The sequence below is a fragment of the Polaromonas sp. P4_H1 genome, from assembly GCF_056400945.1.
The window spans coordinates 171,779-228,320 of the sequence record NZ_JBFUKG010000008.1; the positions used below are offsets into that span (position 1 = coordinate 171,779).

50 protein-coding genes and 3 pseudogenes (2 of these 53 cut by a window edge) are annotated in these 56,542 nt (G+C 64.8%); 24 read left to right on the top strand and 29 right to left on the bottom strand.

The genetic code is table 11. The features are described 5' to 3' along the window. From yjgA to AC1DS5_RS12490, 3 genes are all read left to right on the top strand, one after another. On the top strand, positions 1-415 hold the 3' portion of the coding sequence (yjgA, locus tag AC1DS5_RS12480; RefSeq protein ID WP_477718577.1) for a ribosome biogenesis factor YjgA. It extends 176 nt beyond the left edge of the window; only the last 415 of its 591 coding nucleotides appear in the window; its start codon lies off the left edge, out of view; it ends in the stop codon at positions 413-415. Positions 416-535: 120 nt separating this feature from the next. Beyond that, complete coding sequence (gene mog / locus AC1DS5_RS12485; RefSeq protein WP_477718578.1) at positions 536-1,174, top strand: molybdopterin adenylyltransferase; 639 nt, start codon at positions 536-538, stop codon at positions 1,172-1,174. Next, positions 1,171-2,466: an amidase gene (locus AC1DS5_RS12490; RefSeq protein WP_477718579.1), complete on the top strand. Its 1,296-nt coding sequence runs from the start codon at positions 1,171-1,173 to the stop codon at positions 2,464-2,466. Before mog ends, AC1DS5_RS12490 begins: the two co-directional genes overlap by 4 nt. A 19-nt stretch (positions 2,467-2,485) precedes the next feature. Here AC1DS5_RS12490 and cysE read toward each other — a convergent pair whose 3' ends face one another. Continuing rightward, on the bottom strand, positions 2,486-3,259 hold the full coding sequence (gene cysE / locus AC1DS5_RS12495; RefSeq protein WP_477718580.1) for a serine O-acetyltransferase: 774 nt from the start codon (positions 3,257-3,259) through the stop codon (positions 2,486-2,488). Between the two features lie 10 nt (positions 3,260-3,269). After that, positions 3,270-4,076, bottom strand: a complete 807-nt coding sequence (locus AC1DS5_RS12500; RefSeq protein ID WP_477718581.1) for an RNA methyltransferase — start codon at positions 4,074-4,076, stop codon at positions 3,270-3,272. A 146-nt stretch (positions 4,077-4,222) separates the two neighbouring features. On the opposite strand from AC1DS5_RS12500, the gene AC1DS5_RS12505 reads away from it, so the two are divergent. The 10 genes and pseudogenes from AC1DS5_RS12505 (at position 4,223) to AC1DS5_RS12550 (ending at position 16,128) form a co-directional block, all read left to right on the top strand. After that, complete coding sequence (locus AC1DS5_RS12505) at positions 4,223-5,209, top strand: inositol monophosphatase family protein (protein ID WP_477718582.1); 987 nt, start codon at positions 4,223-4,225, stop codon at positions 5,207-5,209. Positions 5,210-5,452: 243 nt separating this feature from the next. Further along, complete coding sequence (locus AC1DS5_RS12510; protein WP_477718583.1) at positions 5,453-7,597, top strand: sensor histidine kinase; 2,145 nt, start codon at positions 5,453-5,455, stop codon at positions 7,595-7,597. A 274-nt stretch (positions 7,598-7,871) separates the two neighbouring features. Beyond that, entirely contained in the window at positions 7,872-8,186 is a 315-nt protein-coding gene (locus tag AC1DS5_RS12515) for a phosphopantetheine-binding protein (RefSeq protein ID WP_477718584.1), read from the top strand. An 8-nt stretch (positions 8,187-8,194) separates the two neighbouring features. Continuing rightward, the gene (locus tag AC1DS5_RS12520; protein WP_477718585.1) at positions 8,195-8,854 is read left to right on the top strand and encodes a COG4648 family protein; all 660 of its coding nucleotides are present in this window, start codon (positions 8,195-8,197) and stop codon (positions 8,852-8,854) included. Between the two features lie 27 nt (positions 8,855-8,881). After that, positions 8,882-10,598 (top strand): annotated as a pseudogene (locus AC1DS5_RS12525) (AMP-binding protein). Further along, complete coding sequence (locus tag AC1DS5_RS12530; RefSeq protein ID WP_477718586.1) at positions 10,595-11,608, top strand: LpxL/LpxP family acyltransferase; 1,014 nt, start codon at positions 10,595-10,597, stop codon at positions 11,606-11,608. The pseudogene AC1DS5_RS12525 and the gene AC1DS5_RS12530 overlap by 4 nt, the downstream one beginning before the upstream one ends. Continuing rightward, positions 11,592-12,224 (top strand): LolA-related protein, encoded by a 633-nt coding sequence (locus AC1DS5_RS12535; protein ID WP_477718587.1) that lies wholly within the window; start codon positions 11,592-11,594, stop codon positions 12,222-12,224. Before AC1DS5_RS12530 ends, AC1DS5_RS12535 begins: the two co-directional genes overlap by 17 nt. Beyond that, positions 12,221-14,569, top strand: coding sequence for an MMPL family transporter (locus tag AC1DS5_RS12540; protein WP_477718588.1), 2,349 nt, complete (start codon positions 12,221-12,223; stop codon positions 14,567-14,569). The genes AC1DS5_RS12535 and AC1DS5_RS12540 overlap by 4 nt, the downstream gene beginning before the upstream one ends. Continuing rightward, positions 14,562-15,365: a polysaccharide deacetylase family protein gene (locus AC1DS5_RS12545; RefSeq protein WP_477718589.1), complete on the top strand. Its 804-nt coding sequence runs from the start codon at positions 14,562-14,564 to the stop codon at positions 15,363-15,365. The genes AC1DS5_RS12540 and AC1DS5_RS12545 overlap by 8 nt, the downstream gene beginning before the upstream one ends. A gap of 88 nt (positions 15,366-15,453) precedes the next feature. Then, entirely contained in the window at positions 15,454-16,128 is a 675-nt protein-coding gene (locus AC1DS5_RS12550; protein ID WP_477718590.1) for a phosphatase PAP2 family protein, read from the top strand. Between the two features lie 110 nt (positions 16,129-16,238). Here AC1DS5_RS12550 and AC1DS5_RS12555 read toward each other — a convergent pair whose 3' ends face one another. From AC1DS5_RS12555 to AC1DS5_RS12620, 14 genes are all read right to left on the bottom strand, one after another. Continuing rightward, positions 16,239-17,723 carry an NAD-dependent succinate-semialdehyde dehydrogenase gene (locus tag AC1DS5_RS12555; protein ID WP_477718591.1) on the bottom strand — a complete coding sequence of 495 codons (1,485 nt, stop codon included), beginning with the start codon at positions 17,721-17,723 and terminating at the stop codon, positions 16,239-16,241. Positions 17,724-17,852: 129 nt separating this feature from the next. Then, positions 17,853-18,536 (bottom strand): GntR family transcriptional regulator, encoded by a 684-nt coding sequence (locus tag AC1DS5_RS12560; protein ID WP_477718629.1) that lies wholly within the window; start codon positions 18,534-18,536, stop codon positions 17,853-17,855. Positions 18,537-18,676: 140 nt separating this feature from the next. Further along, the gene (locus AC1DS5_RS12565; protein ID WP_477718592.1) at positions 18,677-19,780 is read right to left on the bottom strand and encodes an ABC transporter ATP-binding protein; all 1,104 of its coding nucleotides are present in this window, start codon (positions 19,778-19,780) and stop codon (positions 18,677-18,679) included. Between the two features lie 9 nt (positions 19,781-19,789). Continuing rightward, on the bottom strand, positions 19,790-20,602 hold the full coding sequence (locus tag AC1DS5_RS12570; RefSeq protein ID WP_477718593.1) for an ABC transporter permease: 813 nt from the start codon (positions 20,600-20,602) through the stop codon (positions 19,790-19,792). An 18-nt stretch (positions 20,603-20,620) separates the two neighbouring features. Continuing rightward, positions 20,621-21,529 (bottom strand): ABC transporter permease, encoded by a 909-nt coding sequence (locus tag AC1DS5_RS12575; protein ID WP_477718594.1) that lies wholly within the window; start codon positions 21,527-21,529, stop codon positions 20,621-20,623. Between the two features lie 117 nt (positions 21,530-21,646). Continuing rightward, positions 21,647-22,690: an ABC transporter substrate-binding protein gene (locus tag AC1DS5_RS12580; protein ID WP_477718595.1), complete on the bottom strand. Its 1,044-nt coding sequence runs from the start codon at positions 22,688-22,690 to the stop codon at positions 21,647-21,649. Positions 22,691-22,805: 115 nt separating this feature from the next. Further along, the gene (locus tag AC1DS5_RS12585; protein WP_477718596.1) at positions 22,806-23,120 is read right to left on the bottom strand and encodes an NIPSNAP family protein; all 315 of its coding nucleotides are present in this window, start codon (positions 23,118-23,120) and stop codon (positions 22,806-22,808) included. Positions 23,121-23,135: 15 nt separating this feature from the next. Next, complete coding sequence (locus AC1DS5_RS12590) at positions 23,136-24,605, bottom strand: aldehyde dehydrogenase (RefSeq protein WP_477718630.1); 1,470 nt, start codon at positions 24,603-24,605, stop codon at positions 23,136-23,138. A gap of 33 nt (positions 24,606-24,638) precedes the next feature. After that, positions 24,639-25,676: an LLM class flavin-dependent oxidoreductase gene (locus AC1DS5_RS12595; protein WP_477718597.1), complete on the bottom strand. Its 1,038-nt coding sequence runs from the start codon at positions 25,674-25,676 to the stop codon at positions 24,639-24,641. A 56-nt stretch (positions 25,677-25,732) separates the two neighbouring features. Then, entirely contained in the window at positions 25,733-26,695 is a 963-nt protein-coding gene (locus AC1DS5_RS12600) for a flavin reductase family protein (RefSeq protein WP_477718598.1), read from the bottom strand. Then, positions 26,692-27,561, bottom strand: coding sequence for an alpha/beta fold hydrolase (locus tag AC1DS5_RS12605; protein WP_477718599.1), 870 nt, complete (start codon positions 27,559-27,561; stop codon positions 26,692-26,694). Before AC1DS5_RS12605 ends, AC1DS5_RS12600 begins: the two co-directional genes overlap by 4 nt. Next, on the bottom strand, positions 27,551-28,141 hold the full coding sequence (locus tag AC1DS5_RS12610; RefSeq protein WP_477718600.1) for an amino acid synthesis family protein: 591 nt from the start codon (positions 28,139-28,141) through the stop codon (positions 27,551-27,553). The genes AC1DS5_RS12605 and AC1DS5_RS12610 overlap by 11 nt, the downstream gene beginning before the upstream one ends. Before the next feature lie 228 nt (positions 28,142-28,369). Further along, complete coding sequence (locus AC1DS5_RS12615) at positions 28,370-29,377, bottom strand: Bug family tripartite tricarboxylate transporter substrate binding protein (RefSeq protein ID WP_477718601.1); 1,008 nt, start codon at positions 29,375-29,377, stop codon at positions 28,370-28,372. Positions 29,378-29,696: 319 nt separating this feature from the next. Continuing rightward, positions 29,697-31,085 (bottom strand): ammonium transporter, encoded by a 1,389-nt coding sequence (locus tag AC1DS5_RS12620; RefSeq protein WP_477718602.1) that lies wholly within the window; start codon positions 31,083-31,085, stop codon positions 29,697-29,699. 120 nt (positions 31,086-31,205) lie between these two features. Here AC1DS5_RS12620 and AC1DS5_RS12625 point away from each other — a divergent pair. Continuing rightward, positions 31,206-31,412: pseudogene (locus AC1DS5_RS12625) on the top strand (IS21 family transposase); the annotation flags it as partial. Positions 31,413-31,448: 36 nt separating this feature from the next. Here AC1DS5_RS12625 and AC1DS5_RS12630 read toward each other — a convergent pair. From AC1DS5_RS12630 to glnT, 4 genes are read right to left on the bottom strand one after another with little or no spacing between them, the layout of a single operon-like run. Continuing rightward, positions 31,449-32,807 carry an FMN-binding glutamate synthase family protein gene (locus AC1DS5_RS12630; RefSeq protein ID WP_477718603.1) on the bottom strand — a complete coding sequence of 453 codons (1,359 nt, stop codon included), beginning with the start codon at positions 32,805-32,807 and terminating at the stop codon, positions 31,449-31,451. 1 nt (position 32,808) lies between these two features. Beyond that, positions 32,809-33,495: a protein glxC gene (locus AC1DS5_RS12635; protein WP_477718604.1), complete on the bottom strand. Its 687-nt coding sequence runs from the start codon at positions 33,493-33,495 to the stop codon at positions 32,809-32,811. Beyond that, positions 33,483-34,391, bottom strand: a complete 909-nt coding sequence (locus AC1DS5_RS12640) for a class II glutamine amidotransferase domain-containing protein (protein WP_477718605.1) — start codon at positions 34,389-34,391, stop codon at positions 33,483-33,485. Before AC1DS5_RS12640 ends, AC1DS5_RS12635 begins: the two co-directional genes overlap by 13 nt. A gap of 12 nt (positions 34,392-34,403) precedes the next feature. Then, complete coding sequence (gene glnT / locus AC1DS5_RS12645; protein ID WP_477718606.1) at positions 34,404-35,798, bottom strand: type III glutamate--ammonia ligase; 1,395 nt, start codon at positions 35,796-35,798, stop codon at positions 34,404-34,406. Positions 35,799-35,959: 161 nt separating this feature from the next. Between glnT and AC1DS5_RS12650 the strand changes: the two genes are divergently transcribed. Continuing rightward, entirely contained in the window at positions 35,960-36,562 is a 603-nt protein-coding gene (locus tag AC1DS5_RS12650) for a helix-turn-helix domain-containing protein (RefSeq protein WP_477718607.1), read from the top strand. Between the two features lie 62 nt (positions 36,563-36,624). Here the strand turns inward: AC1DS5_RS12650 and AC1DS5_RS12655 are convergent, their stop codons facing one another. Genes AC1DS5_RS12655 through AC1DS5_RS12675 form a run of 5 tightly spaced genes read right to left on the bottom strand, consistent with a single transcriptional unit; the run spans position 36,625 to position 42,004 of the window. Continuing rightward, complete coding sequence (locus AC1DS5_RS12655; protein WP_477718608.1) at positions 36,625-38,331, bottom strand: electron transfer flavoprotein-ubiquinone oxidoreductase; 1,707 nt, start codon at positions 38,329-38,331, stop codon at positions 36,625-36,627. A 55-nt stretch (positions 38,332-38,386) separates the two neighbouring features. After that, positions 38,387-38,998 carry a HutD/Ves family protein gene (locus tag AC1DS5_RS12660; RefSeq protein WP_477718609.1) on the bottom strand — a complete coding sequence of 204 codons (612 nt, stop codon included), beginning with the start codon at positions 38,996-38,998 and terminating at the stop codon, positions 38,387-38,389. 3 nt (positions 38,999-39,001) lie between these two features. Next, complete coding sequence (locus tag AC1DS5_RS12665; RefSeq protein ID WP_477718610.1) at positions 39,002-39,979, bottom strand: electron transfer flavoprotein subunit alpha/FixB family protein; 978 nt, start codon at positions 39,977-39,979, stop codon at positions 39,002-39,004. A 46-nt stretch (positions 39,980-40,025) separates the two neighbouring features. Next, the gene (locus tag AC1DS5_RS12670; protein WP_477718611.1) at positions 40,026-40,781 is read right to left on the bottom strand and encodes an electron transfer flavoprotein subunit beta/FixA family protein; all 756 of its coding nucleotides are present in this window, start codon (positions 40,779-40,781) and stop codon (positions 40,026-40,028) included. A gap of 38 nt (positions 40,782-40,819) precedes the next feature. Further along, positions 40,820-42,004 carry an NAD(P)/FAD-dependent oxidoreductase gene (locus tag AC1DS5_RS12675; protein WP_477718612.1) on the bottom strand — a complete coding sequence of 395 codons (1,185 nt, stop codon included), beginning with the start codon at positions 42,002-42,004 and terminating at the stop codon, positions 40,820-40,822. Between the two features lie 149 nt (positions 42,005-42,153). Here AC1DS5_RS12675 and AC1DS5_RS12680 point away from each other — a divergent pair, with 149 nt between their 5' ends. Further along, positions 42,154-43,215 carry a LysR family transcriptional regulator gene (locus AC1DS5_RS12680; RefSeq protein WP_477718613.1) on the top strand — a complete coding sequence of 354 codons (1,062 nt, stop codon included), beginning with the start codon at positions 42,154-42,156 and terminating at the stop codon, positions 43,213-43,215. A 22-nt stretch (positions 43,216-43,237) separates the two neighbouring features. Next, the gene (gene hutG, locus AC1DS5_RS12685; RefSeq protein ID WP_477718614.1) at positions 43,238-44,083 is read left to right on the top strand and encodes an N-formylglutamate deformylase; all 846 of its coding nucleotides are present in this window, start codon (positions 43,238-43,240) and stop codon (positions 44,081-44,083) included. Here hutG and AC1DS5_RS12690 read toward each other — a convergent pair. After that, positions 44,064-44,763 (bottom strand): annotated as a pseudogene (locus tag AC1DS5_RS12690) (IS630 family transposase); the annotation flags it as partial. The gene hutG and the pseudogene AC1DS5_RS12690 overlap by 20 nt on opposite strands. Positions 44,764-45,025: 262 nt before the next feature. Between AC1DS5_RS12690 and AC1DS5_RS12695 the strand changes: the two are divergent. The 5 genes from AC1DS5_RS12695 to AC1DS5_RS12715 all read left to right on the top strand — a co-directional run bounded on the left by AC1DS5_RS12695 (position 45,026) and on the right by AC1DS5_RS12715 (position 49,361). Continuing rightward, complete coding sequence (locus tag AC1DS5_RS12695; RefSeq protein ID WP_477718631.1) at positions 45,026-46,222, top strand: beta-ketoacyl-[acyl-carrier-protein] synthase family protein; 1,197 nt, start codon at positions 45,026-45,028, stop codon at positions 46,220-46,222. A 25-nt stretch (positions 46,223-46,247) separates the two neighbouring features. Further along, positions 46,248-47,081: a beta-ketoacyl synthase chain length factor gene (locus AC1DS5_RS12700; protein WP_477718615.1), complete on the top strand. Its 834-nt coding sequence runs from the start codon at positions 46,248-46,250 to the stop codon at positions 47,079-47,081. Next, on the top strand, positions 47,078-47,581 hold the full coding sequence (locus AC1DS5_RS12705) for a hotdog family protein (RefSeq protein WP_477718616.1): 504 nt from the start codon (positions 47,078-47,080) through the stop codon (positions 47,579-47,581). Before AC1DS5_RS12700 ends, AC1DS5_RS12705 begins: the two co-directional genes overlap by 4 nt. Positions 47,582-47,608: 27 nt before the next feature. After that, entirely contained in the window at positions 47,609-48,340 is a 732-nt protein-coding gene (gene fabG, locus AC1DS5_RS12710) for a 3-oxoacyl-ACP reductase FabG (RefSeq protein ID WP_477718617.1), read from the top strand. Positions 48,341-48,590: 250 nt separating this feature from the next. Next, positions 48,591-49,361 (top strand): class I SAM-dependent methyltransferase, encoded by a 771-nt coding sequence (locus AC1DS5_RS12715; RefSeq protein WP_011484214.1) that lies wholly within the window; start codon positions 48,591-48,593, stop codon positions 49,359-49,361. A 146-nt stretch (positions 49,362-49,507) separates the two neighbouring features. Here the strand turns inward: AC1DS5_RS12715 and AC1DS5_RS12720 are convergent, their stop codons facing one another. Genes AC1DS5_RS12720 through AC1DS5_RS12730 form a run of 3 tightly spaced genes read right to left on the bottom strand, consistent with a single transcriptional unit; the run spans position 49,508 to position 52,517 of the window. Next, positions 49,508-50,284 carry a glycosyltransferase family 2 protein gene (locus tag AC1DS5_RS12720; RefSeq protein ID WP_477718618.1) on the bottom strand — a complete coding sequence of 259 codons (777 nt, stop codon included), beginning with the start codon at positions 50,282-50,284 and terminating at the stop codon, positions 49,508-49,510. Positions 50,285-50,326: 42 nt separating this feature from the next. After that, positions 50,327-51,142, bottom strand: coding sequence for a lysophospholipid acyltransferase family protein (locus tag AC1DS5_RS12725; protein ID WP_477718619.1), 816 nt, complete (start codon positions 51,140-51,142; stop codon positions 50,327-50,329). 22 nt (positions 51,143-51,164) lie between these two features. Next, the gene (locus AC1DS5_RS12730; protein WP_477718620.1) at positions 51,165-52,517 is read right to left on the bottom strand and encodes an NAD(P)/FAD-dependent oxidoreductase; all 1,353 of its coding nucleotides are present in this window, start codon (positions 52,515-52,517) and stop codon (positions 51,165-51,167) included. 143 nt (positions 52,518-52,660) lie between these two features. On the opposite strand from AC1DS5_RS12730, the gene AC1DS5_RS12735 reads away from it, so the two are divergent. Together AC1DS5_RS12735 and mutS are read left to right on the top strand one after the other, a co-directional pair. Next, positions 52,661-54,886 carry an FUSC family protein gene (locus tag AC1DS5_RS12735; protein WP_477718621.1) on the top strand — a complete coding sequence of 742 codons (2,226 nt, stop codon included), beginning with the start codon at positions 52,661-52,663 and terminating at the stop codon, positions 54,884-54,886. An 86-nt stretch (positions 54,887-54,972) separates the two neighbouring features. Then, positions 54,973-56,542 carry the 5' portion of a DNA mismatch repair protein MutS gene (mutS, locus tag AC1DS5_RS12740; protein WP_477718622.1) on the top strand. 1,064 nt of this gene lie beyond the right edge of the window, so 1,570 of the gene's 2,634 nt are visible here — the first part of the coding sequence; its start codon is at positions 54,973-54,975; its stop codon lies beyond the right edge, outside the window.

Genomic DNA, 56,542 nt, shown 5'->3' on the forward strand with positions numbered 1-56,542 from the left:
GGCCCGACTGGATTTGCCCGACAAACTCCTGGATGCGCTGGCCGAGGCCAAAAAAATCACCAATTTCGAGGGCAAGCGCCGCCAGATGCAGTTCATCGGCAAGCTGATGCGCCCCCTCGATGCCGGCCCGATCCGCGAAGCCATCAACGAGCAGCAAAGCGGCTCGGCGCAGCTCACGCTGCAATTGCACCTGGCCGAGCAGTGGCGCGACAAACTGATCGCCTCGGACGACGCGCTGGGCGACTGGCTCACGGCCTACCCCGCGACCGACTCGCAGCAGCTGCGCACCCTCATCCGCCAGGCCCGCAAGGATGCCAAGCCCGAAAAGCCCGGCGAAGCGCCGCGCCACGGCAAGTCCTACCGCGAGATTTTCCAGCTGGTCAAGCAAGCCATGGCACCGGAGGCAGACGCATGAGCCGCCGGGCCGCTCCCAAGGCGAATGGCACCGTAGCGCGCAGCGCGGAGGTTAATCCATGAGCCGCCGGGCCGCTCCCAAGGCGAATGGCACCGCAGCGCGTAGTGCGGAGGTTGACCAATGAGCGCGACCCCGGCCCCTGGCATGTACGACGCCGTCAAGGTGGGGATCGTGTCGGTCAGCGACCGTGCCTCGACCGGCGTCTACGTCGACAAGGGCCTGCCGGCGCTCAAGGACTGGCTGACCCGCGCCTTGCGCAACCCCATCACTTTTGAAGAGCGCCTGATCCCGGACGAGCAGGCTGGCATCAGCGCGACGCTGATCGGGCTGGTCGATGCCGGCTGCTCGCTGGTGCTCACCACCGGCGGCACCGGCCCTGCACTGCGCGATGTGACACCGGAGGCCACGCTGGCAGTTGCCCACAAGGAAATGCCCGGCTTTGGCGAGCAGATGCGGCAGATCAGCCTCAAATTTGTGCCCACCGCCATCCTGTCGCGACAGTGCGCGGTGATTCGCGACCACAGCCTGATCCTCAACCTGCCCGGCCAGCCCAAATCAATCCAGGAAACGCTGGAAGGCCTGAAAAATGAAGCCGGCGAGTCGGTCGTGCCCGGCATCTTTGCCGCCGTGCCCTATTGCATTGACCTGATCGGCGGCCCCTACCTCGAAACCGACCCGGCGGTTTGCAAGGCCTTCCGGCCCAAGTCGGCGATTCGTACCCCGGGCATACCGAGCACACCGGGCATACCAGCCCCATGACTCTCGCCGCGCCGTCAGCCATTGCCATCGCCGCGCAATTGGCGGCGGGCAAGCTTGACGCCACCACGCTGCTGGCCGACACCCTGGCGCGCATTGATGCGCAGAATGCTTCGCTGGGCGCCTTTGTCGCGCTGCTGAACCCCGGCGCCGCGCGCGAGCAGCTGGAGCAGCTCCAGGAAGCCGGTGGCCCGCTACAGGGCCTGCCGGTGGCCGTGAAGGACATCTTCGACACAGCCGACCTGCCCACCAGCTACGGCTCGGCACTTTACGCCGGCGCCCAACCACGTTGTGACGCGGCCATCGTCAGCGTGATCCGCCGCGCCGGCGGGCTGGTGATCGGAAAATCGAGCACCACGGAATTTGCCTTTCTGCATCCCACCGCCACGCGCAACCCGAATGCGCCGGGCCGAACGCCGGGCGGCTCCTCCGCCGGGTCGGCGGCTGCTGTCGCCGCGGGTCTGGTGCCTTTTGCGGTTGGCACGCAAACCGGCGGTTCCATCATTCGCCCCGCATCGTACTGCGGCGTCACGGGTTTCAAGCCCAGTTTCGGCCTGTTGCCGACAGCCGGCCTCAAATGCTTTTCGTGGTCGCTCGATACCGTGGGCCTGTTCGCCCCCAGCGTGGCCGAGGTGGCGTGGTTTGCGCAGGCCTTGAGCGGACATGCGCTGGCGCTGCCAGCGGTGCAGGCAAGACCTGCAAAGTCATGGGTGGTGGGCGTGCCCGACGCTTACCCCTGGAGCCCCGTATCGCCCAGCGCCCAGCGGGCGATCGACGCCGGCAGCCAGGCCTTGCGGGCCGCCGGCGCCAAGGTGCTGGGCATCACCCTGCCGGCCTGGATGAAAGACGTGTTTGAAGCGCAGGATGTGATCCAGGGCTACGAGGCCTGGCGTGCACTGGCGCGCGAGGTTGACCAGCTGGCCCGGCAACCCGAGGCGCTGTCGGCCATTCTGCGCGACTACCTCATGACTGCGCGCCACATCAGTGCGCAAACCTATGAAGCCGCGCAGCAGACCGCGTGGCAGGGCCGACAGGCCTGCGCCGACTGGTTTGGCCAGTTTGATGTGCTGATGACGCCCAGCGCCCCCGACGAAGCACCGCCGGGCTATGGCAGCACCGGTACCTCCACGTTTAATCGCGCCTGGACGCTGCTGGGTTTGCCGTGTTTGAATGTGGCGGGCGCCGTGGGCGTGAACGGCTGCCCCATGGGCCTGCAGGTCATTGGCGCTCCCCACGCGGACCGTGCCTGCCTTGAAGCCGCCGACTTTCTGGAACGGTCGCTGAGCGCGACCTGAGAAGCTGGTTGTCCTGGGCTTATTTTCCGACCAACTGGTTCAGCTTGTCGGCTTCAAAGGTCTCGTGCAGCGCTGCATCCTTGGGTACGCACTCCCGGGTGCTGGTGGCCTGAGGCCCGGAAAGCTTTTCAATTGCCTGCCAGAGCATCGAGATCTGGTGCTCCTGCCCCGCCGCGTTGTCGATCAGGCCGTGCATGGCCTGCGACAGCGGGTCGTCTTCCAGCGTGATGCCGTAGGCCGAAAATGGGGTCGTCGTGACGTCAGCGCTTTCACCGGTTTTGGACGGAATGATGCGCGCCGGGATGCCCACGGCCGTGGCCCCGGCGGGCACGGGCTTGATCACCACCGCGTTGCTGCCGATCTTGGCGCCGTCGCCGACCAGGAAACCGCCCAGCACCTTGGCGCCGGCGCTGACCACCACGTCCTTGCCCAGGGTCGGATGCCGCTTGGCACCCTTGTAGAGCGAGGTACCGCCCAGCGTCACGCCCTGGTAGATCGTGCAGCCATCGCCGATTTCGGCGGTTTCTCCCACCACCACGCCCATGGCATGGTCGAAAAACACGCGCTCGCCAATTTTGGCGCCGGGGTGGATCTCAATGCCGGTGAACCAGCGCGAGAGATGCGAGATGAAGCGGCCCAGCCATTTGAAGCCGTGGTTCCAGCACCAGTGCGCGCGGCGATGCAGGACCAGGGCATGCAGGCCCGGGTAGCAGGTCAGCGCTTCCCAGGCCGTACGGGCGGCGGGGTCGCGGTCGAGGATGCACTGGATGTCGGAGCGGAGTCTGGAAAACATGGCTCCGAGTCTACTGGTGGTCCAGCGTGTCTGCTGGCGCGGGCGTTTTGACCGCGGACGGCACAGCTTTATTCGCCGTCCTCGACATGGCCTTGGCCACGCCGCGCAGGATGTGGATCTCCTCGGGGCTGAGCTGCGCCCGGTTGAACAGCTGGTTCAGTCGCGGCATCAGTTTCTTGGGTGAGGCCGGGTCCAGAAAACCAATGTCGGTGAGCGCTTTTTCCCAGTGCCCGAGCATGCCGGCCACCTCGGCGGCGTCCGCCAGTTTGGACTCAGGCGTGGCCGGCTGCACGGCAAAGCCCCCCAGCGCCTGGCGCCAGTCATAGGCGATCAACTGCACCGCGGCGCCCAGGTTGAGCGAGCCGAACTTCGGGTCTGTCGGAATGCTCAGGGCCACATGGCAGCGGTACACATCGTCGTTTTGCATGCCAAACCGCTCAGAGCCAAACAGGAAGGCCACCGAATCGGGTTGCAGACCTTTATTTTCGGACGACGAAGGCTCATCGTTTAATAGCAATTTACTGAAGTGCTCGCGCGGCGCACGGGTCGGCGGGCCAAAGTCGCGCGGCGTCATGGCGGTGGCACACAGGTGGGCCATGCCATCGAGCGCCTCATCCAGCGTGGCCACAATCCGGGCATTTTTCAGGACATCGAGCGCGCCGCTGGCCCGCTGGATGGTTTCTTCACGGTTCAGTACGTTCGCCCAGCGCGGCGCCACCAGCACCAGGTCGTCAAAGCCCATGACCTTCATGGCGCGCGCCGCAGCGCCCACATTGCCGGCGTGGCTGGTGTTGATCAGGACAAAACGGGTTTTCATCGGTAAATGTTGCAATGGGGCGGCTCTCGCCGTCCTGTTTCAGGGGCTATTCGGGCGATGCCGGTAAAATGGGGATATTGTCGCCTGCCCCGGTTACCGGGCCGCAGTCCTGGTCGCAGCTTTCTGCCCGCTCTTTCTTACCCTTTATGTCCAGCAATCTACACCCCATGCTCAACGTGGCCATCAAGGCTGCGCGCGCCGCCGGCGCCATCATCAACCGCGCCGCCCTTGATGTCGAAGCCGTTCGCGTCTCGGTCAAGCAGACCAACGATTTCGTCACTGAAGTCGACCAGGCCGCTGAAGCCGCGATCATCGAAACCCTGCTGACGGCCTACCCCGGCCACGGCATTCTGGCCGAAGAATCGGGCAGCGAGCATGGCGCCAAAGACTCCGAATTCGTGTGGATCATCGACCCGCTGGACGGCACCACCAACTTCATCCACGGTTTTCCCGTGTACTGCGTCAGCATCGCGCTGGCCGTCAAGGGCAAGATCGAGCAGGCGGTGGTCTACGACCCCACCCGCAACGACCTGTTTTGCGCCACCCGGGGCCGTGGTGCCTACCTCAACGACCGCCGCATCCGCGTGGCCAAGCGCACCCGACTGCAGGAGTGCCTGATCGGCACCGGTTTTCCTTACCGTCCCGGCGACAAGCTCAAAACCTATCTCAACATGCTGGGCGAAATCATGAGCCAGTGCGCCGGTGTGCGCCGTCCCGGCGCGGCAGCGCTCGACCTGGCCTATGTCGCGGCCGGCTACAGCGACGGCTTCTTTGAAACCGGCCTCAAACCCTGGGACGTGGCGGCCGGCTCGTTGCTCGTCACCGAAGCCGGCGGCCTGATCGGCAACCTGACCGGCGAAGCCGACTTCATGGACCATGGCGAATGCCTGGCCGGCAACCCGCGCATTTACGGCCAGATGGTGGCCACGCTGGCCAAATACAGCAAGTTTGCCGGCGCCGCCCAGAAGATGCAGGTCGCACACGCTGTCGAGCGTTCCAGCGACCGCCCGGCCGTGGATGGGGCCGAAGAAGAGGCCGAACCGGCCCCGGCGGCAGACGCCGGCGCCGCACCGCCGCCTGCGCGAACCCTCACCCGTGCGCGAAAAATACCTGCCGCCGGCCCCAAGCTCTGAGAGCCCCCCCCGGTGAGGCCTCTTTCAGCCACACCCTGAAGAAACCGGCCGGCAACGCCGCCCTGACCGGCCAGCGCCGGCAAGAAAACGGCGCCGCACCTGGCGCGGCCGCGCTTGCCCGAATGTAAAGCCGCGGACTAGAATGACCCCGGAACCACGACAGCCCTGCTGCGGGTTCGATGCCAGTAAGGTGCCCTCCCGGTAGGCAGTCGAGTTGCCCGGGTGGGTTCGGAGGACCTGAATATGGCCAACGACAGCCCAGTCCAGACGCCTGCGCCGACCCGCGCCGCAGTCGCAGGAGTTCGGGCGTTGTTTTGGCCCTTGTCGCTCTTGATGGCCGCCGTCGTGGCGCTGACGGCATGGACCATTGCGGAAAGCTACGACCAGTACCGTGAACGCGAGGCCGCCCGCATCGAGGCCATGGCCACCCTGCGCGCCGGCCAGGTCACCACCTGGTTGCAGGAGCGTATCGGTCGGGCAGAGTTCGCCGGCCACAGCCCGATGGTCGAACTCTACTTGCGCTGGCGCGATGGGGGTGAAACCACTGCCCATGACCGGCTGTTGTTCCGTTTGTCCCAATTTCTCCAGGCCAGCGGAGGCCACAGCGTGCTGGTGATGGACGATCAAGGCCAGATCGTCGCCGGCACGCCCAACGCGGAACAGCAAGCGTCGCCCCTCCTGCGCGAAGCGGCCCGGCGAGCCATTGACAGCGGCAAACCACAGTACACCGATCTCTACGGGCACGATGGCGCGCCGCCGGCACCGCGGATCGACGTGGTGTCGCCATTCAACCTCGCCGGCACGCCGGCGCGCGCAGCACTGGTGGTGAGACTTGACCCCCGTGACTTTCTGTTTCCGACGCTGCGCGAATGGCCGCTGCCCAGCCGCAGTGCGACCTCCGTGCTGGTGCGGCGCGAAGGCGACTTTCTGGTCGAGCCCCATTCGAGAAGCCGCTTGCCGCTGTCCTCGCCCGACCTGCTGGCGGCCAAGGTCATACGCGGCGATGTGCCGCTCGGCCAGGCCGTCGACGCACTGGACTTCCGGGGCCAACCGGTGCTGGGCGTGCTCCGCCCGATAGCGGGCACGGACTGGTTCCTGATGGCCAAGATCGACCACGACGAGGCCTATGCCGATGCGTGGCGCAACGCGCTGTGGATCGCCGCAGCGGGGGTGCTGGCGCTGCTTGCGATGGGGGTGGGCGCCTACTGGTTCCGCGAGCGTCAGGCCCTGCAGTTTGCGCGCATCGAACGCGCCCACCAGGAAGAGAAATTGCGCGCGCTGCAACTGCTGGATGCCATCGCGCAGGGCTCGACCGACTCGATTTTCGCCAAGGACAGGGCAGGCCGCTACCTGCTGTGCAACAAGGCGGGTTGCGAGGCCTTGGGCAAAACAATGGAAGAAATCATTGGCAACGACGACCGCGCGCTGTTTCCGCCCGCCGAAGCCGCCCGCCTGGCCGCCAGCGATGCGCGAGCCATGACGCAGGGCCGCACCGTCAGCTACGAGGTGGAACTCCCCACTCCGCGCGGGCTGTCCACCTTCCTCACGACCAAGGGCCCCTTGCGCAACACGGCGGGCGAGGTGACCGGCGTCTTCGGCATCTCGCGCGACATCACCGAGCGCAGCCGCATCAGCGCCGAACTGGACCTCCACCGCCATCACCTGGAAGCACTGGTCAAGGAACGCACGGCGGCGCTGGAGCGCACCGTCAGCGACCTGGAAGCCTTCAGCGCCAGCGTGTCGCACGACCTGCGTGGCCCGCTGCGCACCGTCAACGGCTTTGCCATGCTGCTGGAACGCTCGGAAGCATCCGCCCTGTCCGACAGCGGGCGTCACAAATTGGCCCGCATCATCGCCGGGGCGGCGATGATGGATCGCATGATCGAGGACATCCTGGCGTGCTCACGCGCCGAGCGCGTGGAGATGACCTTCCGGCCGGTCGATCTCAACGAGCTGGTGGGCAAGCTGGTACGCGAGCTGGCACCAGCCTGTCCGAACAGCCACATCAGTGCCGGCCCGCTGCCCGTGGTGCAGGCCGACCCGACGCTGATGGGCCAGGTCTTCAACAACCTGATCGGCAATGCGTTGAAGTTTTCCGCCGGGCAAAGCCCGCCGCGCGTGGAGATCGGCACGCAGGAGGGGCCGCACGGCACCGAAATTTTCGTGCGCGACAACGGCGTGGGGTTTGATGCGGCCCAGTCGGACAAGCTGTTCGCGCCTTTCCAGCGCCTGCACCGCGCTGAAGATTTCGCCGGCACCGGCGTGGGCCTGTCCATCGTCAAGCGGCTGATCGAGCGCCATGGCGGGCGCATCCGTGCCGAGTCGACGCCGGGCGAACGTACGACATTCGCGTTCACGCTGGGGCCGGCCGCGCTGGCGCATCCATAGGATAATACGGGGCATTCCACGCAAAGCCCGGCTCGTTCCGGCCACTTTGCGCCTTCTGTTTCACCAGCCCCGTCGCGGCAGTCCAAAAAGCGGCGTGCGCCAATCACACGGGTTACGTCTTGTTTCGTCTGCGGCTGGCGCCCTGCAGGGCTGTACACCTGCAGCGACCCCGCTGATGACAGGCAGTGAATGTCAGTTACCATCAAAACATAAAAACATAACCGAACCTTGGTGCAGGCACCCCCGGCGCGTCACCCGAAAATTCTGAAAACCCATGTCCATGTCCTCGATGCCTGAATCTTCCTCACAACCAGCTACCACCCCTGCAGCCGATGCCGCACTGATGCGCGAAGTCGCCGAACTGGTGGTTTCCTCGCTCAACCTCGAAACAGCAGCCGCCGACATCCAGCCCGACGATGCGCTGTATGGCGACGGCCTGGGCCTCGATTCGATCGACATCCTGGAGATCGCCCTGGTAGTGTCCAAACGCTACGGCCTGCAGCTGCGCGCAGACCATGAAGACAACACCGCCATCTTCCAGTCGCTGCGCAGCCTGAGCGAACACATCGCGCTGCAAAGAACGAAGTGAAACCCGGCTTGAAGGCAACACTGCTGCGCAGCGCTCGCTGGGCGGCCATTGCCGCCTTCTGCGCTGCCTACTCCATCCTCGCCCATCTGGCGGCGGCGGACCCCACCCCCGACCTGCTTGATGCGGCCGTGGCCATTGCGCCGCTGATTGGCCTGGCGCTGGTGCTGGCCTGGCGTTCGCCGCAGCGGCCCTGGATGCTGCTGCTGTGTCTGGCGGGCTCGGCCACTCTCTACGGCATGGCGGACTGGCTGGTGCAGCACTACAACTGGGTTTTTCTGCTGCAGCACGCAGGCATACAAGCCTTGCTCGGCCTGGCCTTCGGCCGCACGCTGCGCGCCGGCCAGGTCCCGATGGTGTCGCGTTTCGCAGCCATCGTGCATGGCCACCTGTCACCCGCGCTGGCGCGCTACACCCGCCAGGTCACCTGGGCCTGGACGCTGTATTTCGGTGCGATGACGGCCCTGTCGCTGCTGCTGTTCTGGCTGGCGCCGGTCGCCATCTGGTCAGCCTTTGCCAACCTGCTGAACCTGCCATTGCTGATCGTCATGTTTGCGGCGGAGTACGTGGCACGCCTGTGCCTTCTGGCGCCCGCCGACCGGGCCGGGCCGCTGGAGGCCATTCGCGCCTACCGCCAGGCCAGCTCGGGCGGGCTGCCGCCATCTTCCTGAGAAGTTCCTGAGAAGCCGCCTTTGTCCATGCCCACTTTTGCGCTCCTGACCCACCGCAGTTCTGACGACATCCTGGCCTGGCGCGACGGCCAGGGCATCACCGTGCGCCAGTTTCTCGGCGACGTCCGGCATCTGGCTGCCGCGCTGCCGGCCGGCAAGCACATGCTCAATGCCTGCACCGACCGCTATCACTTCACCGTGGGTCTGGGCGCTGCGCTGCTGACCCGGAAAATCAGCCTGCTGCCGCCAACCCACACGCCGGAAATGATGCGCCAGATGCAGGCCATTGCACCCGATGTGTTCTGCCTGTCCGACACCTTTCATGAGATAAGCCTGCCGCGCTTTGTTTACCAGGAAGCCTTTGCACAAGGTCCGGCAGAGGTCGACGCTGACGCGCCCTGCGACATTCCGCACCTTCCCGGTGACCAGCCGGTGGCCGATGTGTTCACTTCGGGCTCGACCGGCGTGCCGCTGCCGCACCGCAAGACCTGGGGGGCGCTGGCGCAGGGTGCTCGCGCCGAGGCGCTGCGGCTGGGCCTGGGCCTGGGCCTGGGCCTGGATGAAGGCCGCCCTTACAGCATTGTGGGCACCGTGCCGCCCCAGCATATGTTCGGCTTTGAATCCACGGTGCTGTTGCCGCTGCAAAGCGGCGCGGCCATCCACGCCGGACACCCGTTTTACCCCGCCGACATCGTCAGTGCCATCCGCGCCGTCGCCCGCCCCCGGCTGCTCGTCACCACGCCCGTGCATTTACGGGTGTTGATGTCCTCAGGCGCTGACCTGCCTGCGCTGGACCTGCTCTTGTCGGCCACCGCGCCCCTGGAGCCCCAACTGGCGCAAACCTGCGAAAGCCGTTTTGCCGCCCCGCTATTTGAAATTTACGGCTCCACCGAAACCGGCCAGATCGCCTCGCGGCGAAGCGCCCAGACCCGTGAGTGGGAACTGTTCCCCGACGTCAGCCTGACGCCGCGGGGCGACCGCATCTGGGCTGGCGGGGGCCATGTCGCGCAGGCCATGCCCATGCACGACGTGCTCGAGCTGATCGACGACCGGCGGTTTTTGCTGCATGGGCGCCTGGGCGACCTGATCAACATCGCCGGCAAGCGCAATTCGCTGGCCTACCTGAACCATCAACTGACCTGCATTTCCGGCGTGCTGGACGGCGCTTTTTTCATGCCCGACGACAGCAGTGACGGCGCCGTGGTGCGCCTGATGGCCTTTGCGGTAGCGCCCGGCCTGTCGGCTGCCGAACTGCAGGCTGCGCTGAAAGAGCGCATTGACCCGGTCTTCCTGCCACGCCCCCTGGTGTTGCTGGACGCCCTGCCGCGCAACAGCACCGGAAAACTCCCGCGCGAAGCGCTCCAGGCGCTGGCCCGGCTGCATCAGGCGCCTGCGGGCCGGGGAGCGGGCCACCATGCGGGGTGAAACCACCTTGACCATTGCCGCCGATCACCCGGCGTTCCCCGGGCACTTTCCGGGCAGGCCGATTGTGCCGGGCGTGGTGCTGCTCGATGCGGCCCTGCATGCGGTGGAGCAGGCGCGCCAGACCCCGGGCGAGCAACCGGCGGCCGGGCCAGCCCTGCATTGCCAGATTGCCTCGGCCAAATTCCTGAGCCCGGTGCAGCCCGGCGAGACACTGACCATCGCCTACACCCGCACCGACAAGGGCCCCGCCCGCTTTGAGATCGCCTGCGGCCAACGCCCGGTGGCGAGCGGCACTTTTGTCTTCGGGACCACTCCATGAACCCTTCGCCGGGCCACCCACCAGAAGGCTCGCTCCGGTCGCCCGACGGGACGAAGCAACAAGCCGCCTGGCGGCAACGCCCGGAGCCCAGCAACATGCTGATGCTGCGCGTGATGACGTGGATTTCGCTGCGTTTGGGCCGCAGTGCCGGCCGCTTTGTGCTTTACGGCATCGCTGCCTATTTCCTGCTTGCCGACGCGGCGGCGCGCCGGGCCTCCCGGGATTACCTGCGCCGCGTGCTCGGGCTGCCCGGTGCTGCACGGGTCGGCTGGCGCCATGTTTTCCGGCACTTTTTGAGCTTTGCCTCGACCATTCATGACCGGATCTACCTGATCAACGACCGCTTCAACCTGTTCGACATCCGCGTTCACCAGGAACACCTGGTGGCTGAACTCACCGCTGCGCACCAAGGCGTGTTTTTGATGGGCGCCCATGCCGGCAGTTTTGAAGTCCTGCGCGCTATCGGTCGCCGGCAACCCGGCCTGCGCGTGGCCATGGTGATGTACGAGGAAAACGCGCGCAAACTCAACGCCGCCCTGAGCGCCATCAACCCGGCAGCGCAGCAGGACATCGTCCCGCTGGGCCATGCCGATTCGATGCTCCGCGTCAACGACCTGCTGTCGGCCGGCAGCGTTGTCGGCATGCTCGCCGACCGCCGCCTGAACCGTGACGCAACCCGTCCCGTGCCGTTTCTTGGCGAGCCCGCCGAGTTTCCCGTGGGGCCGTTCCGGATGGCGGCCATCTTGCGGCGTCCGGTGTTTTTCATGGTCGGGCTGTACCGTGGCGGCAATCGCTACGATATCCACTTTGAAACGCTGGCCGATTTTTCCAGCATTGCCGCGGGCGGACGCGAGGCCGCGGTGCAGGCCGCGATGGCACGTTACGCGCTGCTGCTGGAGCAGCATTGCCGCACGGCGCCGTACAACTGGTTCAACTTTTTTGACTTCTGGCTGGCGGACAATCCGTTGCCCGCCGCAAACCCGGTTTCCCCCCATGATTCAAACGCTTGAAACGCCAGAAACGCAATCCCGGATGATCAGGCCCGTGCCAGGCCTGAAGGTCTTTCTGGCCGGGGTCGGCCTGCTGCTGGGCCTGTGCTGCGCACCGGCCCTCGCCGCCTGGGATGTGGCGCAGCTGATGCAGGGGCTGGCCCAGAACAAGTCGGGCCGCGCCAGCTTTGTCGAAACCAAATACATCGCGCTGCTCGACAAGCCGGTGGAATCATCCGGCGAGCTGCTCTACACCGCCCCCGACCGGCTGGAAAAACGCACCCTCAAGCCCAGGCCCGAGTCGCTGCTGATTGAAGGCGGCAACCTCACCGTCGAGCGCGGCAAACGCCGCATGGTGCTGAGCCTGCAGGAACATCCCGAACTGGCCGCGTTCACCGAAAGCATACGCGGCACCCTGGCCGGCGACACGGTCGCGCTCAAACGCATCTACAACCTGGACCTGGAAGGCAGCGAGGAGCGCTGGACGCTGACCTTGCGTCCGATCGAAACAAAGATGCTGGACGTGGTGCAGCGCATCCGCATTGCTGGCAGCCGTGCCGAGGTGAAGTCGATTGAAATCGAGCAGACCGACAAGGACCGCTCGGTGATGCTCATCGACAAGCTGGCCGCGCCATGATGGCAAGGTTGTTCCGGCGCCAGTTCTTGCCGGTCTGGATCTGGCTGGCATTTTTGCTGGCCTGCGGCGCCATCATCAGCCGGACCACCATCACCACCGACCTGTCGGCATTTTTGCCGCGCAATCCCACGGCCGAGCAGCAACTGCTGATGGATCAACTGCGTGAGGGCCTGGCCTCGCGCCTGATTCTGGTGGGCATCGAAGGTGCGGACGCCCCCACCCGCGCCAGGCTTTCCAAAGAGGTCGCCCAGCGCCTGCGCACCGATCCTGCTTTTATCTCCGTCAACAATGGCGAGCCCGTCAACACCGAGCGCGACCGCGCCTACCTGTTCAACAACCGCTACCTGCTCAGCTCCGCCGTGACGCCTGAACGCTTCAGCGCCGAGGGTCTGCATGCGGCCCTGGGCGAAAGCATCGACCTGCTGGCCTCGCCGGCCGGCTTGCTGATGAAGTCCTTGCTGCCCCGCGACCCGACCGGTGAAATGGTGCAGCTGCTCGGCGAACTCGACAGCGGCAAACGCCCGCCATTGGTCGACGGCGCCTGGGCTTCACGCGACGGTGCACGCGCCCTGATGCTGCTGCAAACACGTGCGGCAGGCTCCGACACCGATGCCCAGCAGCGGGCCATGGCCGCCATCCGGCAGGCGTTTGACGCGGCACCCCAGGCCAGCCCCGCCGCGCGGCTGGTGATGAGCGGCCCCGGCGTGTTTTCCGTGACCTCACGCGAGACCATCCAGAGCCAGGTCAGCCGCCTGTCGCTGATCAGCGTCGTGCTCATTGCCACGCTGCTATTGCTGGTTTACCGCTCCCTGACGGCGCTGGCATTGGGTTTTTTACCCGTCCTCAGCGGTGTGCTGGCCGGTATTGCGGCCGTGAGCCTGGGCTTTGGGACGGTGCACGGCATTACCCTGGGATTCGGCACGGCGCTGATCGGCGAGGCGGTGGACTATTCGATCTACCTCTTTGTGCAATCCGAACAGGCCGGTGCCGACCCGCAAAACTGGGTCAAGCGCTTCTGGCCCACGGTGCGGCTCGGCGTGCTGACCTCAATATTCGGCTTTGCATCGCTGTTGCTGTCGGGCTTTCCGGGTCTGGCGCAACTTGGCCTGTATGCGATTGCCGGCCTGGTCGCGGCGGCGACCATGACCCGTTTTGTGCTGCCGCACCTGCTGCCGGCAAAGTTTCGCATCCATGATGTATCGGCCATAGGCCGCGTGCTGAGCCGCTTGACCCTGCGCGCCGGGGCACTGCGCTGGCCGGCGGCCATCCTCTTGCTGGGCGCCTGCGCCGTCCTCGTGAGCCAGCGCGCCACCTTGCTCAATGAGAAGATTTCCTCGTTGAGCCCGGTGTCGCAAGCTGAGGTGGCGCTGGACGAGCGCCTGCGTGCCGACATGGGCGCGCCTGATGTGCGTTACCTGGTGGTGGTGTCCGGCACAAGCCGGGAATCCGTGCTGCATTATTCCGAGCAGGTGGCCACGCTGCTGCAGACGCAGGTTGATCAGGGCGAACTCGCCGGATTTGAAAGCCCCAGCCGCTATCTCCCGAGCGCGGCGACCCAACGCGCCCGCCAGGCCAGCCTGCCCCCGCCCGGCCCGCTGCAGGTGCGCCTGGCAGAGGCCGTTCAGGGGCTGCCGGTGCGCGCGCAACTGTTCACGCCATTTCTTGCCGACGTTGAAGTCACCCGCAGCAGGCCCTTGCTGCAGGCGGGCGACCTGGAGCGGACCTCCATGGCCATGGCGGTAGATGCCTTGCTGCTCCGGCAAGACCGCGGCTGGACGGCCTTGCTGCCGCTCAAGGCCCCTGAAGGCGCCGGCATCAACGCCGGGAAGATTCGCGCCGCCCTGGGCGCCACGGGCCTGCCGAACGTGCTGTTTGTCGACATGAAAGCCGAATCCGACCGGCTGTATTCGGGCTACCTGCATGAAGCCACGCTGCTCTCGCTGGGCGGGCTGGTCGCCATTGTCGGGCTGCTGCTGGTGGTGTTCCGATCGCCGCAGCGCGTGTTGCGCACCATCGCCCCCCTGGCTGCCGCCGTGGTTACGGTCACCGCGGGGCTGGCCCTGTTTGGCCAGCAACTGAGCATCCTGCATCTGGTGGGCCTGCTGCTGGTGGTGGCCGTGGGCTCCAACTACGCGCTGTTTTTTGACCGCCCCGAGCCGCTGGAGCCGATCTCCCACCGCACCCTTGCCTCGATGCTGCTGGCCAACCTCACCACCGTTGCAGGTTTTGGGCTGCTGGCTTTTTCCAAGGTATCCATACTGCACGCCATGGGTGTCACCGTGGCACCGGGCGTCATCCTGGCGCTGGTGTACGCAGCGATTTTTGCGAGGCCATCCCGTGCCTGATCCGCGTTGGCACTCCACGCCGCTGATCCGCGCATCCCTTGCGCTGCATGGGCTGGCGCTGGTCGCCGTCGTCACCGTACCCGGGCTGTGGCCCTGGGCGCTGGCCGCCGTGGTGGCCAATCACCTGCTGATTGCCGCCGCTGGCCTGTGGCCGCGCAGCCACTGGCTGGGGCCGAACTGGACACGGCTGCCCGCCGCCGCCACGGCCAGAAATGAAATCGCCCTGACCATCGATGATGGCCCCGACCCCGTCGTCACCCCGCAGGTGCTGGACCTGCTGGATCGCCATGCGGTGCAGGCCACCTTTTTCTGCATCGGCGAACTGGCCGCGCGCTACCCGGACCTGTGCCGCGAAATCGTCAGCCGCGGACATGCCGTCGAAAACCACAGCCAGCATCACCGCCATTATTTTTCCGTGATGGGCCCACGCGGCCTGGCGCGGGAACTGCACGCCGCGCAAGAGACGCTCACCCGGATCTGCGGTCAGCGCCCCTTGTTCTTCCGTGCCCCGGCCGGCTTGCGCAACCCCTTTCTGGAGCCGGTACTGGCCCGGTTCGGGCTCAGGCTCGCCAGCTGGTCCGCGCGGGGTTTCGACACCCGCATCGACGATGCCGAGCGCGTGAAAAGCAGCCTGCTGCGCGGCCTGCGGGCGGGCGCCATCCTGCTGCTGCACGATGGCCATGCCGCGCGCACATCCCGGGGTGTCCCGATCATTCTTGAAGTGCTGCCCGCCGTGCTCGACGCCGCTGCAGCCGCCGGTCTGCGTGTTGTCACCTTGCGCCAGGCCCTGTCATGACCACCCGCTGTTGCCGGCCAGCAAGCCTGCATCAAGCCGGCTTGCCCGGAGGGTGGCCAGGCAACAGCCGACCGGTGGAGTACGCGCCGTGATCCACAACAGTCCAGACAATCCAAACAATCCAAAGGCAGCCTGGTACCACCAAGCTGCCGAGGTGATTCCCAGACACCTGTATCTGAAAAGCATCGGCACGACGATTTTCATCAGCCTGTTTTTTGGCGCTTACTTCTACCTGCTCAGGAACCCTGCCTACGCAACGACGGTGATGCCTGTCACCGGGCTGGATCACCTGATTCGCTTTGAACCGCTGGCCTTGCCGCTGTATGTGTCGCTGTGGGTCTATGTTTCCATGCTGCCGGCCTTTTTTGCAAACCGGCGCGAACTCTACCGGTATGGCGCCGCCATGGCGCTGATGTGCGTGGCCGGTTTGTCCATTTTTTATTTCTGGCCCACGGCCGCACCCACGCCCGATATCGACTGGACCCGGTATCCCGATATGGGCCTTCTCAAAAATATCGATGCCTCTGGCAATGCCTGCCCCTCCCTGCATGTCGCCACCGCGTTTTTCTCGGGTTTCTGGCTGCATCACCTGATGCGGCGATTCCGTGCGCCGCTGTGGATACACCTGGTCAACTGGACGTGGTGCGCCGGCATCATCTATTCGACGCTGGCAGTCCGTCAGCACGTGGTGGTGGACGTCGCCGGAGGCCTCGTGCTCGGCGGGCTGGCCGCCTGGCTGTCACTGCATCGCAGGCATCCATAGTTGTTGTCGCTCGATGACCACCGACAAAGACCGCTTCCCGGAAATCACAACCCGAGAGCTCCGCATCTGAGAAATCCACCCATTCGACTTTCGGCAACTGACAACAACACTCAAAGAACGTCGCCTATGCACAGATATTTGATCTCCAGATAGTCGTCCATAGCGTGATGCGAGCCTTCTCGGCCCAGGCCGGATTGCTTGACGCCACCGAATGGCACGTGCTCTGAGGCAAGGATGCCGACATTGATGCCAACCATTCCGTACTCCAACGCCTCAGCCACCCGATAGATGCGGCCGATATCGCGGCTGTAGAAGTAGCTCGCCAATCCGAACTCAGTGTCGTTGGCCGCGAGGATAGCTTCCTCATCGGTTCTAAAACGGAAAACAGGTGCCAACGGGCCGAAAGTTTCTTCACGCGCGCAAAGCATGTTAGGCGTTGCATCGGCGACTACTGTCGGCTCGAAGAACAGGCCTTGCAGCCTGTGACCACCGGTCACCAATCTGCCGCCCTTTTTTACAGCGTCATCGATGTGCCGCTGTACCTTGTCCACTGCAGCGCTTTCTATCAGCGGACCTTGCACCACACCCTCGTCGAAGCCATTGCCTACTTTCATGGCCTTTACTCTGGCTGCGAACTTGCTGACAAACTCGTCGTACACCCCGTCCTGCACATAAAACCGATTGACGCAGACACAGGTTTGGCCTGCGTTGCGGTACTTGCTGACCAACGCACCTTCGACCGCTGAGTCAATGTCAGCGTCGTCGAACACAATGAAAGGGGCGTTACCGCCCAGTTCGAGCGACATTTTCTTGACCGTGGGTGCCGACTGGGCCATCAGGATGCGCCCGACCTCGGTGGAGCCTGTAAAGCTCAAGTGGCGCACCACATCACTGGCGCACAGGGCCTTGCCAACGGCGATGGAATTCTGGCTGTCGGAGGTGATCACGTTGAGCACACCGGCCGGAATGCCGGCCCGCAGGGCCAGTTCGGCCGCCGCGAGTGCCGTCAGCGGCGTCAGTTCGGCCGGCTTGATGATGACCGTGCAACCCGCCGCCAGTGCTGGAGCCACCTTGCGTGTGATCATCGCCAGCGGGAAATTCCACGGCGTGATCGCCGCGCATACGCCAATGGGCTGCTTGAGCACCATCAGGCGGCGGTCGGCGGCAAATTGCGGCAGGGTTTCGCCGTTGACGCGCTTGGCTTCTTCGGCGAACCACTCGACAAAACTCGCACCGTAGGCCACCTCGCCTTTGGCCTCGGCAAAGGGCTTGCCCTGCTCGGCCGTCATGATGCGGGCGATGTCATCCTGGTGAGCCATCAACAGGTCGAACCAGCGCCGCAAGATGATGCTGCGCTCCTTGGCAGTCTTGCTGCGCCAGGCTGGCCAAGCGGCATTCGCGGCGGCAATTGCGGCGTCGGTCTCGGCTGCGCTAAGGTTGGCCACATCAGCCAGTTTGTGCCCGGTTGCCGGATCGATCACGTCGAATCGTTGCGCGCCGGCCACCCAGTGGCCATTGATAAGTGCATGAGTCTGGAGAAGGCTGGCATCACGCAGTGCAGTGAAGGGAGAGGAGGAGGAAGCGGCAGTGGTCATGAAGCAATTCCGGAGGCTAACCCCGCCCTCCAGGGCTGGCAGAAGCCAGCACTGATCAGCAGGGAGGACGGGTTAATGAAGGTTGACGGAGGGAAGAAGAAAACCTAGAGAAAACCTAGGCCACAGGCATCAGACCGCGTTGTTTTCCAGGCTGGCCATGGCGATGGCCTGTGCGTTCAGGATGTGGGTTTGCGCGGCGTTCCGCGCGGCATCGGGGTCCTGGTCGCGGATGGCCGACAACAGGCGGTGCATTTCCGCAGGCGCCGCCGAGCCACGCTGGCGGCTGGCGATGGTGATCATCCGCAGACGGTTGATACGTGCGTTCAGTGAGTTCACCACGCCCCAGGCCACGGTGTCCCCGGCCGCCTGGAACATCGTGTGGTAGAAAATTCCGGTCTGCTCCATGACGCCCTGCAGGTCATTGGCTTCAAAGGCGGCCTCGATACGCTGCAGCGTGGACGTCATGCGGATGAGGCTGGCCTCGTCACGGCGCAGGGCGCAGGCCGCCGCCGCATGGCCTTCGAGCAGGGCGCGCAGTTCGTAGATCTGACGGGTCGTGTCCGCGTCGATGACGGCAACGATGGGCCCCTGCTGGGGCACAGACTCAACCAGGCCTTCTGTTTCCAGGTGCCTCAGCACTTCCCGCACCACCGTTCGGCTGACGTCCAGCTCTTCGCACAGGGCTCTCTCCACCAGGCGTTGGCCAGGCTTGAAATACTGGGAAAAGATCGCCGAACGAACTTTCTCCAGCGTGAGCTCGCGAAGTGTCTTCTGGTTCCGGTCTACCTTGATGTTATCGGCCATGGGTGTCACGATCTTTCCTCTACTCTGGATATCCTCGGGTGTGCGCGTCTTGTGAACGCGCACTGCATCGTGTCTATTATCGGCAAAGGCTCCCGGCACGGGAAGCGCTGCGGGTGGCAGGAGTTTCATGTTGGCCTTCGGCATTGCATTCAGGCCGGGTCGTGGTACGCCATGCCGCGTGAGGCGTCCCAGGCCACGGTCACTTCATCGCCGTTGTTCCAGATCTTGCCATCGCTCATGCTGGCGTTCATGCGCACGGTGATTTCCTGGTCCCACGGTGTGACCACGGAGTACTGGATGGTGTCGCCGAGATAGCTGCGATCACGCACCCGCACCGCCAGGCTGGCGCCGTCGCCGGCCTGAGCGACCGATTTCAGCCGCATGCAGTCGGGACGCACCATGAGTACCGCCTTGCGGCCCTGCTCCACTACTTGGCTTGCGGCACCGGATCTGACACGGCCGCCATTCGGTAGCGTGTAGACCGTCTCGTCCGTACCGCGGGAGCTGAGCTCTATGGGCAGAAAGTTGGAGTTGCCAATAAAGCTGGCGACAAACCGCGTGGCAGGTGTCTCGTACAAATCGGTGCCCGAGCCAACCTGCTCGATGCGGCCCTTGTTGAAAACGGCGATGCGATCCGACAGGCGCAACGCTTCTTCCTGGTCATGCGTCACGTAGAGAACGGTGACCCCGGTTTCCTGGTGGATGCGGCGCAACTCGCTCTGCAGCTCTTCACGCAGCTTTTTATCCAACGCAGACAAGGGCTCATCCATGAGCAGGATGGGCGGGTCATAGGCCAGCGCCCTGGCGATGGCCACACGCTGCTGCTGGCCGCCTGACAGCTCGGCGGGCTTGCGATGGCCGAAGTCATCGAGGTGGATCAGCTTGAGCATACGCGCGGTCTTCTCGCGGACCTTGTCTTCGCTCCATTTGCGCACGCGCAGCGGAAAGGCGATGTTCTCGGCCACGCTGAGGTGCGGAAACAAGGTGTAGCGCTGGAACACCATGCCGATGTTGCGCTGGCTGGGCGGCACGCTGAGCAGGTTCTTCTGGTTGAGCACCACGCTGCCTTCGGTCGGGTCTTCGAAGCCGGCGGTGATATAGAGCGTCGTGCTCTTGCCCGAGCCGCTGGGGCCGAGAAAGGTCATGAACTCGCCGCGCTGGATATCCAGCGAAACATGGTCGATCGCGACCGCGGCTCCGTAGGTCTTGCGCAGGTCGCGCAGGCTCAGAAATACATCGTTGGGTGTGGACATGGCAATCAATCAGGTGGGGGATTTCGTGGCCCTGGTGCCCAGCAGCGCGGACAGCAGCATGAACAGGAGCGTGATGCCGATCAGCAGAGCCGAGGCCGCGGCGATCACCGGCGAGAGGTCCTGGCGCAGCGCGGCCCAGATCCGCACCGGCAGGGTTTCCGCGCCCGGCGTCGCCATAAAGATGGCCAGCACGACGTCGTCCCAGGAGATCAGGAAAGAGAACAGCGCGGCGGCGCCCAGGCCCAGCCGGATCGACGGCAGCGTCACACGCCAGCGTACGGCCCATTCGCTGGCGCCGCAGATGCGCGCCGCGTCTTCCAGCGCGAAGTCAAAACTCTCCAGCGAATTGGAGATCGCGATGATCGAAAACGGCAAGGCGATGACCAGGTGGCCCAGCACAAAACCCGGCAGGGTGCCGGTCAGGCCGATGCGCAGAAACACCGCATACAGCGCCACGGCCAGCACGACCACGGGCATGACCATTGGCGTCAGAAAGAAGGCCCGCAGGATGGCCTTGCCGCGGAATCGTCCGCGCACCAAAGCCATGGCGGTGAAGAAGCCGAGCACCACCGACAGCACACTGACGAGGACGGCGATCTTCAGGCTGTTCCAGGTCGCTTCTATCCAGCCCGGCTCGGCCCAGAGCTGCTGGTACCAGCGTGTGGTCCAGCTCGGCGGCGGAAAGGCCAGCCACTGCGAACTGCCGAAAGACAAGGCGACGATGAACACAATCGGCGCCAGCAGAAACACCACGGTCAAAACAGCGATGAACAGGAGCCCCACCTTGAGGGGCCGGCCGATATGGGGAAATTCGAGCAGCATGTCGGGAGTTCCAGTCAATCAGGCGGCAGCGTTACGCTTGCCTTGAACACCGCCGTAGAGGCGCAACTGCAGCGCATATAGACCCAGCGTCACAACCATCAGCACCAGTGCCGCGGCGCCGCCCAGCCCCCAATTCAGCAGGGACTGCACCAGCTGCGCGATCAGTTCGGCCAGCATCATGTTGTTGGTCCCGCCCAGCAAGGCCGGCGTCACAAAATAACCCAGTGACATCACAAACACCATCAACGCGCCACTGGCAAGGCCAGGCGCCGCCAGCGGCAGCAGCACCCGCCAGAAGGATTGCCAGGCGCTGGCGCCGCAAATGGTGGCAGCGCGAAGCGTCGATGGATCGATCGCCTTGATCGTTGCGTGCAGGGGCAGGATCAGAAAGGGCAGCATGATGTAGGTCATGCCTATCGTTACGCCCACCAGGTTGTTGACCAGCGGCAGCGGCGCATCGATGGCGCCCCACTTCACGAGCATCTGGTTGATGACCCCGGTGCGCTGCAGCAGCACCATCCAGGCGTAGGTGCGCACCAGCAGGTTGGTCCACATCGACAGCAGCAGCACGCTCATCAGCAGCTTGGCCCAGCCGCGCGGAAGAATCGCCAGCAGCCAGGCCACCGGAAAACCCACCAGCACGGTGAACACCGTGACCAGGCTGGCGACCGTGAAGGTGTTGAGCATCACCTTGGCATAGGTCCACGAACCGACCAGTTCCCGGTAGTTCTGCAAGCCCCATTGCGGCTCCATGAAGCTGCGCAGCAGCAGCATCAGAACCGGCACCACAAAGAACAGCGCCAGCAGGCTCAGCACCGGCCACAGCCAGGCAAAGCCGGAGGCGCGCTTGACCCGTCCGGCCGGGTTGATCGACGGGGCCGGCCTGGCAGCGCCGTACGGAAGGGAAGCGGAACTGGGGTTGGGCATGGCAAATAAGCGTGTTGAGGTCGTCTTCGACGTGGCAAAAATGCGGCCGGAATCACGGGCCGGTGAAGAGAGCCGGCCGTGTCGACGACCGCTCGGCTTCACCCTGCCCGGCCCGGTTTACTGGGCTTGCCAGGCGTACCAGCGTTTTCCGATGGCGTCGCGGTTCTCTGCCCAGTACGCCATGTTCAGGTTGATCTGCGTCTTGGTGAACTGGTCGGGCAGGTTTTTGACGGCGGCCGCCGGCATCATGGCCTTGGCGTCCTTGTTGATGGGGGCGTAGGAAGTCTCCACCGCGAAGTCGGCCTGCGCCTTGGCACTGCTCGCCGCAGCCAGGAACTTCATCGCGGCCGCCTTGTTCTTGCTGCCCTTGGGCACCACCAGCACATCGGCGGCCGTCAGATTCTGGTTCCAGGACATGCCGACGTTGCCGCCGGTGCTTTCGATGGCATTGATGCGCCCGTTCCAGAACATGCCCAGGGGTGCTTCACCCGACGCCAGCAGCTGCTGCGACTGCGCGCCGCCCGTCCACCAGACGATCTGGCTCTTGATGGTATCGAGCTTCTTGAACGCACGGTCCAGGTCCAGCGGATAGAGCTTGTCGGCCGGCACGCCGTCAGCCAGCAAGGCCAGCTCCAGCACGCCAGGGGCGGACCACTTGTACAGCGTGCGTTTGCCCGGAAAGGCCTTCATGTCGAAGAGGTCGGTCCAGTTGGCGGGCTGGGCCGTCTTGAAGGTGTCCTTGTTGTAGCCCAGCACAAAGGAGTAGTAGAAGCTGCCGACCTGGTGCGTGCCGGAAAAGCGCGGGTCCAGGCTGGCTTTTTGCACCACGTTGTAGTCAATGGGTTCGAGCAGGCCGTCCTTGGCGGCGCGGGCGGCGAAGTCACCCTCGACATCGACCACGTCCCACACTACATTGCCGCTTTCGACCATGGCCTTGAATTTGCCGTAATCGGTCGGGCCGTCCATCACGACCTTCACGCCGCTGCTGGCGGTGAAAGGATCGGTCCAGCTTTTCTTCTGCGCCGCCTGCGTCGTGCCACCCCAGCTGGTGAAGACGATTTGCGATGATTGCGCATGACCTGCCAATGGAATGGCGAGGGAGGCAAGGGAGAGGAGGGCAAGGGCCGTCAGATGGCGGCGGCTCAAAGACAGTGTTTTCATAACTACTCCATGTGTTGAATATCGAACGGAACCAAGGGAACTACGCGTGTCACGCTTGCAATAACAGGGCCAGTTCAAGCGCGTGTAAAAGAAATAGGACTGATTGCCGTGCCGATCACACCAGCGGCGAGAACGGCATGGGCTTCAAAATCTTGCACTCCATCTCTTCAATCAAGATCTGCAGCTTGGGCAAAAATGCCTTCCACAGCGGGTCCATCAGCAGAGCCGTGCGACGTCTGTCGCGGTCATCGAGGCTCTCGAAAGCCCAGAGGTGAACGATCTGATTGAGCGCACCAATGTCGGTCGAAAAGTAGCCCACCAGTTGCCCCAGATGGCGCTTCTGAATCGCCAGTCCTTCTTCCTGCACCAACTGAATGTAGGCAGGCACGGCACCGATTTTGAGACGGTAGGTCCGCAGTTCATAAAACATGACATTGCCCTCGGGTTAACGCATGACAAAGGGATCAGCGATGGGCGCATCGCTGGTGTTGATCCAGACCGATTTGGTTCGGCTGTAGTCGAGCATGGCTTCCATGCCGGCCTCACGGCCCAGCCCACTTTCGCCATAACCTCCGAAGGGCACCATGGGCGAAATCACACGGTAGGTGTTGACCCACACCACACCGGCGCGCACCTGGCGCACGAGGCGGTGCGCACGCGCGATGTTTTGGGTGAACACGCCCGCAGCCAGCGCATAACGGCTGTCGTTGGCCAGCCGCAAGGCGTGCTCTTCATCATCGAACTTCAACACGCTCAGCACCGGGCCGAACAACTCTTCCTGCACACAGGGTGTCTTCGGGCTATCGCAATCGAGAATGGTGGGTTCGTAATAGAAGCCAGAGGCCTGCGCCGGGGGTACACGGCCACCCGTCAGCAAACGGGCACCCGCCGCGACACTGGCTTGCACCACACGCGCTATGTGTTCGCGCTGGCGCGCCGTGGCCAAGGGGCCCATTTCCGTGGCGAGGTCTTGCGGGTCACCGATGCGTATGGCCTGGGCCTTGGCTACGAGTTTTTCAACGAGAGCCTGATGCACGCTAGCCTGCACCAGCAGACGCGACCCAGCCACGCAGCTTTGGCCGGAGGCGGCAAAGATGCCCGACACGATAGCGTTGGCGGTGCTGTCAAGGTCGGCGTCCTCGAACACCATCACCGCAGACTTGCCGCCCAGCTCCAGCGACGTGGTGGCGAGGTTTTCGGCCGAGTTACGCAGGATGTGGCGCGCGGTCGACGGCCCGCCCGTGAAGGCGATCTTGGAGACCAGCGGATGGCTGGTCAGCGTCAGGCCGCAGGTCGCGCCGAAGCCGGTCAGCACATTGACCACACCGGCAGGAAAACCGGCCTCATGAATGAGTTCGGCAAAGGCCAGCAGCGGCGCGGGTCCATCTTCGGAAGCCTTGAGCACCACGGTACAACCGGCCGCCAATGCTGGCGCCAGCTTCACCGCGCTCAGAAAGAGCTGAGAATTCCAGGGCACGATGGCGGCCACGACGCCGATGGGTTCGCGCCGCGTATAAGCCTCCATGTCCTCCTTGTCGATCGGGAAGTGCGCGCCCTGCAACTTGTCGGCCATGCCCGCGTAGTAGCGGTAGTACTCCGCGATGTAGAGGATCTGCGCACGGGTCTCGCGCAGGATCTTTCCGGTGTCCGTGGTCTCCAGCGCGGCCAGCCGTTCGACGTTAACCGCCAGCAGGTCGGCCAGGCGATGCAGGAGTTTTCCGCGCTGCGTGGGACGCAGTCGTGACCATGCGGAATCGCTGAAGGCTTGGTGCGCGGCTTCGACTGCGCGATTCACGTCGGCGGCGCTGGCCGAAGGCATCATGGCCCAGGCCAGGCCGCTGGCAGGGTTGAGGCTTTCGAACGACTCTTCCGCGTGTTCGAAAGCGCCGTCTATGTATTGCTGGAATTGCTGCATGGCCATGGTCAATCGGTTTGAGGAGAGGCTTGCTCAGGCGAAGGCAGGCATGACTTCGTCGATGAACAGCTGCAGCGACCGGCGCTTGCGCTCGAAGTCCATATGACTGTCCAGCCACAGGCTGTACTGGTCGTAGCCCAGGGCTTCATACGCCTTCAGGCGTTCGATGACTTGCGCCGGCGTGCCCATGACCAGGTTCTGGCGCAGCTTGTCCGGGGCGAAGGCCGGCGCGGCGTCCAGCTCTTCCTGGCGGACCGCTTCCATGAAGCCGTTCTTGATCGGCCGCTCGCGGCGCGCCCATTTTCCGAAGTAGGTGTAGAACTTCTGCAGGTCCAGTGCACCCCGCGACAGCTCTTCCTCGGTCTCGGCCACATAGGTGTGCATCAGCATCATGATCTCGGGGCGCGGCACTTCGGGGTGAGCCTCGCAGGCGGCATCGAAACGGTTCATCAACTCGGCGACTTCGGCATCGCCGGCGGCCAGCGCGGTGACCTGCACATGGCAGCCGTTGGCGACGGCGAAGTCGTGCGACATCGGATCGCGCGCGGCGATCCACATCGGCGGATGCGGTTGCTGGATCGGGCGCGGCACAGGCGTGCTGACAGGGAACTTCCAGAACTCGCCGTCGTGCGCGTAGTCGCCGGCAAACAGCTTCTGCAGCGCGGGCACCATCTCGCGCATGCGGGCGCCGGCGCTCATCGCGTCGAGGCCGGGCAGCAGGCGGTCGTATTCGAAGAGGTAGGCGCCGCGCGCGATGCCCAGGTCCAGCCGTCCGTTGCTGACCACATCGCAGAGGCCGGCTTCTCCGGCCAGTCGCACCGGGTGCCAGAACGGCGCAATGATGGTGCCCGTGCCGAGGCGTATGCGCGAGGTCTTCGCGGCCAGGTAGGCCAGGTTCACAAACGGATTGGGGGCGATGGTGTACTCCATCGCGTGGTGTTCACCGACCCAGATGGTCTCGAAACCGCCACGCTCGGCGATCAGCGTCAGTTCGGTCAGTTCCTCCAGCAGTTGGTGATGGGAAACGCTGTCGTCATACCGCTCGGGGTGAGCGAACAATGAAAATTTCATGGCGGGCTTTGTGGGAGGTTGAAGTCTGGAGTCGGTGACCGGGAGGCAGGCCGGGATCAGGCGGCGTGGGCCAGCGGGGTGACGTCGCCGCGCTGTGCATCGCCGACGTAGACGCCGAAGCTGTCTTCGGCGCGCTCGCGCGCATAACGCGTCAGCACCGCGGCCGTGGCGTCGTCGACCGCCTTCAGGCCGGCAAGGTCTTGCAGCGCCACGTGGTGCAGGCGCGCGTCGCCGTGGCCGGCGTCAGGGGCGCGGCCGCGGTAGATCACACACGGACCTTGCGCGTCTTCATAGACGGAGAACACAAAGTCCAGCGTGGCATGCAGGCCGAGCGCCTTGAGCACACCATACAGGCCGTCGTTGCCGCTGGGCGTGCCAAGGCGCGAGGCTCCGGGCAACTCGTAGCCGCCGTCGCCATGGCGCAGCAGAACCACGCCGGCGTCAGTTTCGATCAGCGCATGGATGTGGGCGTTGCCGCTGCCGCTGGCGTTGACCGCGGCGACATCCTGGTAACCGACATAGGCACCGCGGCAATAGCCCAGAGGCCGGCCCGGGCTGTGCTCCAGACCGACGACCTCACCGATGAGGATGGTGTGGTCACCGGCATCGACCAGCTGCCAGGCCTTGCACTCGAAGGTGGCCAGACTGTCCTTGATGAGCGGCACGGCCGAGCGGCCTTCGGTCCACTGGCATTGCTCGAACTTGTCCGCAGCCTTCGATGCGAACAGGCTGGAAATGGGCTTTTGCGCTTCGCTCAGCACGTGGATGGCAAAGGCCGGCGCCGCAGAAAACACTGCATGGCTGTGCGCGGTCTTCGCCAGGCAGACGGAGACCAGCGGCGGGGCCAGCGACACCGAAGTAAAAGAGTTGGCGGTGAAGCCGCGCGGCTGGCCGTCGGCATCGCGCGTCGTCACGACGGTGACGCCGGTGGGATAACAACCGAGTCCGTCCCGGAAGGAGCGGACATCGATGGTTTGCGGGGCCTCTTGGACTTGAGAGGCTTGGGGTTTGTCGTTCATGGCACCTGCTCCGTGAAGTTGTTCAATGCATCGCGCAGGACGAGGCTGACCTCCTCCGGTGCCGTGAGACTCATCATGTGACGGTTCCCCTTCAGCACATGTGCCGCAGCACGCGGCGCCAGACGGGCCATCTCGTGCGACATGGCTGGCGTCGAGTTGGGGTCGAGCTCACCGGTGAAGAACAGCGCCGGCGGCTGCAGGCTGGGCAGGCGCGCGGCGTGCACCGCATCGGCCGTGGCAAAGACCTGGTAGGCCGTGGCATAGCCCTGGTGGTTGACCTCCTGCAGCAGCTTGCGCGAGAGCGCTTCGGCCATCGCGGTGTCCGGGTTGCCGGGGCTGCCGAACCAGCGCTTGAGGGTGTCGTCCAGGTTGGCCTGCGTGCCGTGGCGCAGCAGCTCGCTGGCGCGTTGCCGCACCAGAAAACGCTGCTCTTCGCTGCGCGAGAACACCGCGTTCATGGCCACCACACCGGCGCAGCGCGAGGGGTACTCCAGCGCGAACTCCAGTGCCACCAGGGCGCCCATGGAGTGGCCAACCACGCGCACCCGGGGCAGGCCCAGCATGTCGATCAGGTCCAGGAGCTGCTGCGCATATTCGCTCAGCGCCAACGGTCCTTCGGGCAAAGCACTTTGGCCATGCCCCCACATGTCGTAGACCAGTACATCGAAGTCCGCGGCCAGGTCGTTGACCTGGGGTGTCCACACCTCCTTGGCCATGCCGACACCGTGGATCAGCACCACAGACGCGCCGTGGCCGTAGCGGCGCCAGGCCGTGCCCTGGGGCGTCACCCCGGAGGCGGTCGGCGTCGGCGGTGAAAAATCAGCACGCGAACCAACGCCCCTATCGGCGTGCAGATCAGCTTGCATTGGCGTTCATCTCCTTGATGTCCTGGTAGCGGTCGCCGATGCGGTGGTGTGGGCGGCCGCCAATCGAGGCGCCCAGTGCCACGACGATTTCGTCAGGAGCCGGTGCATCGACGATGGAGAACTGGATCGTCAGGTAGTGCGAGCGCATGCCCTCGTCATGCTTGTGCATCAGCGGAATCGCGATCGGGCAGGCCGGGCCGCCGCGCACATTGGTAAAGGCCAGGTAGCTCTTGGCGCCGACGGCTTCGCGGTAGAGATTGCCGAAGCGCAGCGTGTGGATCAGCGCGGAGGCGTGCTCCAGCTCGCCCGATGTTCCGACGATGGCCGCCTTGCCGTAGCCCTCGACCACCTCGCCCGAGCCTGCCATGGACAGGATGCTGTCGGTGAGGAGCTTGCCCAGTTGGGGGCCAATGGCATGGATTTCAGGCTTCAGGTCGTCCACATAACCGCGCCCGGCCCAAGGGTTGGCCAGCACGGCCGCCGCGGCAAACAGTTGCAGCGGACGGGCCGCCACACGGCCACCCTCGAGGCGAATGTCTTCGGTGTAGGTGACGATTTTTCGGAGTTGGAGAGCGCTCATAGAAGTTCCTTTTGCGTTGATTGGATCATGTTTTACCGTTTTCGGTATTATGGTATACCATAATACCTAACAAGATTATCCAGCCATTTGCCTTGTCCCTGGCGTCTCGTTTGGTGGAATGCGATGCGTGTTTTTCAGGCAGGGGCTGAGGCCCCCTCCTTCACCCAGGCCGCCTTTTCAACGGCGCATCGTGAAGTTCTTGAGCCAGGGCACAGATCTGCGTGAGCGTCAGTCGGCGCGGATGTTGGCCGCCTTCACCACCGAGCGGTACTTCTCGACTTCCGAGGCCATGAACTTGCCCAGCGCCTCGGCAGAGGCACCAGAGGCCACAATGCCCTGCTCCGTCAGCCGCTTCTGGACCTGCGCATCCGTCAACACCTGCTGCGCTGCCTGCTGGATTTTCTGCAGGATGTCCGGCGGCGTCTTGTTGGGCAGAAAGAGACCAAACCACACGCCGAGGTCAAAACCCTCCAGACCCTTGATTTGCCCCAGGGCGGGAATCTCCGGCGCCAGTTCACTGGGCTTGGTCGCGGTGACGGCAAAAGCCTTGAGCTTGCCCGACTTGATGAAGGGCTGTGCGGCGCTGAGGGTGGAGACCCCCAGCTCGATCTGCCCGCCCATGACGTCGACCAGGGCCGGCGACGCGCCCCGGTAGGGGATGTGTGTCATGAAGATGCCGGCACGCATCTTCAGCAACTCGCCGGCCACGTTCATCGGCGTGCCGTTGCCTGCGGAGGCATAGCTCAGCGCCCCCGGCTTGGCCCTGGCCAGCGCGAGGACTTCAGCGACCGAATTGGCCGGCAGGCTGGGGCTGCCCACCAGCACCATCGGGCCGGTGGCGACAAACACCACGGGCGACAGGTCCTTCATGCCGTCATAACCCACCTTGGGATTGATCAGTTTGTTGATGAGGATTTCGGAGCCAGAGCCCAGGAAGATGGTGTAGCCGTCAGGTGTTGCACGCACGGCACGCTGGGTGCCGAGCATGCCGCCCGCACCGGCCACGTTTTCGATCACGACCGGCTTGCCGAGCTTTTCGCTCAGCAAGGGCGCGATCGTACGCGCCACGTTGTCCGAACTGCCACCCGGCGCGAAAGGCACCAGCAGCGTGATGCTGCGCTCCGGCCAGGCCGCCTGCGCAGAGAAGGTAGGCGCGAGGCAGAACGCGAAGGCACTGGCCGCCAGCGCGGCCAGGCGGCCGAAGGTGGCGGAGGAAGGAAGAGACAGAGTTTTCATGGCGACAACAAAAAGTAAATGTCAAAAACGATGAATCCCTTGCGCATCGACCGTTGCGGCTCTCGGGCCGCTCACGGCAAACACACACAGTGCCTGGCGATGCAGGCCGGCCCTCCGCGGCTCCCCGAGCCAGCGACTGCCTGTGGCCAGCGGATGTGGCTTTCAGAAGCCCTGTGGCGTGGATTTAACCACCCTTACCGTCTTCTAATATTATGGAATACCATAATACTTAAGCACGATCCATGCCTTGACGGCCATCCTGGCTACCGCGTCGGCGCCCAGCGCCAGGGCCTTGGCCACAGAATCTGCGAATTCCGGCTCAGTGGTCGTAGGCCTTTTCGCCGTGCGAGGCGATATCCAAGCCTTCGCGCTCTTCGTCTTCCGTGACGCGCAAGCCGATGGTCATATCGACCAGCTTGAAGGCGATGAACGACACCACGCCCGACCAGACGATCGACACACCCACGCCCCACAATTGGCTGATGAGCTGGGTCGTCATGTCGAAGTCGGCGACCTTGTTGGCCACGTAGTCGTAGACGCCGGTACCGCCCAGCTTGGGCGACACGAATACGCCGGTGAGCAAGGCGCCCAGAATGCCGCCCACGCCGTGCACGCCGAACACATCCAGGCTGTCATCCGCGCCCAGCATGCGCTTGAGCCCCGTAACGCCCCAGAAGCAGGCCAAACCGGCCAGCAAGCCGATCACCAGGCCGCCCATGGCGCCAACATAGCCGCAGGCGGGCGTAATGGCCACCAGGCCGGCAATCGCACCAGATGCCGCACCCAGCATGGAGGGTTTGCCCTTGCGGATCCATTCCGCAAAGACCCACGATACGGTGGCCGCGCAGGTGGCCAGGAACGTGTTGACGAATGCCAGGGTCGCCGTGCCGCTCGCCTCCAGATTGGAGCCGACGTTAAAGCCGAACCAGCCCACCCACAGCAGTGAGGCGCCGATCATTGTCATCGTCAGGCTGTGCGGTGTCATGGGTTCCTTGTTGAAACCGACGCGCTTGCCAATCAGGAAAGCGCCCACGATGCCAGCCATTGCCGCGTTGATGTGCACAACCGTGCCGCCCGCGAAGTCGATGGCACCTTTCTGGAACAGGAAGCCTGCTGTGGCGCCGACTTTGTCGGCCACTTCGGCGCTGGTGTAAGCGTCAGGGCCGGCCCAGTACCACACCATGTGGGCAATAGGCAGGTAGCTGAAGGTGAACCACAACACCATGAAGGCGAGCACTGCCGAGAACTTCACGCGCTCGGCCAGCGATCCGATGATGAGGGTGGGCGTAATGGCCGCAAACGTCATCTGGAAGGCGATGTAGATGAATTCCGGAATCACCACGCCCTTGCTGAACGTGGCGATCACGCTGTCGGGCGTGACACCCTTGAGAAACGCACGGTCGAAGCCCCCAAAGAAGGCGTTGCCTTCGGTAAAAGCCAGGCTGTAACCATACAGGCACCACAACACGCCCAGCAGAGCGAAGGTCACCATGACCTGCATCATTACCGAAAGCATGTTCTTCGTGCGCACCATGCCGCCATAAAACAGGGGCAGGCCGGGCACGGCCATCATGATGACCAGCAAGGTTGCAACAATCATCCAACTGGTATCGCCCTTGTTGGGCAGTGGCGCAGCGTCGGCCGCGTAGGCGACCGAGCTGAGAACGAAGGCGCTGCATATGGCAAGCGCCGCAGGAAATCTTTTCATGGCAAAAGTCCTTTAAGGGTTGAAAAAGTGCGCAGGACCTTCAGCAACGTCCATGCCAGTTTTTCCTGACAGGAACTTTTCGATCATCTCATTCAACTTGCGCATGTTTGTAGCTATGCTGCCGTGGCCAGGGTGCGACGCGGCAAGCCGCGTAACGTCAACGCTCGCTTTGGCGCTATGGTCTGCCATTACCTGTTCGACCCCGACTTCTGCAACGTCGCCCCGGGCTGGAAAAAAGGCGTGGTCGAGGAGAACGTGCAGGACAGCCGTCGGCGCATCTGGACCGAAGCCGCCATGCGGCGCTTCGGCTCGTTCATTGAGCTCAATGTTCAACGACCGCCAGATGACCCGACGCACTACCGTTCAGAAGCCCTGAACGCCCGGGTACCAGCTCGTGCCAGCCATGGGAATCTGCGTCATGGCAGAGGCCTCCAGGGTCAGCGCGCACAGGTCTTCGGGCTCCAGATTGTGCAGGTGGGACTTGCCGCAGGCCCGCGCAATGATCTGGGCTTCCATCGTCAGCACCGACAGGTAGTTGGCCAGGCGGCGCCCCGCCTGCACCGGGTCCAGGCGCGAAGCCAGGCCCGGGTCCTGCGTGGTAATACCGGCCGGGTCCTTGCCCTCATGCCAGTCGTCGTAGGCGCCGGCCACGGTGCCCAGCCGGGCGTACTCGTCCTGCCAGCGCGGGTCGTTGTCGCCCAGGGCCACCAGCGCGGCGGTGCCGATGGCTACCGCGTCGGCGCCCAGCGCCAGAGCCTTGGCCACGTCGGCGCCGTTGCGGATGCCGCCCGAGACGATGAGCTGCACCTTGCGGTGCATGCCCAGGTCCTGCAGCGCCTTCACCGCCGGCCGGATGGCCGCCAGGATGGGAATGCCGACGTGTTCGATGAAGACCTCCTGCGTCGCGGCCGTGCCGCCCTGCATGCCGTCGAGCACCACGACGTCGGCGCCGGCCTTCACCGCCAGGGCCACGTCGTAGTAGGGGCGCGTCGCGCCGACCTTCACGTAGATGGGTTTTTCCCAGTCGGTGATTTCGCGCAGCTCGAGGATCTTGATCTCCAGGTCGTCCGGGCCGGTCCAGTCCGGATGGCGGCAGGCCGAGCGCTGGTCGATGCCCTCGGGCAGGCAGCGCATCTTGGCCACGCGCGGGCTGATCTTCTGGCCCAGCAGCATGCCGCCGCCGCCCGGCTTGGCGCCCTGCCCGATCACGACCTCGATGGCGTCGGCCTTGCGCAGGTCGTCGGGGTTCATGCCGTAGCGCGACGGCAGGTACTGGTAGACCAGGGTCTTGGACTGACCGCGCTCTTCCTGCGTCATGCCGCCGTCGCCGGTTGTGGTGCTGGTGCCGACCAGGCTGGCGCCGCGGCCCAGGGCTTCCTTGGCCTGGGCCGACAGCGCGCCGAAGCTCATGCCGGCGATGGTGACCGGCGTCTTGAGGTGGATGGGCTTCTTGGCAAAGCGCGTGCCCAGGACCACGTCGGTGCCGCACTTCTCGCGGTAGCCTTCGAGTGGATAGCGGCTGATCGACGCACCAAGGAACAGCAGGTCGTCAAAGTGCGGCAGCTTGCGTTTAGTGCCGCCGCCCCGAATGTCATAGATGCCGGTGGCTGCAGCACGGCGAATCTCGGCCAGCGTGGCCGGATCGAAGGTTGCCGAAAAGCGCGGCGGAGTCTGTGCGGCGACGGGCGCGGCCAGCGTCTGGGCGGAAATGGGTGCGTTCATGTCAGTAGGCTCCTGCGTTGTCAACATGGAAGTTGTAGAGAGTGCGGGCAGACCCGAAAAGCCTGAAGGCGCCGGTGTCCACGTCGGTATGGCCGGCCTTGGCCAGCAGGTCGGCCAGGATGCTGCGCTCGGCCTCGCCCATGGTTTTTTGCTCGCAGTCGGAGCCCAAGCTCTTGACCTTCCCGCGCACGAAGATGCGGGCTTCGTAGAGCGAGTCGCCCAGCGCTTCGCCGGCGTCGCCGAGCACCACCAGGTTGCCGGCTTGCGCCATAAAGGCCGAGAAGCTGCCTACCGAGCCGCCCACCACCACATCCGCGCCCTTGAGCGAGATCGCGCAGCGCAGGCCGGCATCACCGTCGATGACCAGCAGCCCGCCCTGGGCCGTGGCACCGGCGGCGTTGGAGGCGAAGCCCTTGACGTGGACCTTGCCGCTCATCATGTTCTCGGCCACGCCGGTGCCGGCGCTGCCGTTGATGATGACGTTGGCGATCTGGTTCATGCCAGCGGCGTAGTAGCCGGCATGGCCTTCCACCGTGATGCTGACGTCGGCATTCATGCCGGCTGCAATCGCATGGGCGCCGTTGGGGTTGTCGATCTGCACCGACAGGCCGGGCTTGGCCTGCTTGTGCAGGAACTGGTTCACCTCACGCAGCGGCGTGGCTGCGAGGTCGAATTTCATGCTTTCCATACGTACATCTCCTCCGGGGCGGGTTCAAAGACATGGGCGTGCTTGACGCCGGGCAGGTGGGCCAGCGAGCGGAACTCGGATGCGATGGCCACGTAGTCATCGGTCTCGGCCACCACCGCCGGCTTGCAGGCGAAGGGGTCGCGGATCAGCGCGAGTTCGTTGGGCGTGCCCATCAGGAAGGTGTAGAAGCCGTCGAGCACTTCGAAGCCCTTTTGCAGCGCGTCCTTCAGGCTGTCGCCCTCGCGCAGGCGCCACTCCAGAAAGCGGGTCGCCGCTTCGGTGTCGTTGTCGGTGTCGAACTGGATGCCGTAAGGCGCCAGCATGCGGCGGATGCCGTTGGGGTTGGACAGCGAGCCGTTGTGCACCAGGCAGAAGTCCTCGCCGGCGGTGAACGGATGAGCGCGGTCGGCCGTTACAGCGGACTCGGTCGCCATGCGGGTGTGGCCGACGAGGTGGCTGCCCTTGAAGTCGGCGAAGCGGTAGCGCGCCGCGACTTCGGCGGGCGTGCCGATGTCCTTGTAGAGGTCGATGCTCTGGCCTGCGGAGAACACCTGCAGCAGCGGCTGGTAGCCGTGCAGCCAGGCCTTGACCGTGTCGGGCGAACCGTCGAAGGCGATGATGCCGTGGTTGCCCTTGGCCTCGACCGAGGCGTTCACGCCGAACGCGCCGTTCAGCGCGGCGACGAGGGCCTGCCAGTCGTACGTAGCACCACCCTTGACCAGGCCGGAGAACACGCTGACCTTGCGGCGGCCATCGGCCAGCGGCGGCGTGAAGACGGCCAGGCCGGCCGAGTCGGGGCCGCGCTCGGTCATGCCGATCATCATGGGCACCATGAGTTCGCCGAGCTGCTCACGCAGCGCCGGCGTTTTCACCAAAAGTCCAACTATTCCGCACATGGCGTTTCCCTTTCAAAAGAATTCGAGGTATTGCTTGATTTCCCAATCGGAGACGTGACGCTGATACTCCAGCCACTCCATCCGCTTGAGCTTGAGGAATTCCTGGGCGACCGGGCCCAGCGCATCGCAGACCAGCGTGTCAGCTTCCAGGGCGTCGAGTGCCAGGCCGAGGTTCTGCGGCAGCAGGCCGATGCCCGCCTCGCTGAGTTCGCTTTCGCTCCACTCGTAGAGGTTGGTGTTGCGCGGCACGCCCGGGTCCAGCTTGCGGTCCACGCCGTCGAGGCCCGCGGCGATGACGGCCGCGGTGGCCAGGTAGGGATTGGCCGCACCGTCCGGCAGGCGCAGCTCCAGCCGGCCCTTGGGGATGCGGATCATGCTGGAGCGGTTGTTGTCGCCGTAGGTGATGTAGGCGGGTGCCCAGGTCGCGCCGGTGAGCGAGCGACCAACCACCAGGCGCTTGTAGGAGTTGACGGTGGGCGCGCACAGCGCGGTGAGCGCCGGTGCATGCGCCAGCAGGCCGCCGAGAAAGTGATAAGCCAGCTCGGAGAGTTCGAGGCCGCGTGCATCGCTCTTATCGCAAAACAGGTTGCTCTTGCCGTCGCCGATGGACATGTGCATGTGCATGCCGTTGCCGGGACGGTTGGCAAACGGCTTGGGCATGAAGGAGCACAGCAGGCCCATGTCGTTGGCGATCTCCGACGCCGCCATTTTGAAGAAGACGAAATGGTCGGCCGAGGTCAGGCAGTCGGTGAAGGTGTAGTTCAGCTCGAACTGGCCGTTGGCATCCTCATGGTCGATCTGGTAGACGTCCATGCCCACGGCGCGCAAGTCGTTGGACAGGCGCTCCAGGAAGGCACGCGTGCGCGACAAGCCCTTGTAGTCATAGCAGGGCTTGGCCAGCGTGTCGCTGGGATCGCACGGTGCGAGCGCACCCTTGTCGTCGCGGCGCAGCAGCGAGAACTCGGGCTCCAGGCCGGTGAAGAGCGTGTAGCCGCGTTCCGTCAGTCGCTCGATCTGGCCGCGCAGCACCACGCGGCTGTCGAAGGCCCAAGGCTCGTTCTCGACATGGCCTTCGCAAACCATGCGTGCCAGACCCGGTTGCCAAGGCACCAGCGACAGGGTGGAGAGGTCGCCCTTGGCCATGAAGTCGGGGCCGTGCGGCTCGATGCCGACGCCGGAGATGGCGAAACCGGCGAAGCCCGCGCCCTCTTTCATGATGGAAGGCAAATGCGCTACCGGTACCGACTTGGCCTTGGCCACGCCGTGGATGTCTACGAACTGGGCCAGCACGTAGCTGACGCCCTGCTCAAGCAAATAGGCCTGCGCCGCCTCGACCGTGTCGAAGCGTGGCGAGGGGACCAGCGTACCGGCCGGCGCGGCCAGGCGGGAGGTGGGATCTGACTTCATGGAACAAGCTCCTTGGGTCTTAACAAAATAGTGCAACGCACTACGGGGAACGACTTGCTCCATGGTTGAAGCTTATCGCATTAATTCCTGTGATGCAACATTTATGCCTACTGCGAACTATTTTTTTGGTGCATTAAACTTGCTCAAAAGCACTGCCCACCATGACCACTCCCGTTGAAATCCAGCCCCCCTCCCTCGAAGAATCCGTCGGCGCGGCCATCCGCCAGCTGCGCCTGCGCGACGGTCTGACCATCGCCCAGATCGCTGAACAGGCCGGCCTTAGCAGGGGAATGCTCTCGAAGATAGAGACCGGCAGCACCATGGCTGGCATGGACACACTGGCTCGCATTGCACGCGCGCTTGGCGTGTCCATGTCCATGTTGTTCAGCAAGTACGACGCAACTGCTGCAACCGCGCAGCACGTCAAAAGTGGTGCAGGCATGGAAGTGGTGCGTCGGGGCACCAAAGACGGGCACACCTACCACCTTCTGGCATACGACCAAGGGCCCGTCAAACTCTTCGAGCCCTTTCTCATCACCATCGACGACGACAGCCAGCGCTACCCGACCTTCCAGCATCCCGGCACGGAATTCCTGTACATGCTCGAAGGTGTGATCGAGTACCGCTGTGGCCAGCAGACCTATGTGCTGCAGCCGGGCGACTCGCTGAGTTTTCAGGGCGACGTGCCGCACGGGCCGGAGAACCTGACGCAATGCCCGATCAAGTTCCTTTCCATCATCATTTATCCGCGCAACCCGGAATGAAAAAGAGGCCATCAAGCTGGCCTCTTTTATTTAACGCACAAAACGCCTACGCGCCAGACGCTTCACATGCCCGCGTAGTTCGGCCCGCCGCCACCTTCGGGCGTGACCCAAACGATGTTCTGCGTCGGGTCCTTGATGTCGCAGGTCTTGCAGTGCACGCAGTTCTGCGCGTTGATCTGCAGGCGGTCGGTGTTGTCGGCGTTCTTCACGAACTCGTAGACGCCCGCCGGGCAGTAGCGGCTCTCGGGGCCGGCGTATTTCGCCAGGTTGATGGTCACCGGCACGCTCGCATCCTTGAGCGTCAGGTGCGCGGGCTGGTGCTCTTCGTGGTTGGTGTTGGAGACGAACACCGAGCTCAGGCGGTCGAAGGTGAGCCTGTTGTCCGGCTTGGGATAGGCGATGGACTTGCACTCGGCCGCGGGCTTGAGGCGCGCGTGGTCGGGCTCGGTTCGGTGGATAGACCAGGGAGGGCTCTTGATGCCCAGCTTGGGCAGCAGCCACTGCTCGATGCCGGTCATGAATGAGCCGACATACACGCCCTTCTTGAACCACTGCTTGAAGTTGCGCGACCGGTCCAGCTCTTTGGCCAGCCAGCTCTCGGCGTAGGCCTTGGGGTAACCGGCGAGTTCGTCGTGCTGGCGGCCGGCAATGACGGCGTCATAAGCAGCTTCGGCGCAGAGCATGCCGGACTTGATCGCAGCGTGGCTGCCCTTGATGCGGCTGGCGTTGAGGTAACCGGCTTCGCAGCCGACCAGGGCGCCGCCGGGGAACACCGTCTTGGGCAGGCTGAGCGCGCCGCCCGCGGTGATAGCCCGCGCGCCGTAGCTGACGCGCTTGCCGCCCTCCAAATAAGCCTTGATGCTGGGGTGCGTTTTCCAGCGCTGCATTTCCTCGAAGGGGCTGAGGTAGGGATTGGTGTAATCCAAACCCGTGACCAAACCCAGCGTGACCTTGTTGTCTTCCAGGTGGTACATGAAGCCGCCACCGTAGGTGTCGCTGGCCATGGGCCAGCCGGCCGTGTGGATCACGAGGCCGGGTTTGTGTTTGGCCGGATCGATTTCCCAGAGCTCCTTCACGCCGAGGGCGTAGGACTGCGGATCCTTGCCTTCGTCAAGCTTGAAGCGATTGATGAGCTGGCGGCCGAGGTGGCCGCGCGCGCCTTCGGCGAACACGGTGTACTTGCCGTGCAGCTCCATGCCGAGCTGGAAATTGTCGGTGGGCTGGCCGTCCTTGCCGATGCCGAGGTTGCCGGTAGCGACACCTTTTACCGAAGGTAAGCCCCCATCTTCGGAACCGTCGTCGTTGTAGAGCACTTCAGCGGCGGGAAAGCCCGGGAAGATTTCCACGCCCAGGTTCTCGGCCTGCTGCGCGAGCCAGCACACGACGTTGCCCAGGCTGATGACGTAGTTGCCTTCGTTGTAGAAGCACGCGGGCACGAAGAAGTCGGGTATCTTGACGGCGCCGGTCTCGCTGAGGAAGAGGACTTCGTCGGCGGTGACGGGCTGGTTCAAGGGCGCGCCGAGTTCTTTCCAGTCGGGGAAGAGTTCGGTCAGCGCCTTCGGGTCCATCACGGCGCCGGAGAGGATGTGCGCGCCGGGCACGGAGCCTTTTTCGAGCACGACGACGGAAAGCTCCGTGCCTTTTTCAGCGGCGAGCTGCTTGAGCCGGATGGCCGTGGCCAGGCCGCCGGGGCCGCCGCCCACCACGACCACGTCGTATTCCATCGCTTCGCGGGGGCCGAACTGGGCCAGGATTTCTTCGGTGTTCATCGGGGTGGGCTTGAATTGTTTTTGGGGGAAGAAAGCGACAACGCCAAGCCGGCGTTCAAGGGCTGAGCTGCGCCACCAGCAGACAGGCATCGAGGCTGAGCGCCTCCACGCGCAAGGCGCCCGCCAAGCCATGGAAATGCAGGCCTTCGCCCAGCCCCACATGCTGCTCGATAGCCGAGGCCGCACGCGTGCCGCGAAACGACAGGCTGAACTCCCCCAAGGCCACCAGCACCACCAGGGCGCCGCTTTCAGCCAGCGACAGCTCGGCGCTGCTCCGGTGGGCGCTGACGGCGGCCGTTGCCTGGCCGCGCCGCGTCATCACATTGAACAGGCGCACCGGGCCCTCGCCCAGCTCGGTGGCCAGCGCCAGCTCGCCGTCGAAGGCATGGCCGTCGCCGAGCCGGGTGAACCGCAAGGCAGCGGCATCGGCGCGCAAGGTGAGCTGCCGGCCATCGGCCAGCAGCGCCTGGCGATCCATGCCGGCAAAGACAGAAAACGGGCCGTCGCGGCGGATGTCCGCCAGGCTGACGCGCCAGTCCCAGCCGCCATCACCCGTCCCGAAGGCGGCGATCTGCCGTGTCTGGCCGCCGCCATTGCGCCAGGGCTCGGCCACCAGGTCCGACACGGCAAAACGGCGCAGCCCCGCGGGCAAAGCGGCGACGTTCATGGCTCAGGCCGCGGCCGATGCAAGCGATGCGACCGGCGCAGCCGGCAGGCCGGCCTGCAGGGCCGGCAGCGCGTCGAAGAGGTCGCCGACCACGCCGTAGTCGGCGATCTGGAAGATGGGGGCGTCCGGGTCCTTGTTGACGGCGACGATGCAGTCGGCGTCCTTGATGCCGGCCAGGTGCTGGATGGCGCCGGAGATGCCCAGCGCCACATAGACCTGCGGCGCGATGGTCTTGCCGGTCTGGCCGATCTGCACGGTGTTGGCGGCAAAGCCCGCGTCCACCGCGGCGCGCGAGGCGCCCACGGCGGCCCCCAGGCAGTCGGCCAACGCCTCGACCCTGGCCATGCTCTCCCGCGAGCCCACACCCCGGCCGCCGGCCACGACGATGTGCGCCCGGCCGAGGTCCGGCCGCGTGCTGGCGGCCGCCTCCCGGCTGAGGAGGCGTGTGCGCGTGTCCGGCGCCACGGCGGGCACCGGGGTGATGGCCACGGCTGATTCGGCGTGGCCCACCGGCTTGAAGCTGCTGGCGCGCACCGTCAGAAAGGTCATCAGCGCGGTCGAGCGGACCTGCGTCAACACGACGCCGGCATAGGCCGGGCGTTCCAGGGTGTCGCCGTCGACACGCGTCACATCCGACAGGTAGGCCGCGTTGCACAGGGCCGCCGCACGCGGCAGCGCGGCGCGCGCGGCCAGGGTGTGCGCAGCGATCACCCAGCCATAACCGGCGGCCATGGCGGCCAGTTGGCGGGCGCGGGTTTCGGCGCCGGGCGACGCGAGCGCGGGGTCATCGGCCACGAGCACCATATCCACGCCGTGCAGCTGCGCGGCCTGGGTGGCAGCGGCCGTCAGGCCGTGGCCGATGAGCAGCAGGTGGACCTGCGTATCAGCGATAGCGGCCAGCCGTGTGGCCGCCTTCACCACGTGGGCGGTAGAGGGGTCGAGTTGCAGGCCGTCGCAGGCCGCCAGGACGAGGATGTTCATCAGAAGACTCCGGGAATTTCAGCGAATGAGCGGACGGGCGAAAGGTTCAGACCGCCTGGAAGGCCGGCAGGCCGCGCAGGCGATCGACCAGCGCGGGCATGCCAGCCAGTCGCACGCCGGGCGCACGCGCCGCGGGCTCGGCCACGCCCAGCAGCTGCACCCAGGGCTGGCCGCTCTCGGCCAGCGAGGCGGCGGGCAGCGTGGTGATGGTGGCTTTTTTCGCCCGCATCATGGCGGGCAAGGTGATGTTGCGGGGATCGCACAGGCGCAGGTCGACGCTGAGCACGGCGGGCAGGCTGAGCGCGAGTTGCTCGGCGCCCATATCGGCATCGGTGGAGACCTGCAACTCGTCCGCTTCAATCGCCAGCCGGTTCACGGCGACGGCCTGCGGCCAGTCGAGCAAAGCGGCCAGCATGGGGCCGGTGGCGCCGAGGTCGTCGTCGATGGCCTGCTTGCCGCAGAGGATGAGGCCGGCGCCCTCCTGCTCGGCCAGGGCGCGGAACAGGCGCGCGGCGCCCAGCGGGTCGAGCGCGGCGGGCGCATCGACCAGGATGGCGGCGTCGGCCCCCATGGCCAGCGCGGTGCGCAGCACGTCCTGCGCGATGGGCGCGCCGCAGGTCACGGCCGTCACGCGGCTGGCGAGGCCCTGCTCCTTCAGGCGCACGGCCTGCTCCAGCGCGACCTCATCGAAGGGGTTGATGGACATCTTGACGCCAGCCGTGTCGACGGCCGAGCCATCGCTTTTGACGCGGACCTTGATGTTGTGGTCGACGACGCGCTTGACGAGAACGAGGATGTGCATGGGATGACTTCAGAAAGGAGGAAGGGAGGAAGGGCCGATCAGGACACGGCGCCCAGGCCGTACTTGCCGACCAGTTGCTGGCCGGTGCGAAAACGCTCCAGTGCGTAAGGCGCGATGTCGACCTCGGTCGCGAGACCCAGGGCCGATTGCGCCAGCACCAGGCCCACGGCCGGCGAGAGTTTGAAGCCATGGCCGGAAAACCCGTAGCCCACTACCAAGCCTGGCACATCGGGCAGGCGGCCCAGCACCGGGTTCCAGTCAGGCGTCACGTCATAGACACCGGTCCATGACGAGGCCACGCCCGCCGTCTCGTAGCTGGGGAAACGCTCGGCCACCTGGGCGCCGACTTCCACCATGTAATCCATGCTGATGTCGCCCTGCTCGTTGTCGGGCTTGGGCAGGGTTTCGCCCACAACGCCCTCGCTGACCAGCATCTGCTTGCCGCCGTAGCTGCGGCAGTACAGCATGCCTGGCGAACCCAGGTCCTTGTAGACCGGCATCTTGAAGGTGTAGGCCTCAGGGCCCTCGAGGGCGAGCACGCTGTGGCGCTCGGGCACTACCGGGCTCGGAATGCCTGTCCAGCGTTCAATGTCGGTGGCCCAGATGTTCTGCGCGCTGATCACCGTGCCGCTGCGGAAGGTGCCCTGCGAGGTTTCGACGCCGGCGACCTTGCCGCCTTCGAGGAGCAGCTTGTGGACTTCCACGCCTTCCTTGATCTTCACGCCCAGCCGGCGGGCGCTGCGCGCAAAACTGGTTGCGACCAGGTAGGCGTCGGCAAAGCCGGCTTCGGGCTCGTAGCCGATCAGCGCCGCATCGTCGAAGCGCGCAATCGGCAACAGGCTGCGGGCCTCGCTTTGCCCCAGGAAGCGTACTTCGATGCCCTGAGCCTGCTGGGCCTCCAATGCCGCGTGCAATGGCGCGAGCTTGGGGCCTTCAGGCGCGGCGATGACATAGCCGCACTTGACCATGCCAGAGGCGGCGTCTTCATCGCCTAGGTAGTTGGCGAAATCATTGAACACCCTCCATGAGGCCTGCGCCATGCGCACGTTTTCAATCACGGAATAGTGGGTGCGCAGAATGCCACTGGACTGCGAGGTCGTTCCCGCGCCGATTTGCGTGCGGTCCAGCACCAGCACCTTGGTGCACCCCAGGCGCGCCAGATGGTAGGCGACCGAGCTGCCGATCACGCCAGCACCGATCACGATGGCATCGAAGTTTTCCATGTCAATTTCCCAGGAGGTTTGAATAGCTGCAAGCGTAAATAGGGCGGCGGCTGCACTTTGGAGATAAACGAAAACTAATTCAAAATATTAGTTTTGCTTCATAAGTTGCTCTTGCAACCATGGAGCGACCACCATCGTCGGGGTACACCATGCGCAGCCAACAGCCGCCTTCTTCGTCCTTGCCCACGCCAACCGCGGCGTCGCCCGACAACGCGCGGCGCGGTCAGGTTTTGCCCGATTTACGGGCGCTGGCAACGTTTGTCACGGTGTGTGAAGCCGGCTCCATGGTGCTGGCCGCCCAGCGCCTGGGCATCACCCAGAGTGCCGTCAGCCAGATGATCCGCGTGTTGGAGGGCAACTATGGCGTGACCCTGTTTGACCGCGAGGTGCGCCCGGCTCGCCCCACGCGCGCCGGCACACGGCTGTTGGACATGGCCGACGGCTTGCTGTCCAGCGCCCGCGCCGTGTCCGAGCAGTTGCGTGCCAGCATCCGCCTGGACCACACCCAGCTGCGCCTGGGCTGTGTGGACTCTTTTGCCGCCACGGTGGGGCCGGCGCTGGTGCATGCGCTGTCCGGGTCGGCGCGGCAGTTGCAGCTCTGGTCGGGCCTGACGCCTGGCCTGAACCAGCAGTTGCTGGCGCGTGAACTGGACCTGGCCATCTGCACCGAAGTCCCGAAGGAGGACCCCCGCATCACCGAGCGCCTGCTGTTCTCAGAAAGCTGGGTGGCCGTGTTTCCGCGCGGCGCGGCGCCGTCGGCACTGGCCGAAGCCCGTGGGCTGAAGGCTGCCATAGCGGGAGACTTGCCGCTGATCCGCTACTCCCAGCGCTCCGTGATTGGCCAACAGATCGAACGCTTTTTGCGCCACCTGGGCGTGGACGCGCCCAGGCGCTTCGAGTTCGATGCCACCGACCCCATGCTGAGCCTGGTCGCCGCCGGTCTGGGCTGGGCCATCAGCACGCCGCTATGCCTGTGGCAATCGCGCGCCTGGCTGGGCCAGGTTGATCTGCTGGCCATCCCCGGCGCCGGCCTGGGCCGCCGCGACTTCTACCTGCTGTGCCGTGAAGAAGAATGGTCGCCGATGGCCGACGACATTGTCCGCATCACCCAAACCGCGCTCAACCACGACACGCTGCCCGCGATACGCAAGAGCATGCCCCAGCTGCCAGTCGATGCCATTCTGGTTTCTGAACCCCCAAAGAGATCGTAAACACGTTCTAAGCCCACCCACCATGACCCACCCATTGTTCACGCTCCACCAGGGCGATGCCCCGCTGCTGATTTCCATCCCGCACCTGGGCACCTTGTTGCCGGATGAAATCGCCTCCGCCTTCTCACCCGAGGCCGGCATCGTCAGCGACACCGACTGGCACCTGGACAGGCTCTATGCCTTTGCCAAGGACATGGGCGCCTCGGTGCTGGGCGCGACGGTCTCGCGCTACGCCATCGACCTGAACCGCCCGCCCCACGGCGAAAGCCTCTACCCCGGGCAGACCACCACGGGCCTGTGCCCCACGGAAACCTTCAAGGGCGTGCCCCTCTACGCCCCGGGCCGCGAACCCGATGCCGCCGAGATCAGCCGGCGCCGCGCCGCCTACTGGCAGCCCTACCACGACGCCCTGCGCGCCGAGCTGGACCGGCTCCGGGCCTTGCACGGCCAGGTGCTGCTGTGGGAAGCGCACTCCATTGCCAGCGTGCTGCCGCGCCTGTTCGAAGGCAAGCTGCCGGACTTCAATTTCGGCACCAATGCCGGCGCAACGTGCTCAGCATCAATCATGGCGGCCGTGCTCAAGCCGCTGACCGAGCCGAACAAATCACATGATTTCTCGTACGTTTTGAACGGCCGCTTCAAGGGGGGCTATATCACCCGGCATTACGGTAATCCAGACCAAAGCATTCATGCCATTCAACTGGAGATGTGCCAAAGCCTATACATGGATGAAGAATTTCCGTTTGCATTCAGACCGGACCTAGCACATCAGGTTCAGCCTCTATTGCAAGTTCTAATCAACGCCGGGCTAGAAGAAATCGCCGTTCGAACGCTGCGAGGCGTCCTGCAAGGTACTCCATCGGATTGAGATCGGGTGCGTACGGCGGCAGAAACGCGATCTGGATGTGCCCGTTCAGACTGTCCAGGTAGTCGCGCACCAGACGGCTGCGTTGCGCCTTCAGGCCATCCCAGATGACAAGCAGCGGCGGGTTTGCCCCTTGGGGGCCCAGGTACGCACTCGAGTTGGGCGTTCGCTGATGCCCGATTCGTCGATGAAGACGATCAGCCGGCCTTCTCGCTGGGCCTTTTTTTGAGCGCGGGCCAAGTGCGCCGCGTCCACTGCCGCATCGCTTCTTCGTCGCGCTCGATGGCGCGCTTTTCGGGTTTTTGCGCGCTGAAGCCCAGGCTGCCCAGGATGCGCCAGACCTGCGTCTGGCCAAAGAGCACGCCGTGCATACGATCGATGACGGCACCCACCCGCTTGAGGGTCCACAACTCGGTTCCGAATCCATGCTCGGTCGGGCTTTGCAGCAGGGCTTTTCGCACAGCCGCCAGCTGCTGCTCATCCAACTGGGCCGGCCGCCCGCGCTCTGGCACGGCTCGCAAGGCATCGATGCCGCCCTCATTGAGCAGCCTTTTCCATGTGTACACGGTTTGCCGCGCCACGCCCACGGCCAATGCCACTTCCGCGCAGCCCTTGCCCGCCAGCAGCATGTGCCCGGCCCGCAAGCGCTTCTTCGCCGCTTCGCTCAATCGCTTTTGCACCATGCCAACATTCTCCAGGATCGTTCCTGGGAGACATAACGCTCGAGTTGCTCGGCGGTTGTCATGTTTTTAGGAAACATCAATAAACAGCATTATTTGGCCATTTTCCCTGTCCTTGGGGTCTCGTTGGGCGGGGGTCAATGCCTGTTTTTCAGGCAGGCGCTGAGGCTCCTCCTTTGCCCAAGCCTTCTTTTTAGCGGCGCCCGACGCCCCCACGCCTGTATTTGCTAACATCTCACTTCATCTTTTGATTGGCTAGTTTTTTCTGAACCCGCTCTGGCTCTCCCATTTCACCGCCACCAGCTGCATCGGCCAAGGCTTGGGCGAGACGCTGGCTTCGCTGCGGGCGCAGCGCAGCGGCCTGAAGCCCTGCGATTTCGATTCGGCTGACCTGCCCACCTGGATTGGGGCCGTCGAGGGCCTGGCCGACGAAGCCTTGCCTGCCGGACTCCAGGCATTCGATTGCCGCAACAACCGGCTGGCCCGGCTGGCCCTGCGGCAAGACAATTTCGAGCAGGCGGTACAGGACGTGGCCGCACGCGTAGGACACCGGCGAATCGGCATCTTTCTGGGCACCAGCACCTCCGGCATCCTGCAGACCGAGCTCGCCTACCGCGACCTGGACCCCGCCACCGGCGCGCTGCCCGCCAGCTTTATTTATGCATCCACGCACAACCCCTTCTCGGTGACAGCCTTCGTGCGCGAGTATTTCCGTCTCGAAGGACCGGCGGTGACGGTGTCTTCGGCCTGCTCTTCCAGCGCCAAGGTCTTTGCTTCGGCCCGCCGCATGATGGCCGCCGGGCTGATTGACGCGGCCATCGTCGGCGGGGTGGATTCGCTGTGCCTGACCACGCTGTACGGCTTCAACTCGCTGGATCTGCTATCGCGCAGCCCGTGCCAACCCTTTGACGCCGCGCGCAAGGGCATCTCCATCGGCGAAGGTGCGGCCTTTGCACTGCTGGAGAGGACGCCTGGCAGTCTGGACGCCAGCGCGGTGCTGCTGCGCGGCGCCGGTGAATCCAGCGACGCGCACCACATGTCGGCGCCGCATCCGGACGGGCTGGGCGCAGTCATGGCGATGCGGCAGGCACTGGCCAGCGCGGGCCTGCAGCCCGGCGCGATCGACTACATCAACCTGCACGGCACGGCCACCCCCTCCAACGACGCGGCGGAGAGCAAGGCCGTCGCCACCGTTTTTGGCGCGCATGCGCTGCCCTGCAGCTCCACCAAGGGGGCGACCGGCCACACGCTCGGAGCCGCCGGTGGCATAGAGGCCGTGATCAGCGCGCTGGCCCTGCAACAGGGCTTCATGCCCGGCGGCGTGAACACCGACAGCGTGGACCCCAGCCTGCCGGTCAACTACCTGCTGGAAAACCGCGATCAGGCGCTGACGCATGTGCTCAGCAATTCTTTCGGTTTCGGCGGCACCAACTGCAGCCTTGTTTTTGGCCGCGCCGGCTGAATGCCGAATACGTGAAACGCCGGATATGACTGCATCCAACCCACCCGCCGCCAACCCGCTCACGGTTTTTGTCGAGGGCATAGGACTGTTAGGCCCCGGTTTTTCCAGCTGGGAAGAAGGCCGCCAGCACCTGGCTGGCCTGGCGCCCTATGCCCCGCAAAAAACCCTGCTTCCCTCGCCAATGTCGCTGCCACCGGCGGAACGCCGGCGTGCCGGTGCGGTCATCAAGGTTTCGTTGGCGGTCGGCCATGAGGCGGTTGACGCGGCCGGACTTAGCGCCGCCGAACTGCCCTCGGTATTCACGTCCTCGAGTGGTGACGGTGTCAATTGCCACGAGATCTGCTCGGCGCTGGCCTCCAGCGACCGGCTGATTTCACCCACCCGCTTTCACAACTCGGTGCACAACGCGGCGTCAGGTTACTGGAGTATTTCCACCGGCGCCATGCCCTCTTCGTCGGTGCTGTGCGCCTACGACGGCAGCTTTGCCGCCAGCTTGCTGGAAGCGATGACGCAGGCCGTCATCGACGACACCCCGGTGCTGCTGGTGGCCTACGACACCGATTACCCGGAACCGCTGCGCAGCAAGCGGCCGGTTCCCGACACGATGGGCGTGGCGCTGGTCATCCGCCCCGGCGCCAGCGCACGCAGCGTGGCCCGCATCACGCTGCAGGGCGGCAACGGCCTGACCACGGCTGCGGCCACTGTGATGAGCGACGCCGGGCTGGAGTTCCTGCGCCAGACCATTCCGGCCGCCCGCGCCTTGCCTCTGTTGCAGGCTCTTGCCCAACAGCAGGCGGCAGCGCTGGTACTGGATTACCTGGAAGGCACGCAACTGGCGCTGGAAGTCGCGCCGCCATGAACAGGCAGCCCCTGAACCGGGACGACATCGCCCGCCGCATTCCCCACCAGGGCAGCATGTGCCTGCTCGACACCGTCACGGCTTGGGACGACAGCCACATCCGTTGCCAGGCCAGCAGCCATCGCGCCCCCGACCACCCGCTGCGGGCTCATGGCCGGCTGGGAGCGGCCTGCGGCGTGGAATATGCGGCGCAAGCCATGGCGGTGCACGGCACCCTGGTGACGGAGGCGGCTGCGGGCACTGTCGGCGGCAGCTCGCCACCGCGCGCCGGCTACCTGGCCAGCATGCGTAGCGTGAACCTGTATGTCGAACGGCTGGACACGGTGCCCGGCCCCCTGACCGTCAGCGCGGAGCGGATGACCGGGGACGCCAACACCGTGCTTTATAGCTTCACGGTGCAGGCCGGAACCCAGACCCTGCTCAGCGGGCGTGCGGTTGTCGTGCTCGATGCGGCCCTCTTGCCGAGCCCCGTCAACAACGGCAGCGGCAGCGCGGGCTGAACCCTCCGGCCTTTCCAGGACACCTTCATGACCCCTCCCCTCAAACGTGCACTTGTCACCGGCGGCAGCGGCGGCATCGGCTCGGCCATCTGCCGGCGCCTGGCGGCCGACGGCTTCAGCGTCATTGTTCATGCCAACAGCCACCTGGCCACGGCGCAGGCCGTGGCGGCCAGCATCGCGGCCGACGGCGGTCAGGCGCAGGCCGTGGCTTTTGATGTCACCGATGCCTCCGCCACGGCGGCTGCACTGGAGGCCCTGCTCGAACAGGGGCCCATCCAGGTGCTGGTCAACAACGCCGGCATCCACGACGACGCCGTGTTCCCCGGCATGCAGCTGTCCCAATGGCAGCGCGTGCTGGATGTGTCGCTCAACGGCTTTTTTCACGTCACCCAACCCCTGACGCTGCCGATGATACGGACCCGCTGGGGCCGCATCATCACCATCACCTCCGTGGCCGCCGTGGCCGGCAACCGGGGCCAGGTCAACTATTCAGCGGCCAAGGGAGCCCTGCACGCCGCCACCAAATCGCTGGCCCTCGAAGTGGCCAGCCGCGGCATCACCGTCAACGCCGTGGCGCCGGGCATCATTGACACGGCCATGAGCAATAGCAGCTTCAGTTCCGACGTCATCGAACGCATGGTGCCGATGAAGCGGGCCGGCCGGGCCGATGAAGTGGCCGACCTCGTCGGTTTTCTGGCATCAGAGCGGGCGGCTTACATCAGCGGGCAGATCATTTCCATCAATGGCGGCATGATCTGACCCCCGAACCAGCAGTTATCCGCTTGACTGTTGAAAAAGACGTGTAAAACTGGCTGATCCAGCGTCAAGGGCAATCACCTCAAGGGGAGAGCACAACGCACCCCATCAAGCCCCCCGGGGCACGCCTGGCCGCGTTGCTCCTCCTTGCAGACATCAGCCTGCGTCATCGTCGCACCTTGCCAACGCACGCCCATGACGGCCCACCCCCGGCGCGTCCAACTGCCGTTTCAGGTCTAGAGGTAAATACCCCATGAAGACTTCCGAACCCGTCCCTACGACGCATGCACCCCATATTCCGCTCACTGATTACTACCAGACAGAGCAGGATAGGCAAGCCTATTTGCGCAAGATCTTTGACAATACCGCTGCGGATTACGACCGTATCGAGGCGATGTTGGCATGGGGCACCGGTTCCCGTTACCGGCACCAGGCCCTGATCCGGGGCGGTTTGCAAGCGGGCATGAAAGTGCTCGATGTGGGCGTGGGAACCGGCCTGGTTGCTGCGCAGGCCTGCCTCTTGGCCGGCGATCCCGCCTTGGTCACCGGGGTTGATCCCAGCCCCGGCATGATGGCAGCCAGCAAGCTGCCCAAGACCATGGTGCTGATGGAGGGCCGGGCCGAATCATTGCCCTTTCCGGACAACCACTTTGATTTCCTGAGCATGGGCTATGCACTTCGCCACATCAGTGACCTGGGTGTGGCGTTTGCAGAGTTTCAACGGGTATTGAAGCCCGGAGGCCGCCTGTGCATCCTTGAAATAACCCAGGCGAAAAGCGGCTTGGGACAGTGGCTGCTCAAAACTTACATGCGGGGTGTGATACCGCTGCTGACACGGTTTATTTCCCGGGAAAAAGATACAGCAACAATCTGGCGTTACTACTGGGACAGCATAGAAGCCTGCGTCCCTCCCGAACAGGTCATGGCCACACTGAGGGCGGCCGGGCTGACGCAGGTCAAGCAACACCTGGAGGTTGGCGTGTTTTCGGAATACCAGGCGATCAAACCCGGGAACGCCAGTTGACGGCCTGCCGCAGGAAGGCAGGCATCATGAACACTGGCTTTGGGACGAACACCGTCACCAGGGGGAGAAGCGCCAGCCCAGCCTGAACCGCCAGCACCCACTGGCTGCGCTCAGCTGCCGCTCCAGCAAAAAACTCCCAGGATTGTTCATGGGCGCCCGAACAAGCGCCTCGCCAGCAACACGGGCAGACGCAGCACAAACCCCAGAAACAGGCGCGAGTGCATCCAGCTCAGCAAGAGGTTGTCGCGCAGGTAGTTGAAGTGCGAGACCCCGCCTTCGTCGGCGCGAAAATATCTGACGGTGGCCGGCAGGTTGACCGGCTTGACGCCGCGCCAGCACATGCGCACCGCCGCCTCGGGGTCAAAGTCAAAACGGCGCATCCAGCGCTGCCCATGCATCACCTCGCGCAGCGGCGCAATCGGGTAGACGCGAAAGCCGAACAGCGAATCGCCAATGCCGGCCCACAGGGTCTCCAGGTTGGCCCAACCGTTCGACAGCTTGCGGCCGTTGACGCGCAGGCGCGGCGCATCGGCCGCGAACACCGGCTCACCCAGCACCATGACGGCGGGCTGGGCGGCGGAGGTGGCCATGAAGTCGGGAATCAGCGGCGCCGGATGCTGGCCATCGGAGTCCATGGTCAGCACATGCGTGAAGCCTTGCGCCGCGGCCAGGTCCAGCCCGTGCAGCACGGCAGCGCCCTTGCCGACGTTGTGCGGCAGCACGATCACCCGCAGGCCTTCATCCTGCGCCGCCATCGCCTGCAGGCCCTCGGCGCTGGCATCGGTGCTGCCATCGACCACCACCCAGACAGGCGTCCACTGCGCGCGCGCCGAACGCACCGTGTCATAGACCTTGGGGCCGGGGTTGTAGCTGGGAATCAGGACAAGATGCGTGCGGGACGCGCTGGGCAACAAAGCATTCATGGACAGGAAAGAAAGATAGAGAAAAAGCGAAAGCGGCCCGGTTCAGGCCGGCGGCGCCTTGGCAGGAAAGTCGGGCAACTGCGCATGCGCCAGCTCCGCCTGGAAGTATTGCTCCAGCTCGCTGACAAAATGCGCCGTATGCTGGGGCGGATCAAACCGCTTGCCAAGCCGGACCCTGTAAGTGATGGGCATTTTAGGCGTCCAGAACACCGACCAGCCTTTGCCCAGAAAAGCCGAATCAGTTTCGATAAACACCGTCTGCACCGGCACGCCGGCATTTTTGGCGATCAGCCCCGTCGTCCCCTGCATCGCACCCACTGGAAACCGGTTGGTGCGCGTGCCCTCCGGAAACAGCAGCAAATGGCTGCCCTGGCGTAAATCGGCAACGCCCAATTGCACCATGGTACGGATCGGCGTGTTGCGGATGTAGCCGGTCAGCCGTGCCCCCGCGCCAAAAAAGACACTGTTGACCAGTTCGGCCTTCATGATGCAGGCCGCATTGGGCAGGCGCGACAAAATCATCACGGCGTCGAGCAGCGAGGGATGATTGGGCGCTATTAACATGGCCGGCTCTCCCTGCAGCACATCAAGCGCGGCCAGGTCAAAGCGGCAGGCCCCCATGAGTACCAGAAAACGCAAGTAACCCCGGGCCAGCAGGTTGACCAGCTTGCGGCCTATCCGCTTGCTCAGCGCGCGCGGCAAGAGCGCGCGCATCGGCAAGGCCAGCAAGGTCACGGTCAGGCAGATCACGCCCAGCAGCGCGAAGCCCAAGTGCAGCCTGATGGTTTCATGCAGGGCCCTGCGAGCGGCGTGCAGCTTGAGGTGTTCGTTCAGCACAGCATGGGGCTTGTGTTCCATAAAGTCAGGCCTGTGGCCGGCCCTAGCGCGCAGCCGTTTCAGCACCCTCTACGACGCGAATGTTGGCCTTGCGCATGCGCATGGCCTGCCACGAGCGTTTGAGATTCCAGGCTGATGCAATGTAGAAAATGCCCTTGAGCACCGCCAGTGACCGCCAGATCGGTGTTTTGCCAAAAATATCGCCGGCCAGCATTGACAGCAACGCTTCTTTCACGCGCCACACATTGCTCGGATCCATGAACATGTCGCGCATGGTCGGGTTGGTCACGCGGTAGATGAACCAGGAAAACTCCTTGGGGCCCAACCGCACCTGCTGGTCAAAATGCGCCAGTGCCGACGCGGCTTTGGCGGGTTCGCGCAGGCAGGTATCGACCGTCTCGGCCCCGACAAAGCCGCCCTGCATCGCCAGCATGACGCCGGACGAAAATACCGGGTCAATGAAGGTGAAGGCATCGCCAATCATCACGTAGTTGGGGCCGTGCGTGCGGTCGCAGGCGTAAGAGAAGTTGCCGGTCGCCTCCACTTCGGAGGCCAGCGTCGCGTGGGCCAGCCGCTCGCTCAGGGCCGGGCACATCGCAATCGTGTCGAGGAAAAAATCCCTGACGGGCGTGGTGCGGCTCTTCAAATAATGCGGCCAGACCACGGCACCGATGCTGGTGAAGCCGTCCGCCAACGGGATCAACCAGAACCAGCCATGCTCGAACCAGAAGATGGTGATGTTGCCTTCGTCCTGGCCCGGATGCCGGCTGGCACCGGTGAAGTGACCATAAAGCGCAGAACTGTTGTGCTTGGGATTGCGGCGTTTGACGTCGAACTGCTTGCCCAGCAAGGTGTCCCGCCCCGAGGCGTCCACCACAAAGCGGGCGCGCCAGTGCTGGACGCGGCCATCCTCGTGCTGCGCATGCACCGTAGCGCTGCCATGGTCGGCCGCAAACGCGACGTCCTTGACGCGGCAGCCTTCAATGACTTCGGCGCCCAGGCGGGCGGCATTGCGGATCAGGATTTCGTCGAACTCGGAGCGCCGCACCTGGTAGGAAAACGGCATGGACTTGTCCCAGGCGTCGCCGAATTTGAAGGTCTGGCTCTTGGCCTCATGCCAGGGCGAGACAAATTCGGCGCCCCATTTCTCCATCCCGATGGCCTTGACGGCATCAGCCACGCCGAGTTTTTCAAACAATGGCAAGTTGGCCGGCAGCAGCGACTCGCCGATGTGAAAGCGCGGATGGTGTTCTTTTTCGAGGACCACCACCTTGTGCCCCCGTTGCGCCAACAGCGCCCCTGCCGTGGCCCCCGCCGGACCACCACCGATCACGAGTACGTCGCATTCGCTCAGGGTTTCCGGGATTGTAGGGGTCGGTGAACTCTGTTCGGTCATTGCGTTCTTTCGTTGGAGTGGGATAGGCATCAATTGCAATGAATTGACGGCATTCCGGCAACCAGGGCAATTTACCACGCATCAAGCACCCCACTTGCCGCACATCACCCAGCCGCCATTGGGTAAAGTGTGTGCAACGCACCATGAACCGCACCCAGCCTGCCCTGAACACCCCGCTGCCGCTGGCAGCACGCCTGCAGGGCCAGGCGAAAAGCTGGTTGCGGGTCGTCCTGAGCCAGTATGTAGCCAATGGCCTCACGGTCTCGCTGGGCCTGGTGCTGATCATGCTGGCCATCTTCGAGGCTGCCGGCCTGGCCGCGGCCTCTACCGCCGCGGTCGGCGTCCTGGTCACCAGCCTGCCGGATGTACCCGCCCCGCGCAAGCGCAAGATCATGCAGATGCTGCCCGCCCCGCTGCTGGGGGTGCCGCTGTTCGTGCTGGTGCAGCTGGTGCGCCAGGACGCGGTGTTGCTGGGCGTGGTGCTGGTAGCCGGCACCTTCCTGGCCGTCATGATGATGGCCTGGGGCAAGCGCGGCGGCCCCATCTGCTTTTCACTGATGTTCGCCATGCTGTTTTCGATGGCCGCGCCACCTGTCGACTCGCTGGAGCAGATCGCCCTGGATGCCGGCTGGTTTCTGGCCGGCGCCGTGCTGTACCTGCTCTGGGCCGTGCTCACCACCCACCTGCTCAACCAGCGCTATCGCACCCAGCTGCTGGCCGAATGCCTGAACAGCTTTGCCCAAATCCTGCGCACCCAGGCCCGGCGTTTCGCCCCGCAGCCCGACCACCAGGCGCTGCTGGCCAGCATGCTGCAGCAGCAGGCAGAGCTGGCAGACCACCTGCAAAACACGCGCGACGTGGTGCTGGAGTCGCCCACCACGCCGCCGCGCCAGCGCCTGGCCGCCATGCTGCTCAGCCTGCTCGAAGCGCGCGACCACCAGCTGGCCTGCGACCTGGACCTCGACATCCTGCTGGACCACAGCGCCGGCACCGCTACCCTGCCGGCGCTGCAGCAGGCGCTCAATGCCACCGCCAGCGGGCTGGAGGCGCTCAGCCTGTCCCTGCTGCTGGGCAAATCAGGCCATGCGATTGACGCCATGGACGACCTGCGCGCGCAGCTGGCCGGCGTGCTGCCGCCGCGCACCGCCCTGCTGAACGCGCTGGAGCCCGATCCGCTGCAAACACAGCTACCCGATACCGTGGCGCTGCTGCACAACATGGCGGACCGCATCGGCCACATCAACGACGAGGCGGTGAAAATTGCCACCCTGGCGCGTGGCGACCTGGCACCCGAGCTGGCGGCCGTGCGCACGCAATGGCAGCTCTTTGTCAGCGCCACCACCTGGTCGTGGAAGCCGCTGCTGGGCCAGCTGACCTGGCGCGCGCCCACGCTGCGCTATGCGCTGCGCGCCACGCTGGCAGTCGGCGCCGGCTACCTCGTGTCCCTGCGCCTGCCCTGGGTGGCGCATGAATACTGGATCCTGCTCACCATCGTCGTCGTGATGCGCGGCAACCTCGCGCAAACCGTGCAGCGCCGCAATGCGCGCGTGGGCGGCACCTTGCTGGGCTGCGGGCTGGTCATGGCGATACTGGCCATCCATCCGGGCGCCCGCAGCATCTTCTTCGTGGTGGCGCTGAGCATGGGGCTGGCGCATGCCTTTGCCCTGCGCCGCTATCTCTTCACCTCCATCGCCGCGACGGTTTCCGGCCTGCTGCAGGCCCACCTGCTGCTGGCCGGCGAGCAATTCACTTTCGCGGTGGGCGAACGGCTGGCCGACACCCTGCTCGGCGCCCTGATCGCCTGGATCTTCAGCTATGTCCTGCCAGCCTGGGAGCGCAACCAGATTCCGGGCCTGGTACGGCGCAGCGTGCAGGCGCAGATCCGGCATGCCCGGCTGGCCCTGGCCCTGCTCGGCGGCCCGCAAACCTCGGACCTGCCCTGGCGGCTGGCCCGCCGTGACGCGTACAACAGCCTCTCGGAGTTGACCCTGGCCACCCAGCGCACCCTGGCCGAACCGCGCCAGGTCAGGCCGCCGCTAGAGCCGCTGGAGGCCCTGCAGGCACGCAGCTACCAGCTGCTGGCCCAACTCACGGCCGTCAAGTCACTGCTCCTGCTGCGCCGCGCGCAACTGGATTTGTCGGTGGCCGGCCCCGCGCTGGCGCAGGCCGCCGAGCATATTGCGGCTGAACTGTCCGGCACCGCAGCTACACCGCAGGCCGTCGAACTCCCGATTGCCGGCCAGCCCTTCCAGCCCCGGCCCGACCCCCTCGTGGCAACCGACCTGACCCCCTGGCTGCTGCGCCGCCTGGCGCTGGCCTGTGCCATGGCGCGGGAGCTGCGGCAGGCGGCGGCCCGTGCACTGGCCTGAAGCAGACCACATTGACATTGATAATGCTGTTTTCAGCAGTATTCAGCACCAGTCAGTATTGAACTGCACGACGTCCTACCAAAAGCATGAGTGAAACCATCCGGGTGACCCCAGAACACACCAATCCCGCCGGGCCGCTGGAGCGCCACACCCCCATGATGCAGCAGTACCTTGGCATCAAGGCCGGGTATCCCGACACGCTGGTCTTCTACCGCATGGGTGACTTTTACGAAGTCTTTTTCGCCGATGCCGAAAAAGCCGCGCGCCTGCTCGACATCACGCTGACGCGGCGCGGCCAGTCGGGCGGCGAGCCGGTGGTGATGGCCGGCGTTCCCTTTCATTCGCTGGAAGGCTACCTGGCCAAACTGATCAAGCTTGGCGAGTCCGTCGCCATCTGCGAGCAGGTCGGTGACGTCGCGACATCCAAGGGCCCGGTCGAGCGCAAGGTAGTGCGCGTGGTGACGCCGGGCACGCTCACCGATACCGAATTGCTGAACGACAAGGCCGAATCGATTTTGCTGGCCGTGCACCAGGGCGCGCGCAACACCTGCGGCCTGGCCTGGCTGAGCGTCACCCAGGGTGAAATTCACCTGGCGCATTGCGCCAATGACGAACTGGAAACCTGGCTGGCGCGTGTCAACCCCAGCGAACTGCTCTACAACGTCGACGTCACGCCGGCGTTTGAACAGCGCCTGAAAACCCAGCGCTGCGCGGCCAGCGCGCGCCCGGCCTGGCAGTTTGACGGGGCGCTGGGCGCGCGCCGCTTGCTCGAACAGCTCAAGGTGGCTTCGCTGGCCTCATGGAATGCGGAAGCGCTGAACGAGGCCCATGCCGCCGCCTCGGCGCTGCTGGGCTACGCCGAACATACGCAGGGCCGCACGCTGCCCCATGTGCAGGGCCTGCAGGTGGTGCGGTCGGGGGAACTCATTGAACTGCCCCAAAGCACGCGCCGCAACCTCGAACTCACGCAAACCCTGCGCGGCGAAGATTCGCCCACGCTGTTTTCCCTGCTGGACACCTGCAGCACCGGCATGGGCAGCCGCGCGCTGAAAAGCTGGCTGCTGAGCCCGCGCCGCGACCGCGCGCAGGCTCAAGCCCGCCTCGAAGCGATTGCGCATTTGCGGGGGGGGCTACAGCAAACCCTGCGCGCCAGGCTCAAGGGCTGCAGCGATGTCGAACGCATCACCGCCCGCCTCGCGCTGCGGCAAGTCAGGCCGCGCGAACTGGTGGCGCTGCGCCAGACCCTGGACAAGCTGCAGCAACAATCAGAGCACGCCGCTGGTGAAAGTACTGGGCTGCCGGAACTGTTGACCCGAATTTTTGAGGATCTGCAGCCCCCGCCAGGATGCACCGAATTGCTGGGCCGCTATGTGCTCGACGAGCCCGCCGCACTGATTCGCGACGGCGGCGTCATCAACCACGGCTGCGACGCCGACCTCGACGAACTGCGCGCCATCCAGACCAACTGCGATGGCTTTCTGCTCGAGCTGGAAGGCCGTGAAAAGGCCCGCACCGGCATTGCCAACCTGCGCGTGCAGTTCAACAAGGTGCACGGCTTCTACATCGAGGTCACGCAGGGCCAGCTCGACAAGGTGCCCGACGACTACCGCCGCCGCCAGACCCTGAAGAATGCCGAGCGCTACATCACGCCCGAAC

Excerpts from the sequence above, each read along its gene's own strand:
- mog (WP_477718578.1), top strand. The coding sequence starts at position 536 with ATGAGCGCGACCCCGGCCCCTGGCATGTACGACGCCGTCAAGGTGGGG.
- AC1DS5_RS12490 (WP_477718579.1), top strand. The coding sequence starts at position 1,171 with ATGACTCTCGCCGCGCCGTCAGCCATTGCCATCGCCGCGCAATTGGCG.
- cysE (WP_477718580.1), bottom strand. The coding sequence starts at position 3,259 with ATGTTTTCCAGACTCCGCTCCGACATCCAGTGCATCCTCGACCGCGAC.
- AC1DS5_RS12500 (WP_477718581.1), bottom strand. The coding sequence starts at position 4,076 with ATGAAAACCCGTTTTGTCCTGATCAACACCAGCCACGCCGGCAATGTG.
- AC1DS5_RS12505 (WP_477718582.1), top strand. The coding sequence starts at position 4,223 with ATGTCCAGCAATCTACACCCCATGCTCAACGTGGCCATCAAGGCTGCG.
- AC1DS5_RS12510 (WP_477718583.1), top strand. The coding sequence starts at position 5,453 with ATGGCCAACGACAGCCCAGTCCAGACGCCTGCGCCGACCCGCGCCGCA.
- AC1DS5_RS12515 (WP_477718584.1), top strand. The coding sequence starts at position 7,872 with ATGTCCATGTCCTCGATGCCTGAATCTTCCTCACAACCAGCTACCACC.
- AC1DS5_RS12530 (WP_477718586.1), top strand. The coding sequence starts at position 10,595 with ATGAACCCTTCGCCGGGCCACCCACCAGAAGGCTCGCTCCGGTCGCCC.
- AC1DS5_RS12535 (WP_477718587.1), top strand. The coding sequence starts at position 11,592 with ATGATTCAAACGCTTGAAACGCCAGAAACGCAATCCCGGATGATCAGG.
- AC1DS5_RS12540 (WP_477718588.1), top strand. The coding sequence starts at position 12,221 with ATGATGGCAAGGTTGTTCCGGCGCCAGTTCTTGCCGGTCTGGATCTGG.
- AC1DS5_RS12555 (WP_477718591.1), bottom strand. The coding sequence starts at position 17,723 with ATGACCACTGCCGCTTCCTCCTCCTCTCCCTTCACTGCACTGCGTGAT.
- AC1DS5_RS12565 (WP_477718592.1), bottom strand. The coding sequence starts at position 19,780 with ATGTCCACACCCAACGATGTATTTCTGAGCCTGCGCGACCTGCGCAAG.
- AC1DS5_RS12570 (WP_477718593.1), bottom strand. The coding sequence starts at position 20,602 with ATGCTGCTCGAATTTCCCCATATCGGCCGGCCCCTCAAGGTGGGGCTC.
- AC1DS5_RS12575 (WP_477718594.1), bottom strand. The coding sequence starts at position 21,529 with ATGCCCAACCCCAGTTCCGCTTCCCTTCCGTACGGCGCTGCCAGGCCG.
- AC1DS5_RS12580 (WP_477718595.1), bottom strand. The coding sequence starts at position 22,690 with ATGAAAACACTGTCTTTGAGCCGCCGCCATCTGACGGCCCTTGCCCTC.
- AC1DS5_RS12585 (WP_477718596.1), bottom strand. The coding sequence starts at position 23,120 with ATGTTTTATGAACTGCGGACCTACCGTCTCAAAATCGGTGCCGTGCCT.
- AC1DS5_RS12590 (WP_477718630.1), bottom strand. The coding sequence starts at position 24,605 with ATGCAGCAATTCCAGCAATACATAGACGGCGCTTTCGAACACGCGGAA.
- AC1DS5_RS12595 (WP_477718597.1), bottom strand. The coding sequence starts at position 25,676 with ATGAAATTTTCATTGTTCGCTCACCCCGAGCGGTATGACGACAGCGTT.
- AC1DS5_RS12600 (WP_477718598.1), bottom strand. The coding sequence starts at position 26,695 with ATGAACGACAAACCCCAAGCCTCTCAAGTCCAAGAGGCCCCGCAAACC.
- AC1DS5_RS12605 (WP_477718599.1), bottom strand. The coding sequence starts at position 27,561 with ATGCAAGCTGATCTGCACGCCGATAGGGGCGTTGGTTCGCGTGCTGAT.
- AC1DS5_RS12610 (WP_477718600.1), bottom strand. The coding sequence starts at position 28,141 with ATGAGCGCTCTCCAACTCCGAAAAATCGTCACCTACACCGAAGACATT.
- AC1DS5_RS12615 (WP_477718601.1), bottom strand. The coding sequence starts at position 29,377 with ATGAAAACTCTGTCTCTTCCTTCCTCCGCCACCTTCGGCCGCCTGGCC.
- AC1DS5_RS12620 (WP_477718602.1), bottom strand. The coding sequence starts at position 31,085 with ATGAAAAGATTTCCTGCGGCGCTTGCCATATGCAGCGCCTTCGTTCTC.
- AC1DS5_RS12630 (WP_477718603.1), bottom strand. The coding sequence starts at position 32,807 with ATGAACGCACCCATTTCCGCCCAGACGCTGGCCGCGCCCGTCGCCGCA.
- AC1DS5_RS12635 (WP_477718604.1), bottom strand. The coding sequence starts at position 33,495 with ATGGAAAGCATGAAATTCGACCTCGCAGCCACGCCGCTGCGTGAGGTG.
- AC1DS5_RS12640 (WP_477718605.1), bottom strand. The coding sequence starts at position 34,391 with ATGTGCGGAATAGTTGGACTTTTGGTGAAAACGCCGGCGCTGCGTGAG.
- glnT (WP_477718606.1), bottom strand. The coding sequence starts at position 35,798 with ATGAAGTCAGATCCCACCTCCCGCCTGGCCGCGCCGGCCGGTACGCTG.
- AC1DS5_RS12650 (WP_477718607.1), top strand. The coding sequence starts at position 35,960 with ATGACCACTCCCGTTGAAATCCAGCCCCCCTCCCTCGAAGAATCCGTC.
- AC1DS5_RS12655 (WP_477718608.1), bottom strand. The coding sequence starts at position 38,331 with ATGAACACCGAAGAAATCCTGGCCCAGTTCGGCCCCCGCGAAGCGATG.
- AC1DS5_RS12660 (WP_477718609.1), bottom strand. The coding sequence starts at position 38,998 with ATGAACGTCGCCGCTTTGCCCGCGGGGCTGCGCCGTTTTGCCGTGTCG.
- AC1DS5_RS12665 (WP_477718610.1), bottom strand. The coding sequence starts at position 39,979 with ATGAACATCCTCGTCCTGGCGGCCTGCGACGGCCTGCAACTCGACCCC.
- AC1DS5_RS12670 (WP_477718611.1), bottom strand. The coding sequence starts at position 40,781 with ATGCACATCCTCGTTCTCGTCAAGCGCGTCGTCGACCACAACATCAAG.
- AC1DS5_RS12675 (WP_477718612.1), bottom strand. The coding sequence starts at position 42,004 with ATGGAAAACTTCGATGCCATCGTGATCGGTGCTGGCGTGATCGGCAGC.
- AC1DS5_RS12680 (WP_477718613.1), top strand. The coding sequence starts at position 42,154 with ATGCGCAGCCAACAGCCGCCTTCTTCGTCCTTGCCCACGCCAACCGCG.
- hutG (WP_477718614.1), top strand. The coding sequence starts at position 43,238 with ATGACCCACCCATTGTTCACGCTCCACCAGGGCGATGCCCCGCTGCTG.
- AC1DS5_RS12700 (WP_477718615.1), top strand. The coding sequence starts at position 46,248 with ATGACTGCATCCAACCCACCCGCCGCCAACCCGCTCACGGTTTTTGTC.
- AC1DS5_RS12705 (WP_477718616.1), top strand. The coding sequence starts at position 47,078 with ATGAACAGGCAGCCCCTGAACCGGGACGACATCGCCCGCCGCATTCCC.
- fabG (WP_477718617.1), top strand. The coding sequence starts at position 47,609 with ATGACCCCTCCCCTCAAACGTGCACTTGTCACCGGCGGCAGCGGCGGC.
- AC1DS5_RS12715 (WP_011484214.1), top strand. The coding sequence starts at position 48,591 with ATGAAGACTTCCGAACCCGTCCCTACGACGCATGCACCCCATATTCCG.
- AC1DS5_RS12720 (WP_477718618.1), bottom strand. The coding sequence starts at position 50,284 with ATGAATGCTTTGTTGCCCAGCGCGTCCCGCACGCATCTTGTCCTGATT.
- AC1DS5_RS12725 (WP_477718619.1), bottom strand. The coding sequence starts at position 51,142 with ATGGAACACAAGCCCCATGCTGTGCTGAACGAACACCTCAAGCTGCAC.
- AC1DS5_RS12730 (WP_477718620.1), bottom strand. The coding sequence starts at position 52,517 with ATGACCGAACAGAGTTCACCGACCCCTACAATCCCGGAAACCCTGAGC.
- AC1DS5_RS12735 (WP_477718621.1), top strand. The coding sequence starts at position 52,661 with ATGAACCGCACCCAGCCTGCCCTGAACACCCCGCTGCCGCTGGCAGCA.